The sequence below is a fragment of the Actinomadura montaniterrae genome, from assembly GCF_008923365.1.
Classification (GTDB): Bacteria; Actinomycetota; Actinomycetes; order Streptosporangiales; family Streptosporangiaceae; genus Spirillospora; species Spirillospora montaniterrae.
The window spans coordinates 1-54,495 of the sequence record NZ_WBMR01000026.1 but is presented as its reverse complement, the minus strand read 5'-3'; the positions used below and the strand labels follow the sequence as shown (position 1 = coordinate 54,495).

Sequence of the window (54,495 nt, the reverse complement as noted above, 5' to 3'; positions counted from 1 at the left end):
ATCGCCGCGACCGGGCGCCCGTACGAGGCGTTCGTCCGCGAGCTCATCGCCGACGCGGCCGCGGCCGGCCTCGTGCGCCCGGCGAACCTCGACTGGGACGTGCACATCATCACCTCGATCGTCACCACGTCCTTCCACACCCTGGTCCTCGGCATGGGCGAGATGCCCGAGCCCGACCGCGGCGCGCTCGCCGAGAACGTCTGGCGGTTCTGCCTGACCGCGCTGCGCGGCTGCGGCCCCGCGTCCGCCGGCGCGACCGCCCCCTGATCCCGCCAATCGTCTGATCCCCGCCGGCGCCGGTCCGAGGGTTGCCTGCGCCGTGACTGGCGAATATGCTATTTCCAGAAATGAGAATGTCAATCTCTACTCGCCGTCTGGAGAGGCCCGCATGGTCGATCTCGAGCTGGAGGGCGGGGTGGCGGTCATCACCATCGACCGCCCGCAGGCCCGCAACGCCATCGCACCGGCCACCATGGACCGGCTGGACGAGGCGCTCGCCGCGGCGCGGGGCGCCGGCGCGCTGGTGATCCGGGGCGCGGGCGACCGCGCGTTCGTCTCGGGCGGCGACCTGAAGGAGCTCGCCGCGATCCGCACCGAGCCCGAGGCGGTCGCGATGGCCCTGCGGATGCGCGGGGTCTGCGACCGGATCGCGGCCTTCCCCGGACCGGTGATCGCCGCGCTGAACGGGCACGCGCTCGGCGGCGGCGCCGAGGTCGCGGTGGCCGCCGACATCCGGGTGGCCGCCGCCGACATAAAGATCGGTTTCACCCAGTCGACGCTGGCGATCATGCCGGCCTGGGGCGGGGCGGAACGCCTCGCCGCGCTGGTCGGCCGGGGCCGCGCCCTCCTGCTCGCAGGCGCGGGCACCGTGCTCGGCGCGGCGGAGGCCGAACGCCTCGGGCTGGTCGACCGGGTGCTCCCCCGCGCCTCCTTCGAGGAGGGCTGGCGGTCGCTGGCGGCGTCCCTCGCCACCGGCGCGGCGCGCGAGATCAAGCGGGTCACCGCGGGCGGCCTGACGGCGGAGGAGGCGGCGGGGGCCTTCGCCCGGCTGTGGGTCGCGGACGAGCACTGGGAGGCGGCGGAGAAGGTGATGAACCGTGCGCGATGACGTGTGGCTGACCGAGGGCCCGGCGGGGCCCGTCGTGCGTCCGGCGGGCGGGAGCGGGACGACCGTCCTCTACGTGCACGGCGACGGCGACCGGCCGGACGCGCCCGGGCACGTGCTCGACCTGGCCGGGCACGTCGCCCTCCGCACGAGGGCGACCGTGGTCTCCTGCCGGTACGGAGCGCGGTTCCCGGCCGCCCTCGACGACGTCCACGCCGCCTACGAGCACTGCCGGGCGTCCGGGCCGACGGTCGTCGCGGGCGAGCGGCTCGGCGCGGGGCTGGCCGCCGCCCTGCTGCTGCGGCTCCGCGACCTCGGCGCCGAGCAGCCCCCGTGCGCGGTCCTGGTGTCGGCGCTGCTCGACCTGACGCTGGAGGCGCCGAGCCTGCGCCTCAACGCGAGCGCCGACCCCCGGTTCGACGCCGCGGGGCTCCGCCGCCGCGTGGAGCGCTACGCGGGCGGCGCGAACCCGGCCGACCCGCTCCTCAGCCCCCTGTACGCCAACCTGCACGGGCTTCCGCCCGTCCGGCTCCTGGCGTCGGGAACGGATCCGCTGCTGGACGACTCGCTGGCGTTCGCCGCGCGCGCCGCCCGCTCCGGCGTCACGGTGGACCTGCGCGTGCTGCAGGACTCGTCGTTCCTGCCCGCCGAGACCGTCGAGGCCATCGCGGGCTCCGCGTCCAGATGGACGCGCGGCGCCGATGTGCCCGCGCCGTCGCGCTGACGGCCATCGCCCCGCCGTGCGGCGCTCCGGTGGGCGCCCGCACGGCGGGGCGGAGTCCGCGGTGTCCGTTCAGGTGATGGCGCCCGCGGCCTTGAGGGCGATGATGCGGTCCCAGTCGAGGCCGAGCTCGGTGAGGATCTCCTCGGTCTGGGCGGCGAACTCGGGCGCCGGGCCGACCGCGGGTGCGGCGACGTCGAACTGCACCGGGCTCGCGACCAGCTCCAGGTCGCCGGCCTTGACGATGTACTCGTTCGCGCGGGCCTGGGGGTCGTTCCCGGCCTGCAGCGAGTCCTGCACCGGCGCCCACGGCCCGGCGAGGGTGGCGAAGCGCTCGGTCCACTCCGCCAGGGTCCGCGCGGCGATGGCCTCCCGGAGGATCGCGACGGCCTCCGCGGTGTTGGCGGCGATCCGCTCGGCGTCGGCGAAGCGGGGGTCGGCGGCCAGCTCCGGCCGGTCGATGTGGCGGCACACGTCCGCCCAGAACTTCCCGGGCTGGAGCATGACGAAGGCCAGGTAGCGGCCGTCGGACGTGGCGTACAGGCCGGACAGCGGGTTCGTCGGCGACCCGTGCGCCCCCGCCGGGGCCGCGACCAGCGGCTCGCCGACGTGCATCGACAGCGCGATGCCGTGGCCCATCGCCCACAGCCCGCTGCCGAACAGCGACACGTCGACGACCGACGGCTCGCCGGTGCGCTCGCGCCGGAACAGCGCGGCCGCGATGCCGCCGGCGAGGTTCGTGCCGGAGACCGTGTCGCCGTAGGCCGGGCCGGGCGGGCTGATCATCCCCTCGGTTCCGGGCGGGGTGAGGCTGGCGGCGGTCCCGCCGCGGGCCCAGAACGCCGTCATGTCGTAGCCGCCCTTGTCGGCCTCCCGGCCGCGCGGGCCGAGGGCGCTGCCCCGGGCGTAGACGATCTCGGGGTTGACCGCGCGGACGTCGTCGACGTCGATGCCGAACTTGCGCCTGGCCCCCGGCAGGAAGCTGGTCAGGAACACGTCCGAGCGGCGGATCAGCGCCTCGAGCACCTCCTTGCCCTCGGGCACCGACAGGTCGAGCCCGAGGGAGCGCTTGCCGCGGTTGGCGTGCTCGATGTTGGGGTTCGGGTCGCCCTCGACGCGGAGCGTGCCGACCTGGCGGAGCCCGCGCTGCGGGTCGCCGGTGACGGCGTGCTCGACCTTGACCACGTCGGCGCCCCAGTCGGCCAGCACCCCGCCGGCCGACGGGACGAACCCGTACATGGCGACCTCCAGGACGCGGACGCCCTCCAGCGGCCTCATGCGGCCACCGCCGCGACGATCTCGGTCCCCATGCGCTCCTCCAAGCCCGTGCCGCTCATGTGGATGGAAGTTACATTCTCAAAAAAAGCAAATCAACCATACAAGATCAGAGACTCAAGCTTCCGGTGCGGCTCCGCCCGGGCCCGGGACTTCCGGGAGGCTCGCTGTTGAGAGTACTGTTCTCACATCTGGAATGATGGTTCTCACGGAGGACGGCACCCATGGGACGTGTTGACGGGAAGGTCGCGTTCATCACGGGCGCGGCCCGGGGCCAGGGCCGCAGCCACGCGGTGCGGCTGGCCGAGGAGGGCGCCGACATCATCGCGGTCGACCTGTGCCAGGACTACGAGACGGTCGGCTACCCCCTCGCCCGGCCCGACGACCTCAAGGAGACCGTCCGGCTCGTCGAGGAGCTGGGGCGGCGCATCGTGGCGGTCCAGGCGGACGTCCGCGAGGCCGCGCAGATGCGGGACGCGGTCGAGCGGGGCGTCGCCGAGCTCGGCCGGCTCGACATCGTCGTGGCGCAGGCCGGCATCGCCGGGATGAAGGGGCAGCCGCCGCTGAAGGCGTGGAGCGACGTCGTCGACACCAACCTGGTCGGCACGATCAACGCGGTGCAGGCCGCGCTGCCGCACCTGCCCGAGGGCGGCTCGATCATCGCGACCGGCTCCACCGCGGCGCTCATGGTCATCGGGACGATCGACGAGCCGGGCAAGGACCCCGGCGGCCACGCCTACATGTACGCGAAGCAGGCGCTGTCGCAGTACATCCACGAGCTGGCCCGGAACGTCGCCCGGCTGAGGATCCGCGCCAACGTCGTGCACCCGACCAACTGCAACACCGACATGCTGCACAGCGAGCCGATGTACCGGTCGTTCCGGCCGGACCTCGAGCACCCGACCCGCGCGGACGCCGAGCCCGCGTTCGGCGTGCAGCAGGCGATGCCGGTCCCCTACGTCGAGCCGAGGGACATCAGCGACATGGTGCTGTTCCTCGCCTCGGACGAGTCGCGCTACGTCACCGGCATGCAGATGCGGGTGGACGCCGGCGGCTACCTCAAGTGGCACGACTACAAGGTCTGAGACTCCCGGGAGGGGACATCGTGAAGGTGAAGGTCGATCCCGAGCGCTGCCAGGGCCACACGCTGTGCGCGATGCGGGCGCCGGAGGTCTTCGAGCTCGACGACGTCGACGGGCACTCCTCGCCGGTCAGCGAGGACGTCCCGGCCGGGCAGGAGGCGGCGGTCCAGGAGGCCGTCCGGTCGTGCCCGGAACGCGCGATCTCGGTCTCGTGAGCGGCAAGGAGGCGATGTGACCGACCCCTCGGGGCGCGCCCTGCCGGAGATCACCGAGCTGGACGCGTTCTTCTGGACGTCCGGGGCCGACGGGCGGCTGCGGTTCCAGGAGTGCGCGTCCTGCGCCACCCTGATCCACCCGCCGCAGCCGGTCTGCCGGCACTGCCGGGGCACCACCATGACCGAGCGGGCCGTGTCCGGGTTCGCGACGCTCATCGGGTTCACCGTCAGCCACCGGTTCCGCGTGCCGGGGCTGCCCGCCCCCTACGTCGTGGCGCAGGTCGCGATCGAGGAGGATCCCCGGGTCCGGCTCACCACCAACGCCATCGGATGCGATCCCGGCGACCTGCGCCTCGGCATGCGCATGGAGGTGGTCTTCGAGAACGTCGAGGACGTGTGGCTGCCGCTGTTCCGCCCGGCCGCCGAGCAGGGGGAGCCGGCGCCGCTCCCCCACGACGAGATCGAGCCCGAGCAGATGCCGCGGCACGTCCGGCCGATGCCGGTCACCGAGAAGTTCGAGGACAAGGTCGCGATCAGCGGCATCGGAGCGTCGCGGATCGGGCGCCGCCTGATGGTCCCGCCGCTGTCGCTCACGGTGGCGGCGTGCGAGGAGGCGGTCGCGGACGCCGGACTGGACCTCGCCGACATCGACGGGCTGGCGACCTACCCGGGCGCCGGCGCGTTCGGCGGGTTCGCCGAAGGCGGCGTCACCGCGCTGGAGTCGGCGCTCGGCATTCGCCCGACCTGGTACAACGGCGGCGCCGAGACGTTCGGCCCGGGCGGTTCGCTGATCGCGGCGATGCTGGCGGTCGCGGGCGGGCTGGCCCGGCACGTGCTGTGCTTCCGGACCCTCTGGGAGGCCACCCACACCGAGCTGATGCGGCAGGGCAGGATCGGCGCGGGCGGTGGCGGGCGGGTCAGCGGCGGCGGCGCCTGGATCCGGCCGTTCGGCGCGGTGTCGGCGGCGCACACGCTGGCGCAGAACGCGCAGCGCCACTTCCACCGCTACGGGACGACGCGCGAGACGCTCGGCTGGATCGCGCTGAACCAGCGCGCGAACGCCGCGCTCAACCCGTCCGCCGTCTACCGCGACCCGATGACCATGGAGGACTACCTCCAGGCGCGGCCGATCACGACGCCGTTCGGGCTGTACGACTGCGACGTGCCCTGCGACGGCGCGATCGCCGTCATCGTGTCGGCGGTGGACGCGGCGCGCGACCTGGCGAAGCCGCCCGTCCTCGTGGAGGCGGTCGGCACCCAGATCGTCGAGCGCCTGGAGTGGGACCAGAGCACCCTGACGCACGAGCCGCAGGTCCTCGGGCAGGCCGCGCACCTGTGGACCCGCACGTCGCTGCGGCCCTCCGACGTGGACGTGGCGCTGCTCTACGACGGCTTCACCATCAACTGCCTGTCCTGGATCGAGGCGCTCGGCTTCTGCGGCATCGGCGAGGCGAAGGACTTCCTCGACGGCGGCAAGAACATCGCGCGCGACGGCGTCCTGCCCCTCAACACCCACGGAGGGCAGCTCTCCCACGGGCGCACCCACGGGATGGGGCTGATGCACGAGGCGATCGTCCAGCTGCGCGGCGAAGGCGGCGAACGGCAGGTGGCGGACGCCGGGGTGGCGGTGGTGAGCAGCGGGGGCCTCACCCCCAGCGGGGTCATCCTGTTGCGATCCGGCACGTGAGCCCGCCGGACGCCGGACCTTCCCGGCGGGTGGCGGACGTCGACGGCGTCCCCATGTCGGCGCTGGTCGCGGAGGTGCCGCGGCCCAGGGCCGTCGTGGTCGCCCTGCACGGCGGCGCGACGACCGCGGCGTACTTCGACGCGCCGAACCGGCCCCGGCTCTCGCTGCTGCGGACCGGTTCGGCGCTCGGCTTCACCGTTATCGCGCTGGACCGTCCCGGCTACGGCGCTTCGGCGGCGCGTCCGGACCGGACGGCGACCGCCGAAGCGCGGGTCGACCTCGCGTACGGCGCGATCGACGGGCTGCTGGCGTCGCGTCCTCGCGGCGCGGGCGTGTTCCTGGTGGCCCATTCGCTGGGCTGCGAGCTGGCCGTGCGGATGGCGGCCTCCGGGCGCGGCGGCGAGCTGCTGGGCCTGGAGATCTCCGGGACCGGACGGCACTACCAGCCGCCGGCGGCGGAGCTGCTGGGGAGCCGGTTCCGGGGCGGTCCGCCGCCGGCGCCGCTCGCGGGCACGGTGCGCGACCTCGTGTGGGGCGGCGCCCACCTCTACCCGGAGGGCATCGCCGGGGAAGCGGGGATCCTCGTTTCCGGTGCCGCCTACGAGGGCGCCGTCGTCCGGGCCTGGCCGCGCGACTTCCCGTCCGTGGCCGCCGGGGTGCGCGTCCCGGTGCGCTACACCGTCGCCGAGCACGAGGGCGTGTGGCGGGCGGGCCGCGCGGGCCTGGCGGACGTCGCCGCGATGTTCACCGCGGCGCCGCGCGTCGAGACCGCGGAGCAGGCGGGCGGGCACAACCTGAGCCTGGGGCTGTCGGCCAGGGCGTACCACCTGAGGGTCCTGGCCTTCGCGGAGGAGTGCGCGCTGGCCCGCGAGCGTCAGTCGGCGGGATCCGCGGCGGGGGACGCGACCGCGGAGCCGGCGATCCCGCCGTAGCAGAACTCCCAGATCTCCGCGGAGGTGAAGGGCACGGCGTGGCCGCCGGCCGGCACGCCGTTGCCCTGCGCGGCGAACATGATCGTCTGCATCACCAGGGAGGCCCGCCGCCGCGGGCGCCCGGCGGGGATCGCGCCGCTCGCCGCAGCCTGCTCGATCAGCTCGGTGAACACCGCGAGGAGGGGGAGGTGGGCCGCCGCCACCTGCGTGGGATGCCGGACGAGCAGCTGCTGCGCGAAGTCGCTGAACAGCGGGCGCTCCACCTGGTGCCGCGGGCGCGACTGCTCGTACAGCAGCTCGACGGCGCCGCGGAGCCGGCGCAGCGGGTCGTCCTCGGCGAGGGCGGCGTCGCGGATCTCCAGCGCGCCCCTGGCGAGCGCGTCCTCGAACAGCGCCAGCAGCAGCTCGTGCTTGCCGTCGAAGTGCTGGTAGAAGCTGCGCAGCGACTGCTGGGACCGTTCGACGATCTCCTGGACGGTGAAGTCCGTCGTCCCCTTCTCGGCGATGAGGTCCTGGGCCGAGTCCAGGAAGCGCTGCACGCGCTGCTCGGCGCGGAGCTTGGCGGCGCGGGTGGACCGCTCGACGGCCCGCCGGCGCCAGGCCGGCTCTTCGGAGACTTCGGTCACCCGCAGAACGATACTCTTCAAACTGGATAAAGCCATACCTGTTTGCTCTCGCGATCCTCTCGCTGCCGAGACTCTTACTTTCGATTCTTGAGAATGCTATTCTCCCGTCATGCATCACCTGGGCCTGCAGGCGGAACGGCGTCCCGACGCGATCGCGGTCATCGAGAGCGACGGCGCGACCGTGACCTACGGCGAGCTCGACGCCCGCTCGCGGCACCTGGCCGCGGCGCTCGGGATGAGCCCCGGGGAGCGCATCGCCATCCAGATGCCCAACGGGGCCGCCCTGCTGGCGGTCGCCTGGGCGGCGCAGCGCTCGGGGCTCTACTACACGCCCGTCAACACGCACCTGCGGCCGTCGGAGATCGAGGAGATGACCGACGGCAAGCTGCTCGTCACCGAGGACGTCTACGAGCGGCTGCTCGCCCAGGAGGTCGACGACAGCGCGCTCCGCGAGTGCGAGGGACGCGAGCTGCTGTTCTCCGGCGGCACGACCGGCCGCCCGAAGGCGATCCGCAAGCAGCTCACCGCGGGCCCCATGGGCGACCCGTCCGCCGAGTGCGTCAAGGTCGCGCTCGGGCTCGGGCGGTACGGGATCGGCCCCGGCAGCGTCTACCTGTCCCCCGCTCCGCTCTACCACGCCGCCCCGCTCGTCTACTGCATGTCGCTGCTGCGGCTCGGCGCCACCCTCGTCGTCATGGACCGGTTCGACGCCGCCCGGGCGCTCGAGCTGATCGAACGCCACCGGGTCACGCACGCCCAGTTCGTCCCGACGATGTTCGTCCGCATGCTGAAGCTGCCCGCCGAGCTGCGCGACCGCGACCTGAGCAGCCTCGAACTCGTCTTCCACAGCGCCGCCCCGTGCCCGGTCGAGGTCAAGCGGCGGATGCTCGACTGGTTCGGCCCGATCATCCACGAGTACTACTCCGGCACCGAGGGCTACGGGCACGTCGCCATCGGGCCGGAGGAATGGCTCGCGCACCCCGGCTCGGTCGGCAAGGCGGGCGACGACGTCAGCGTCCGCGACGGCGTCGTCTACTTCGGCGAGCGCACCCTCGGCGACGTCGGCCGCCTCGACGGGGACGGCTACCTGTACCTGACCGACCGGGTCGCCCACATGATCGTCTCCGGCGGGGTCAACATCTACCCGCAGGAGGCCGAGAACGTCCTCGTCATGCACCCCGCCGTGGCGGACGTCGCGGTGATCGGCGTCCCGGACCCGGAGATGGGCGAGCGGGTGCTGGCGGTCGTCCAGCCCGCGGACGAGCGGCCCCGCGACGAACTGAAGGACGAACTGCTCGCCTACTGCAGGGACCGCCTCGCCCACTACAAGTGCCCGCGCGACGTCGACTTCGCCGCCTCCCTGCCGCGGGACCCCAGCGGGAAGCTCCGCAAGGGGCTGCTCCGGGAGACGTACTGGGAGAACCACGAAACGAGGATCGTCTGAATGGCATGGGAGTTTCGCACCGAGCCCGAGTTCGAGAAGAAGCTGGACTGGATCAGGCGGTTCCGTGAGGAGTGCATCGAGCCGCTGGACATCCTGCATCCGGGACGGGCCTTCCACCCCCTGGACGACGAGCTGGGCCCCGTCGTCCGCGGGCTGAAGCGGCAGGTGCGCGATCAGGGCCTGTGGGCGCCGCACCTCGGGCCTGAGCTCGGCGGGCGCGGGTTCGGCCAGCTCAAGCTGGCGCTCATCAACGAGATCCTCGGCTCGTCCGGCTGGGCGCCCGTCGTGTTCGGCACCGCGGCGCCGGACACCGGCAACGCCGAGATCATCGCCCGCTACGGCACCGAGGAGCAGAAGGAGCGCTACCTCCAGCCGCTGCTGGAGGGCGAGTGCTTCTCCTGCTTCTCGATGACCGAACCGCACGCCGGCTCCGACCCGACGATGTTCACGACCCGGGCGGTCCGTGACGGGGACGACTGGGTCATCACCGGCCGCAAGTTCTTCTCCTCCAACGCACGCACCTCCAGCTTCGTCATCGTGATGGCGGTGACGGACCCGGACGTGAACCCGTACAAGGGCATGTCGATGTTCCTGGTGCCGAGCGATACCCCGGGCGTCCGGGTGGAGCGGCACGTCGGGACGCTGGGCGAGGGCACCGACGAGGGCATGCACGCCCTCATCCACTACGACGGCGTCCGCGTACCGGGCGACGCGCTGCTCGGCGGCGAGGGCCAGGCGTTCGCGATCGCCCAGACCCGGCTCGGCGGCGGCCGCGTCCACCACGCGATGCGGGTCGTCGGCCAGTGCCAGAAGGCGCTCGACATGATGGCCGAGCGCTCCCTCTCGCGGGAGACGCAGGGGAGCCGGCTCGCGGACAAGCAGCTCGTCCAGGCCGACCTCGCCGAGTCCTACGCGCAGCTGACCCAGTTCCGGCTGTTCGTGCTGTACACGGCCTGGCAGATCGACGAGTACCAGGACTACAAGCGGGTCCGGAAGGACATCGCGGCGATCAAGTTCCTGACGCCGAAGGTCCTGCACGACGTCGTCTACCGGTCGATGCACCTGCATGGCGCCCTCGGCGTCTCCAACGAGATGCCGTTCGCGGCCATGTGGAACGGCGCGGCGGTGATGGCGGTCGTCGACGGCCCGACCGAGGTCCACAAGATCACGGTGGCGCGGGAGGTGCTGCGCGGCCGCGAACCGGCCCCCGGCCTGTGGCCCACCCAGCACCTGCCCGCCCGGCGCGAGTGGGCCCGCGAGCGGTTGGAGGACCTGTGCCGGAACCAGTGAACGGCCCGGAGGCGACCCGGCACGGCGGCGCGGTCCGGCGAACGGCGGCCCGGGCGGCGGACCTCGCCGCCGCGGCACGGCTCTGAGGAGCGAAGGCGCATGGATTTCGAGTTCGACGAGGACCAGCGGCTGCTGCGGGAGATGGTCCGCGAGACCGTAGAGCGGTCGCGGTCGCTGCCGCCCGAGCAGCTCTGGAAGACCTACCTGGACCTCGGCTGGCTGGAGACGCCGCCGGTCGAGCTGGCGATCGTGCTGGACGAGCTCGGCTACGTCGCCGACCCGACGCCCTTCCTCGCCACGGCGACCTGGTTCGCGCCGCTCGCCGGGCGCCTGCCCGCGGGGTCGGGGACGGGGGTCTGCGACGGCACCGGACGGTTCGTCCTGGACGCCGGCCGGGCCGACGAGGTCGCGCTGCTGACCGGGTCCGGGGTGGTCGTGGTGAGCGGCGCGGAGGTCGCCGCCGAACCCGTGGCCGTCTTCGACCCGACGCTGCACGTGGCGCACGTCGAGGCCGCGGACCTCGTCGCGGGGGTCCCCGACCTGACCCTCATGGGGCTGGCGATCACCGCGGTGGGCGCCTGCCGGCGCATCCTGGACCTGGCGGTCGCGCACGTGAAGCGGCGCGAGCAGTTCGGCGTGCCGATCGGCTCCTTCCAGGCCGTCAAGCACAAGGCGGCCGACATGCACGTGGCGATCGAGCGGGCCAGGGCGCTGGCGTACTACTCGGCGCTGACCATCGCCGAGGACGATCCGCGCCGCCGCGAGGCCGCGCTGATGGCCAAGGCGTCCGCCGGGGAGTGCCAGCGGGTCGTGTTCAAGCACGGCTACCAGCTGTTCGGCGCCATGGGCTACACCTGGGAGAACGACCTGCAGATCTACCTCAAGCGGGCCAAGGCGTGCGACCTGCTGCTCGGCACGGCGTCCGTGCACCGCAGGGCGCTGCTGGAGGAGCACGCGCGGAAGGGCGCCGCCCGATGAAGCTCACCCCCGACCCCGAGATCGAGGAGTTCCGCGCGGAGTTCGCCGCGTTCCTCGACGCGAACCTGCCCTCCGCGGAGGAGGCCGTCCCGCGCCCGAAGTCCAGCGCGGACATCCCCGAGTGGGCGCGGCGGTGGCAGCGCAAGCTGTTCGACGCGGGCTGGCTGCTGCCGGGCAACCCGCCCGAGTTCGGCGGGCGGAACGCGACGCTGCCGCAGCAGCTCGCCCACCTGGAGGAGCTGTCGCGGCGGCGGATCTACCACAGCTTCAACCCGCAGGGCCTCGGCATCGTCGCGGCGTCGCTGCTGACCTTCGGCACCGAGGAGCAGAAGCGGCGGTGGGCCGCGCCGATCCTGCGCGCCGAGATCACCGCGGCCCTCGGGATGAGCGAGCCCGGCGCCGGCTCCGACCTCGCCGGGCTGCGCACCCGCGCCGTCCTCGACGGCGACGAGTTCGTGGTGAACGGGCAGAAGGTGTGGACGTCGGGCGCGCACGACGCCGACATCCTGCTGACGTTCGTGCGCACCGACCCGGACGCGCCCAAGCACAAGGGCATCAGCGTCCTGGTGATCCCGACCGACAGCGAGGGGCTGGTCCGGCGCCCGTTCGGGTCGATCGCCGCGCCCGACGACTACGACTTCAACGAGGTCTTCTTCACCGACGTCCGGGTGCCGCGCGAGAACCTCGTCGGCCCGCTGCACGGCGGCTGGGGCGTCGCGCACGGCTCGCTCGGGCACGAGCGGACGCTGCTGTGGCTGAGCTACGCCGACTGGATGAGCTACCTGATCGAGGACTCCCCCAGCACCGAGGAGTGGTACGCCACGCTGCTCATGGACCTGCAGGCGATCCGGCTGCTCGGCTACCGGCAGCTCGCCGGCGGCCGCGACCCCGCCGAGCTCTCGGTGCTGAAGCTGTTCGGCTCGGAGGCCGTGCAGGAGGCGTCGCTGCACGCGCTGGAGGAGCACGGGCCCGACTCGCTCGTCCACCCCACGCTGACCGCGCCGTACAACCACATGGACCTCGCCGACCACTACGCGAGCTGGTTCGAGCGGTACGCGCGCAGCTTCGGCGGGACGATCGCGGGCGGCACCTCGGAGATCCAGCGCAACATCATCGCCGAGCGCATCCTCGGGCTGCCCCGGGGCTGACCCCGCCCCGGCGCGGCGGCACCGAAAGACCGCATAGGAACTCAGTGAGGAGGACGGATGAGCGCATCCGACCTGCGCGTCGGCTTCATCGGGCTCGGCAGCCAGGGCGGGCCGATGGCCCGCCGGATCGTCGACGCGGGACATCCGACCACGCTGTGGGCGCGGCGCGCGGCCACGCTCGAGCCGTTCGCCGGCACGGGCGCGTCCGTGGCGGCGTCCCCGGCGGAGCTGGCGCGGGCGAGCGACCTGGTCTGCGTCTGCGTCGTCGACGACGCGGGGGTCGAGGAGGTGCTGACCGCGGACGACGGCGTGCTCGCCGGCCTCGGGGAGGGCGGGGTGATCGCGGTGCACAGCACCGTCCACCCCGACACCTGCCGGCGGCTCGCGGCCGAGGCCGCCGGCCGGGGCGTGCGCCTGGTCGACGCGCCGGTGAGCGGCGGCGGGCCGGCGGCGGAAGCGGGGCGCCTGCTGGTGATGGCGGGCGGCGAGCAGAAGGACGTCGACCTGTGCCGCCCGGTGTTCGCCTCATACGGGGACCCGATCGTCCACATGGGGCCGGTCGGGTCCGGGCAGGTCGCGAAGCTGCTGAACAACCTGCTGTTCGCCGCCAACCTCGCGACAGCGTCGACCGCGCTCGGCCTCGGCTCCGCCCTGGACGTCGATCCGGTCCGCCTGGCCGAGGTGATCTCGCACGGCAGCGGGGCGAGCTTCGCCCTCGACCGGGTCGCCTCGGGCGGCGGGTCGCTCGACCGCATCGCGGCCCACGCCGGCGGGCTGCTCCGCAAGGACGTCGGCCTGGTCGCGGACATCGCCGCCGCGGCGGGCGCGGAGCCCGGCGCCGTCCTGCGGGCCGCCGACGCGGCCCTCGCCGCGATGAAGCACCCCAGGTGACGGGACCGCCCCCCAGAGAGGAACGATCGGATGGACCAGATCCTGTACGACGTGAAGGACCGCGTCGCGGTCATCACGCTGAACCGGCCCGAGGCCGCCAACGCGCAGACCATGGAACTGCTCGACGACCTCGACGCCGCCTGGAGCCGCGCCGCCGGCGACGACGGCGTCCGGGTCGTCGTGCTGAAGGCCAACGGCAAGCACTTCTCGTCCGGCCACGACATCAAGGGCGGCGGCCCCGTCCCGGACAAGATCACCCTGGAGCACATCTACGGGATCGAGTCGCGCCGGTACCTGGAGTACACGCTGCGGTGGCGCAACGTCCCGAAGCCGTCGATCGCGGCGGTCCAGGGAAAGTGCATCGCGGGCGGCCTCATGCTCTGCTGGCCGTGCGACCTGATCGTGGCGGCCGAGAACGCGCAGTTCTCCGACCCCGTGGTGCACATGGGCATCGGCGGCGTGGAGTACCACGGCCACACCTGGGAGCTCGGCCCGCGCAAGGCCAAGGAGATCCTGTTCACCGGCCGTCCCGTCACCGCGGACGAGGCGGAGAAGGTCGGCATGGTGAACCGGGTCGTCCCGCTCGACGAGCTGGAGACGACCGCGATGGAGCTGGCCGGTCAGATCGCGCAGATGCACCCGTTCGCTTTGCGGCAGGCCAAGCGCGCCGTCAACCAGACGCTCGACGTGCAGGGCTTCTACGCGGCGATCCAGGCGGTCTTCGACGTCCACCAGACCGGGCACGGCAACGCCCTCAGCGACGGCGGGTTCCCCGTCCTCATGCGGCTCGACGGGATGAAGGACAAGCTCAAGAGCCGGTAGCGGCGCGGCGGCCGGGGACGTCAGCGGTCCCCGGCGCGCCCGCCGCCGGAGGCCCCGGCGGCGCCGAACGTCCGTGCGGTGGCGATGCCGGTGAGGCGGTCGCCGTTGCCGGAGTCGCGCAGCTCGACCTGCGCGAGGCCGTCCCGCATCCGGGCGGTGGCGACGACGGGCCCTGTCCGCGCGGGCTGGAGGTAGCGCAGGCCGAGCGAGCACAGAGCGTCGCCCGGCGCCAGCGACAGGGCCGCCTCTTCCGCGACAAGCGCGATGAGACCGCCGTTGATGGTCCCGGAGATGTTGAGACCGTCGTCCGAGCGCGGCAGGACGGCCAGGCCGGGCCCGCGGCGCTCGCAGCCCGCGCGTTCGGCGAGCGGCATGGACAGCCGTTTCCGCCGGCGGGGAAGCTCGACGTCGAACGCGGCCGGGAGCGTGATGCCGGGATCGGGCGCCGTCATGAACGAGGCGTGCGCCACCGCCAGCGGTTCCCCACCGGCCGCCGTGAACCCGACGCTCGCCACGAACACCGACCGGCCGGCCTTCACGACTTTGGCGGTCGCGTCGACGGTCCCGCTGGCGGGAGCAGGGCGGTACAGCTGGACGTCGAGTTCCAGGGTCACCGGCACGCGGGGCGCCGTGGCCTGGGTGGCCAGCAGCCCGGTGAGCGTGTCGGCCCAGGCGGCGAGGACGGACGTCCGGAGGCGGCCGGCGCCGGGGACGTGCATCGCGGCGGTGACCAAGGCCGTGCCGCGCAGGTCGTCGCCGTCCCGCCGGGTGGCGAGGCCCAGTTCGGCGAGCAGGTCCCGGGCGGGACCTCGGCGGGCACCGGCGGCGGGCCCGGAGGTGCGGGTTCGGTGCGATGGGGTCATGGGAGCGCCGGAAGGACCTCCTCGGCGAACATCCGGACCGTCTCCGGAGCGCCGAAGTCGTGGAACTGGCAGATGAAGAGTTCGGCGCCGGCTTCGCGTTCGCGGGACAGCGCCTCCGCGACCTCGTCGGGGGTACCGGCGATGACCCCGCCCCACGCGCCGAAGCGGCGGTGGACGGTCGCGACGACCTCTTCCCGCGCCGCCGAGGACGCCGCGAGGCCGATGGGGTGCTGTACGGAGACCCGGGCCGCGCCCGCGGACGGGCGGAGTTCGGCGAGCCGGTCCGTCGCGCCCGCCGGGCAGTTCCACCAGTCGGCCCGCCCGGCGACGAGGGGCATCGTGAACCGGGAGCCGGAGCCGCCGATGTGGATCGGCACGCTCCCCGCGACGGGGCGGGGGCGGCAGACGGCGTCCCGGAGCGTCCAGTGGGCGCCGTCGAAGTCGACCGGTTCGCCGCTCCACAGCAGGCGGAGGAGGTCGATGGTCTCGGCGAGCCGGCCGGCGCGCACCGCCGGGCCGGGGTCGGTGAACCCGTAGTCGGTGAGCTCCCGGGCGACCGACCCCCAGCCCAGGCCGAGTTCCAGCCGCCCGCCGGAGATCACGTCGAGGCTCGCCGCCATCTTCGCCAGCACCGCCGGATGGCGGAACTCCGCGCACAGGACGAGGTGCCCGACGTGCAGCCGCTCGGTGCGCATGGCCAGCGCCGTGGCGACGGTCCAGGCATCGAGCATGTCGAGCCCGCGGTCTCCGGGAGGCGCGAGGTGGTCGATGAACCAGGCCGAGTGGAAGCCCGCCTCCTCCGCCGTCCGCGCGCGGCGCTCGATGGCGGCGAAGTCCATTCGGATCTGCGGGAGGTAGAGGCCGGCGAGGGCGCGGCCGGTCGTCGCGGCGGTTCCCGCCCGCCCGGTCACACCGGGATGAGGCGGGAGAGGTTCCCGCCCATGATCTTCGCCTGGGCGTCGCCGGGCAGGGCGGCCAGGTCGTCGACGTAGGTGATCGGGTCGGCCTTGCCCTCGGGGTGCGGGAAGTCCGACCCGAACAGCACCCGGTCGATGCCGAGGACGCCGGCCAGCGCCGCCATGTCGTCCTCGATGAAGGGGCTCACGTGGATCAGCCGCCGCATCTGCTCGACCGGGTCCTCACCGAAGCCCTGCGGCATCTTCTTGTAGGTGACCGCGAGCTTCTCCAGCAGCGGCGCCACCCAGGACGACCCGGTCTCGATCGTGGCGATCTTCAGGTCGGGGAAGCGGGTCAGGCAGCCGTGGCAGATCAGCGACGCCACGGTGTCCTCGATGGCCCGCCACTGCCCGATCTCGCGGAACGGCTGCAGCGTGAACGGCAGGTACTCGCGCTGCCTGCCCTCCCAGTCGGCGGCGTACCGCTGGTAGCCGCTGTCGGAGGAGTGGAACGCCACCAGCGTGCCGCTCTCCTGGACCAGCCTCCAGAACGGGTCGAACTCCGGCAGCGCGATGGAGCGGGGGCCGCGGACGCCGTGCGCGGGCGCCGGGCGGACCAGCACGACGCGCGCGCCGCGCTCCAGGCACCACTCCAGCTCCCGGACCGCCTCCTCGACGATCGGCAGCGTGATCACCGGGGCGGTGAAGATCCGGTCCCGGTAGTTGAACGACCACACCTCGTCCAGCCAGCGGTTCAGCGCGTGGACGGCCGCGTGGGTCAGCTCGGGGTCGTCGCGCATCCGCTCCTCGAGCAGGCTCGCCAGCGTCGGGAACATCAGCGAGCGCTGCACGCCCTGCTCGTCCATCAGCTCCAGCCGCGGGCCCGGCTCCCGGAACGCCGGGATCGACTCGATCGGCCGGCCGACGATCTCCCGGTACGACCTGCCCTCGGGGTTCCCGTGCTTGAAGTAGTCCTCCTGCGCGCCGGGGCGGGCGACCTTCTCGAACGTCGGGTTGGGGATGTACTCGCTGATCCGGCCCTGGATCGCGATCTTCGTCCGGCCCCGCACCCGGACGTACTCGATGGCGCCCCGGTACTCCTCCGGGAGGTACCGGGTGAAGGCGTCCTCGGTCTCGTACAGGTGGTTGTCCGCGTCGAACAGCGGATACGGCAGCGCGCGTGACGGCATGGAAGTCACCTCTCGGGTTCCCTCGGCGGGTAGCAGCTTATATCGACGTCGATGTCAAAAACAATGCGATGGGGCGGCCGTCACAGCACCGTGGCGGGGTCCGGCGAAGGTTTTCGGGCGAAGGGCCGGATCATCCCCTGCACGGAGTAGGAGGCGACCAGGCGCCCGTCCTCGGCGTGGACGCGACCCTCGCTCTGCGCGGTTCCGCGGCCCGTATAGACGACCCGGGTGGCGTACAGCAGCCACTGCGTAACGTCGACGTCGTCGTGGTAGGCGATCGTCGCCTGGGAGATGCCGGTCGAGATCGTCTCGTGCGCCATGGCCTCGCTGTAGCCGGCGTGCGGGCGCAGCGCCGCGGCGATCGTCCAGTGCGTGACCGACTGCGTCATCAGGGCGGCGTGCAGGTGCGCGGCCGGCGGCGCGTCGGCGAAGCGCGTCCACACGTACATCTCGGGCGGCCCGACGCGCCGCGGGTCCAGGTCGTAGGCGTCGTCGACGATGCGGATCTCGCGGCCGCCCACGTCCATGCCGGGCCGCTCGAAGGGACGCGGCGGCAGGCGCACGCCGGCCATCGGCGCGGCGGAGCCGAGGAAGTCTCCGCAGTCGGCTCCCATGAGGAGCAGCCCGGCGCAGCGCGGAGAGCCGTCCTGGATCACCCGCGCCTGGACTGTGGAGTACGTCCGGCCGCTGTGCGGGACCTCCAGCTCGACCTCCAGCCCCGCGTCGTGGCGGACGATCCGCGAGAAGACCATGGACGCCGACAGGACCCGCTGGCCGGGGACCTCCTTCGACGCCGCGACAACGGCGTCCGCCAGGAGCTGCCCGGCCTCGACGACGTTGCGGGCACTGGCCCCATGGGCGGGTGCCGCGTAGCGCCCCGGCCCGGCCGGTTGGACGTCCATCAGCCGGAGCAGCTCGTCCTGGTCCCAGCCTCTCTCCGCCTCAGCCATGGCGGCCGCCGCCGGGGTAAGGCGCGGAGGTGACGGGGGTGGCGGCGCCGATCCGGACGACGGCCGCGTCTTGGTAGAACGCGATGTGGTCGCGGAGGATCGCGACCTCGGTGTACGGCTCCGGGTACTCCCAGGCGATCGGGCCGTCGCCGTCCCGCAGCCGCCAGTACTTCGCCCGCCCCTTGAACGGGCACCGCGACGTCTGCTCCGACGGCGCGAGGTGCTCGGTCCGCACGTCCGCCCGCGGGATGTAGATGACGAGCCCGTGGTCCTGCTCGTCGACGATGAGCGCGCGGGTCGTCTCGGCCAGGAGCACGCCCTCGTGGGTCACCTGGACAAGGTTGCGCTTGCGGCGCACGTCGACGCGGTAGTCCGGCCGGTCGGTGTAACCCGACGGCTCCATCCGGCTTCTCCCTCCTCCTAAGGCGTCCAGCGCGCGCGCTGGACGCCGCCAACCCGCCTTACAGGGCGTCCCGCAACGACCCGGCGCGCACCTGCTCGCGCAGGCGGAACTTCTGGATCTTGCCGGTGGCCGTGCGCGGGAAGTCCGCGACGAGGTGCACCGACTCCGGCCACTTCTGCCGGGCGAGCCCGGCCGCGGCGAGATGGGCGCGGACGTCGTCCAGCGACACCGGGCTCGCCGGGTCGCGCGGGCGGATCACCGCGGTGGCGTGCTCGCCCAGCCGGGCGTCCGGTTCGGCGACGACGCTGACCTCGGCGACCCGCTCCAGCGTGAGCAGCAGCGACTCGACCTCCTGGGCGCTGATGTTCTCGCCCCCGCGGATGATGACGTCGGCGACCCGGTCGGTGATCGTGAGGTAGCCGTCGGCGTCGATCTCGCCCATGTCGCCGGTGCGGTACCAGCCGCCGGCGTCGAACGCGCGCGCGGTGAGCGCGGGGTCGGTGTAGCCGACGAAGCAGTCGGCGCCGCGGGTGAGAATCTCGCCGTCGTCGTCCAGGCGGAACTCCGCGCCCGGCAGCGCGCGGCCGTCGGTGCGCAGCCGCTTGTCCGGCGGGTCGGTCAGCGGGCTCGCCGTGACCGAGGGGTGCTCGGTGCTGCCGTACGAGCGGTAGACCGCGATGCCCTCCCGCGTGGCACGCTCGGTGAAGGCGTCCGGCACCGGCGCGCCGCCGAGGCCCATGTGCGGGATGAGCGCCAGGTGCTCGGGCGTGAAGCCGGGGTGGTCCAGCAGGCTCGTCAGGAAGTAGGGCGGGCCGCCGGCGACGCCGATGCGCTCCTCGGCCATCACCGCCAGCACGTCGGCCGGGTCCCACACGTCGATCAGATGCACCGGCTCGGACCGCAGCAGCGGCACCAGGAACGCGTTGATCATGCCCATGAAGTGGCCGACGGGGGTGCCGACGAGCGTCGGCGGCCCGCCCCTGGCGTAGAAGCGGTCGCACTGGCGCGCCTCCCAGGCGATCGTCTGGTGGCTGTGCACGACCCCCTTCGGGTCGAGGGTCGTCCCGGACGTGAAGCCCACGATCGCCGGCGTCTCCGGCTCGACCCGCTCCGGCTCCTCGATCGGACGCGCCCGCAGCATCAGGTGGAACGGCGTGGCGGCCGCCGGCAGCTCCGCCTCGGGACGGTCCCCCACCACCAGCCACAGCGGCTCCTCGTCCCGTCCGGCGAGGAGCTCCGCGTATTGCTCGAGGTGGTCGGTGCGGCCGAAGCGGTCGGGCGTGACGATCACCGCGGGACGGGTCTCGTCGAGGATGCGGCGGACCTCCCTGGGCCCGTAGAAGTGCACCACCGGGACGACGATCGCCCCGACGTACGCGGCGGCCCAGAACGTGACGGCGGCCTCGACCCAGTTCGGCATCTGCACCACGACGACCGAGCCGGGGCCGACGCCCCAGTCCAGCAGGGCGCGGGCGAAGGAGCGGCTGGCGCGGTCCACCTCGGCGAACGTGCCGTTCCAGGGCCGGACCCTGGACCGCACCTGGAACCGCAGCCCGGGAGCCCGGCCGAGCCCCTCGGCCACCATCGAGCCGAGCGAGCCGTCCGTCCACCACCCTTCCGCGCGGTAGCGCCGGGCCAGCTCGGCGGGGACCGTCCGCACGCCCCAGCCGTCGACAACAGAGCCTGTGGTCACCGCACCGCCTTCCGGGAGGCCTGATGGCGGCGGGGCACCGCCCGCCGCCCTCACCGCCATCGAAGTATATTTCGACGTCAACGTCAATACTGTGCCGGCGCCGCGGCCCGGGCGGCGAGGAACTCCCACGTGCGCTCGGCGTCCGCCGCGCTCGCGGCGAGCACGTGCGCGGCGAAGTCGGTGACGCCGCTCTCGGCGAACGCGTCGAGGCGCCGGCCGACCTCGTCGGGCGAGCCGACGATCGCGAGGTCCGCCACCCCGTCCACGCCCTCGCGGCGCAGCACCTTCCGGTAGGAGGGGAAGCGGTCGTTGGCGCCCAGCCTGCGGTCGACGTGCTCGCGCGTGCCCGCGACGTCGCCGGTCACGGCGACCGGCAGGGCGGCCACGACCCGGAACGGCGAGCCGGCCGACCGCGCGCGCAGCGCGGGCCGGATCACCTCGGCGATCGTCCGCGGCCCCGCGGACCAGGTGACCACGCCCGCCGCCACCTCCGCCGCGAGCGCGGCCATCGCCGGGTTGACGGCGCCCAGCAGGATCGGCGTCGGATCTCCGGCGACGGCGACGCCGCGGCCGTCCCGGCCGTCCATGACGGCCGACAGCCGCTCGACGTACCAGCGCGTCGCCGCGATCGGCGGCGTCCACTCCAGCCCGAACGCGTCCCTGACCAGCGCCTCGTGCGACGGGCCCACGCCGAGCGCAAGCCGGCCCTTCAGCACTTCCTGGACGGTCGCCACCTGCTGCGCGAGCGCGAACGGCGGGCGCAGGGGCATGGGCACCACCGCCGTCCCCAGCTCCACGCCCGGCACCTCGCGGCCCGCGACCGCGAAGGCGGTGAGCGTGTCGTGCCCGGTCAGCATCGGCGCCCAGTAGCCGGCGAGGCCGAACTCGGCGACCTTGCGGACCTCGCCGACGACGCCCTCGATCGTCCCGCGCATGGTGAGCCCCGAATGAACGGCGATGCGCATGCGTCCTCCCTCTCCCGCCGGGTCTTCGCTCAGTAGGACTTGGGCAGGCCGAGGACGTGCTCGCTGATGTAGTTCAGCACCATCTCCTGGCTGACCGGGGCGATGCGCATCAGGCGGGACTCCCGGAAGTAGCGCTCGACGTGGTACTCCCGCGCGTACCCGAAACCGCCGTGCGTCTGGACGGCCGCGTCGGCGGCTGCGAAGGCGGCGTCGGCGCACAGGTACTTCGCCGTGTTCGCCTCCTTGCCGCACGGTTCGCCGGCGTCGTAGCGGGCGGCGGCGTGCCGCGCCGCCAGCTCCGCCGCGTCCAGCCGCATCGACGCCTCCGCGAGCGGGAACGCGATCCCCTGGTTCTGGCCGATCGGGCGGCCGAACACCACCCGCTCCCCCGCGTACCGCACCGCCCGGCGCAGCGCCGCCCGCCCGATGCCGAGCGACTCGTGCGCGAGCAGGATCCGCTCGGGGTTGATGCCGTCCAGCAGGTAGGTGAACCCGCGTCCCTCCTCGCCGACCAGCGCCGATCCGGGGACGCGGAAGTCGTCCATGAACAGCTCGTAGGAGGAGACCGCGTTGCGGCCCATCTTCGGGATCGCCCGCATCTCGACCTCGCCGCCGGTCAGGTCGACGACGAACATCGACAGCCCGTCGGTCCGCCGCCTGCCCTCGCGCGGCTCGCTCGTCCGCGCGAGCAGCACCGCCTTCTGCGACTGCGCCGCCTTGGTGATCCAGACCTTCCGGCCGTTGATCACGTAGTCGGAGCCGTCCCGGCGGGCGAAGGTGCGGATGCGGCCGGTGTCGGACCCGGCGTCCGGCTCGGTGATGGCGAAGCAGACGTGCAGGTCGCCGGTCGCGGCGTCGGGCAGCAGCTCGCGGCACAGCCGGTCGCCGCCGTGCCGCGCCACCAGGTTGAGGCCGAAGATCGTGAGGTGGAACGGGCTGCAGCCGTTCATGCCCGCCCCGGACGCGGCGATCTCGTACATCATCGACGACGCCGCCGAGATGCCCATGCCCGCGCCGCCGTACTCGCGGGGGATGGCGATGCCGAGCCAGCCTGCCTCGGCGAACGCCTTGTAGAACTCCCAGGGGAACCTGGTCTCCTGATCGACCTCGGCCCAGTACGCGTCATCGAACCGCTCGGCCACCTCACGGACGGCCGTACGCAGTTCGTCGTCGGTGAGAGCGTCGTCGGTGGTGGTGGCCTCGGGGGCGGTGTCCTGGCTCATGCGAACTCCTCGATCGGTTCTTCCACCTCAGCGCACCGAGCGCCCGCCGTCGACGTAGAGGACCTGGCCGGTCACGAACCCGGAGTCCTCGGAGGCGAGGAACAGCGCGGCGTTGGCGATGTCGGCGGGCTTGCCGACGCGCCGCATCGGCAGGGTCGCCGCCACCTCAGCCAGCCGCTGGTCCACCGCGACGCCGAGCCGCTCGGCGGTCGCCCGGGTCATCTCCGTGTCGACGTAGCCGGGCCCGATCGCGTTGACGGTGATGCCGAACGGGCCGAGCTCGATCGCGGTCGTCCGCGTGAAGCCCTGGATCCCCGCCTTGGCGGCGGAGTAGTTCGCCTGGCCCCGGTTGCCCAGCGCGGAGGTCGAGGAGATGTTGATCACGCGCCCGTAGCGCCGCTCGACCATGATCCGCTGCGCGGCCCGGGTCACCAGGAACACCCCGCGCATGTGCACGGCCACCACGGTGTCCCAGTCGTCCTCGGTCATCTTGAACAGCAGGTTGTCCCGGGTGACGCCGGCGTTGTTGACCACGATGTCGAGGCCGCCGAACTCCTCGGTGAGCCGCCGCACGGCCCGGTCGACCTGCTCGGCGTCGGCGACGTCCGCGCCGAGGCCGACGGCCTGCCCGCCCGCGTCCCTGATCCCGGCCACGGTCTCCCCGGTCAGGTCCTCCTTGAGGTCGAGGACGCCGACGCGGGCCCCGGCGCGGGCGTAGGTCCGGGCGATCTCCGCTCCGATGCCGCGGGCCGCGCCCGTCACCAGCGCGACGCGGCCGTCGAGGTTCGTCATGGTCGTTTCGCTCCCGGGTTCTGGGGTTCGGAGGAGGTGCGCGCGGCGCGGGGGCGGCCGTGCGCGATCGCGCGGACGGCGTCGCGGTGGGCGCCGGACTCCAGGAGCCGGACGTGCCACGCGGCCTCCGCGTCCGCGCAGTCCGCTAGGTCGTGGTCGTGGGCGCGGGCCACGTGCTCCTTCATGGCCCGGACCGCGTCCGGCGAGAGGGCGGCCAGCCGTGCGGCCGTCCTGGAGACGTGAGCCGCCAGCTCGTCGTCGGCGACGGCCTCGTTGACGAGGCCGAGCTCCTGCGCGCGGGCAGCGCTCAGCGGCGGCGAGAGGTAGAGCAGTTCGAGGGCCCGCGACGCGCCGAGCAGGCGGGTCAGCTGCCAGGTGCAGCCGAAGTCGCCGGCCAGCCCGATCCGGCCGAAGCCCGTGCGGAGCGTCGCGGACGCTCCGGCGTAGCGCAGGTCGCAGGCGAGCGCGAGGCCGAGCCCGGCGCCGACGGCCGCGCCCTCGACGAGCGCGACGGACGGTTTCGCCAGCTCCCGGAGCCGGACGACCGTCGCGCGCTGCAGCGCCTTCTGGGCGCCCAGCCGCTCGCCCGGATCGCCTGCGGGGCCGAAGATGCTCTCCCCCGCCGCGAGCTTGGCGAGGTCGCCGCCCGCGCAGAAGGCGCCGCCGGCCCCGGCGATCACCACGGCCCGGACGTCGTCCGACGCGGCGGCGAAGTCCAGCATCGCGGCGAGGCCGTCGAGCATCTCCCGCGAGAACGCGTTGCGGACCTCCGGACGGTTCAGCGTGAGCGTCAGCACGCCGCCGGCCCGCGCGGCGAGCAGGTGCGCGGTGCCCGTCGGCAGGGCCTCGCCCGAATGATTTGACATAGACGTCGAAATTATAATGACGCGGTCGCCAGGGTCAATGGCCCGCCCGCCCGGACACCGCGGACGACGCGGAGTAGATCGACATCGACGTCAAAGTTAGACTGACCGGACGCGGCCGGACCCGGACCGGGCGACCGCACCACCGACGGAGGAGCCCCATGCCCGACAGGCCAGCCACCCAGCCCCCGCCGCCGGCCCCGCCTCTCGCCGGCACGGTCGTGGTGAGCTTCGAGCAGGCGGTGTCGGCGCCCTACTGCACGCGCATGCTCGCCGACCTCGGCGCGGAGGTCGTCAAGGTCGAGCACCCGCGCACGGGCGACCTCACCCGGTGGTTCGACGACGCCGCCGGCGGCATGGCGACCTACTTCGTCTGGCTGAACCGCAACAAGCGGTCCCTGGCGCTGGACTGCAAGCGCCCCGAGGCCCGGCCCGTCCTCGACCGGCTGCTCGAACGCGCCGACGTCGTCGTGCAGAACCTCGCGCCCGGCTCCGCCCGCCGCCTCGGCCTCGACGCGGCGACGCTCGCCGAGCGGTACCCGTCGATGGTGGCCGTCGACATCTCCGGCTACGGCACCGGCGGGCCGCTCGACCACCGCCGCGCCTACGACCTGCTCGTCCAGGCCGAGAGCGGGTCGTGCGCCGCGACCGGCCAGGCCGACGCGCCCGCCAAGCCGGGCATCCCCATCGCCGACATCGGGACCGCGATGCAGGCCGCGGCCGGCATCATGGCCGCGCTGCTCGCGCGCGCCCGCACGGGCGCCGGCGCCGCCCTGCAGGTGAGCATGTTCGACACCGCGGCCGACTTCCTCGGGTTCGCCCTGCTGTACGCCCGCTACACCGGCGAGGAGCGGGCGCCGATCGGCATGTCCTCCCCCATCGTCGCCCCGTACAACGCCTACCCGACCAAGGACGGGCGCACCGTCGTGCTCGGCACCACGAACGACGCCGAATGGCAGCGCCTGGCCCGCGACCTCATCGGCCGCCCGGACCTCGCCGACGACCCGTCCCTCGCCACCACCCCGCAGCGCTGCGCGCAGCGCGGCAGGCTCGACGAGGCCGTCGGCGCCTGGGCATCGACTCTCGACCTCGCCGAGATCTGCGCGCGCGCCGACGCGGCCGGCATCGGGAACGCCGAGTTCAACCGGGTCACCGAGGTCGTCGACCACCCGCAGCTCACCGCGCGCGGCCGCTGGCGCGAGGTCGGGTCGCCGGTCGGGCCGCTGGCGTCGCTGCTCCCGCCCGTCATCAGCCCCGCGTGGACCACGCCGCTGGAGGACGTCCCCGCCCTCGGCGAGCACACCGCCGCGATCCTCACCGACCTGGGCTTCACCCCCGAAGCGCAGGACGAACTCCGCCGGGCCGGCGCGGTGCCGCCCCGGCCGGCCCACGACCAGTCAGGAGAGTCATGAACGAGGCCGTGATCTGCCAGCCGCTGCGGACCCCGATAGGCCGGTTCGGCGGCGCCCTGCGGACGGTCCCCGTCCAGGACCTGGGCGTGACGGTGGTCCGGGCGCTGATCGAGCGGAGCGGGCTGGACGGCTCGCTCGTCGACGACGTCGTGTTCGGGCACTGCTACGGCACCGCCGAGGCGCCCGCGATCGGGCGGGTCATCGCGCTCGACGCGGGCCTGCCGGCGACCGTGCCCGGCGTCCAGATCGACCGGCGCTGCGGATCCGGCCTGCAGGCCGTGGTGTACGCGGCGGCGATGATCCGCTCCGGCGCGGCGCAGGCGATCATCGCGGGCGGCGCCGAGAACATGTCGCAGGCCCCGCACTACTCGCTGACGGCGCGCTGGGGGTCGCGGGCCGGGGACATCACGCTGACCGACACCCTGACGCGCGGCCGGACGACCGCGGGCGGCCGGAACCACCCCGTCCCCGGCGGGATGCTGGAGACCGCCGAGAACCTGCGCCGCGAGTACAAGATCGGCCGCGCGGAGCAGGACGAGATGGCCTACGCCTCGCACCGCCGGGCGCTGGACGCCCAGGACCGCGGCGCGTTCGCCGAGGAGATCGTCCCGGTCACGGTGAGCGACAGGAAGGGGGACACGGTCGTCGACACCGACGAGCACCCGCGCCGCGACGTCTCCCTCGAGAAGCTGGCCGCCCTGCGCCCCGTCATGGGGAGGGACGACGCCGAGGCGACGGTCACGGCGGGCAACGCCAGCGGGCAGAACGACGGTGCCGCCGCCTGCCTGGTCACGACCCCCGAGTTCGCCGCCGAGCACGGACTGCGGCCGCTCGCGCGCGTGGTGTCGACGGCGACGGCCGGAGTCCCGCCCCACCTCATGGGCATCGGGCCGGTGCCGGCGACGCGCCGGGCCCTCGACGCGGCGGGCCTCACGCTGGCCGACATGGACCTCATCGAGCTGAACGAGGCGTTCGCGGCGCAGGCCCTTGCGGTGACGCGGGAGTGGGACTTCGCGTCGGCCGACTTCGAGCGGCTCAACGTCAACGGCTCGGGCATCTCGCTCGGCCATCCGGTCGGCGCGACCGGCGCCCGGATCGTCGCGACGCTCCTGCGCGAGATGGAGCGCCGCGACGCGCGGTACGGCCTGGAGACCCTGTGCATCGGCGGCGGCCAGGGCATCGCCGCGGTGTTCGAGCGGGTGCGGAACTGACGGCGCGCCCCGCACCGGGAGCGGGAACGGTGCCGGGAACGAGAGCGGGAACGGTGCTGGGAGCGGGAACGGTCAGGCCTTCGCGGCCTTGGCGGGCTTCCCGCTCCTAGGGCGGGGCCTGCTGTCGGCGTCCGGGCTGAGGCCGAGCGCGTTGGCCCACAGCAGCGTGAGCTGCTCGACCGCCTCGTTCATGGCGAAGCGCGCGCCGCCGATGAACATCATCTCGGCGAACTTGGCGACCATGCCGCCGAGCGCGGTGGCGGCGTAGCGCTCGTCGATCCGCTTGTCCGCCAGCCCGTCCGCCTGCAGCCGCTTGATCGCCGACTCCAGGCGGGCCGCCAGGTAGTCGTCGCGCTTGGACCGCACCTTGCGGACGTCCTCGTCGTACCGGCTGACCTCCTCGATCACCCGCATGATCGGGGCCTCCTTCCGGTACGCGGACAGGTAGGCCCTGTTGGCGGCGCGGATGCGCTCGATCGGGCCGGCGTCGTCGGCCTGCGGGATGTCGTCCATCGAGACCAGGCGGACCTCGACCTCCTCGGCGATCTCCCGGAAGAGCGATTCCTTGGAGTCGAAGTAGTGGTAGAACGACCCGTGCGAGACGCCGGCCTCGGTGGCGATGTCGGTGATCCGCGCCTGGAGGAAGCCGTCGCGCTCGAACACGGTCTTGCCCGCCTCGACCAGGCGCGCCCGCGTCCGGCGGCCCTTCGCGGAACGAGGCTCTGGATCCATCCCGGTCCTCCAAAACGATGAACTCGACGTCGGAACCATGATGCCGTACCCGCGCTACAGGGACCGCTTCATGTCGATGTGCCGCTTCGCGAACACCAGGCGGCCGTCCTCCCAGGTCATGCGGTCCCGGTAGGTGCCGGCGATCATGGAGCCGTTCTCGGCGTTGACGAACAGGAAGGGCGCCACCGAGTCGATGTCGCCGTCGTCGCGCTCCTCGACGCTGGGCACGCCCTGGAGGTGGACGCCCTGCGGCGCCCGCGCCGCGAACGCGGCCAGCTCCTCCGCGCCGCCGACCTCCCGGCCGTCGGAGAGCGTCAGCACGCCCCGCGAGCCGTAGAGCGCGCTCCACGCCATCGCCTGGCCTCCGTCGACGTACCGCGCGTAGTCGGCCTGCAGCCTGGTCACCGCGGCGAGGACCCCGTCACCGTTCGGCATGGCACGTCCCGTCCTTTCGCTCGTATGAGGCTAGTTATGACTTCGACGTCGATAATGTCAAGGCCTTCGGGAACATCACCCATGCGACGGGGCATCGGGCGCTTCGACCTTTATTTGACGTCGACGTCAGTATAGGATGACCGGGCAGCGAGCCCCGGACGCGCGGCGCGCGGGGAGGCAAGGAGATGAGATGGCACCGGTCCCCATCGCCGACGACCTGTTCACCTGGCCCGCCGACGAGCCCCGGCTGATCGGCGGCAGGTGCGCGGAGTGCGGGACGCACGTGTTCCCGCTGCGCGCCGGCTGCGCGCGGTGCGGCGCGGCCGCCGTGGAGCGCGCGCTGCTGAGCCGTTCGGGAACGCTGTGGACGTGGACGTCGCAGGGCTTCCCGCCCAAGGCGCCGTTCCGCGGCGAGTTCGCCGGCACCGACCCGTTCGAGCCCTGGCTGGTGGGCGTGGTCGAGCTGCCCGGCGAGCTGCGCGTGGAGACCCTCCTCACCGGCTGCGCGCAGGACGACCTGGAGTTCGGCATGCCGATGCGGCTGGTCACGCTGCCGTTCCGGACCGGCGAGGACGGCCGGGAGATCATCACCTTCGCGTTCCGTCCGGAAGGGGCCGAGCATGCCTGACGTCGCGATCATCGGAGTGGGGATCCACCGGTTCGGCCGCTTCCCCGGCAAGCCGGCGCTGACGATGGGCGCCGAGGCGGCCCGCGACGCCCTCGCCGACGCGGGCCTGAAGTGGACGGACGTGCAGTTCGCGGTGGGCGGCAGTTACGAGGTCGACCAGCCGGACGCCGTCGTCGCCGAGCTCGGGCTGACCGGCGTGCAGTTCACCAACGTCTACAACGGCTGCGCGACCGCCGGCAGCGCGCTGGCCCTGGCCGCCCAGACGATCCGGCTCGGGCAGCACGAGATCGGCCTCGTCCTGGGCATGGACAAGCACGAGTCCGGCGCGTTCACCGCCGATCCGCGCGAGTACGGCTGCCCGTCCTGGTACGGGGAGATGGGGCTGTTCCTCACCACAAAGTTCTTCGGCATGAAGATCAACCGCTACATGCACGACCACGGCATCACGCACCGGACCCTCGCCGAGGTCGCCGCCAAGAACTACCGCAACGGCGAGCTGAACCCCAACGCGCACCGGCGCAAGCCGCTGTCGCCGGAGCAGATCCTGGGATCGCGGATGCTGAACTACCCGCTGACCCAGTACATGTTCTGCAGCCCCAACGAGGGCGCGGCGGCGCTGGTGGTCTGCAGCGCGGACGTGGCGCACCGCTACACCGACAAGCCGGTCTACCTGCGCAGCGTCGTCACCCGCACGCGGCGGTTCGGCGCGTTCGAGGTACACACCCCCTCCGCCTCGGTGGCGGCCGACCACGTCCCGGCGCCGACCGTCGACGCCGCCAAGGCCGCGTACGAGGCGGCCGGGATCGGCCCGGAGGACGTCCAGATCGCCCAGCTCCAGGACACCGACGCCGGCGCCGAGGTCATCCACATGGCCGAGGTCGGGCTCTGCCGGGACGGCGAGCAGAACGAGCTCATCGCCTCCGGCGCCACCGCGCCGGGCGGCAGGCTCCCGGTCAACACCGACGGCGGCCTGATCGCCAACGGCGAACCGGTCGGCGCCTCCGGCCTGCGGCAGGTCCGCGAACTGGTGCTGCAGATGCGCGGCCGGGCGGGCGAGCGGCAGGTCGCCGGGGAGCCGCGGGTCGGCCTCGCCCAGCTGTACGGCGCGCCGGGCGTCGCCGCCGTCTCCATCCTGTCGACCTGACCCCGCCCCGACAACGCAGCGGCCCGGGCACACCGCCCGGGCCGCTCTTCCGTCCGCCCGACGGGCCGTCAGCCGGCGGCCTCCCCGATCGTCTGGCGGGCGATGATGACCTGCTGGATCTGGCTGGTGCCTTCGTAGATGCGGAACAGCCGCGCGTCGCGGTAGAACCGCTCGACCGGGACCGACCGCATGTACCCGGCGCCGCCGTGCACCTGGACGGCGCGGTCCGCGACCCGCCCGACCGTCTCGCTGCAGAAGTACTTCGCGGCGGCCGGGCCGGTGCGGCGGTCGGAGCCGTCGGCGTAGGCGCGCGCGGCGTCCAGGACGAGCGCGCGGGCCGCCATCGTCTCGGTGACCGAGTCCGCGATCATCGCCTGCACCAGCTGGTGGGACGCGATCGGCTTCCCGCCCTGCTTGCGGTCGGACGCGAACCGCACGGACTCGTCGATCAGTCGCCGGCACATCCCCACGCAGGCGGCGGCCAGCAGGAGCCGGCCGGTGGACAGGCAGCGCATCGCGGTCAGGAAGCCGGTGTGGACGCCCGCGTCGCCACCGACCACCGCGTCCGCCGGCACGCGCACGCCGTCGAGGTTGACGTCGGCCGTCCAGGCGCCGAACTGGCCCATCTTGTGGTCCCGCGGTCCCACCGTCAGCCCGGGCGTGCCTGCCGGGACGATGAAGGTGGAGATGCCGCGCGATGACCGCGCGTCGGGGTCGGTGCGGGCGAACACCATGAACACGTCGGCGATCGGCGCGTTGGTGATGTAGCGCTTGACGCCGTTGAGCACCCACCGGTCGCCGTCACGGACGGCGCTGGTCCGCATGTCGCCCGGGTCGGACCCGGCGTCGGGCTCGGTGAGCGCGAAGGAGGCGACGGCCTCGCCCGAGGCGAGCCGCGGCAGCCAGTGCTCCTTCTGCTCCGGGGTGCCCGCGTCCATGATCACCCCGCCGGCGATGCCCACGTTCGTGCTGAACATCGAGCGCAGGGCGGGCGTGGCGTACCCGACCTCGATCAGCAGCCGGCACTGGTCGACGATGCCGAGGCCGAGGCCGCCGTACTCCTCCGGGATCGTGAACCCGAACAGGCCCATCCGCCTGGCCGCCTCGCGCAGGACGTCCGGCACCTCGTCCTTCTCGTCGATCTCCGCCTCGCGCGGGATCACCTCCTTGCGGACGAAGTCGCGGACGGCCTCCAGCATCGGCTCGAGGTCCTGGTCTGTCATGTCGGCCACGGGTCGGCCACCTTCCGGGCGCAGTTCATTAAATCGACGTCGATGTAAGTTTCGGTCGCCGCGGATCAGCGGGCGGTCCGGGCGCCGGCCCGTTCCTCCAGCACGGCCTTGTGCACCTTCCCGCTCGCGGTGAGCGGCAGCTCGCCGATCAGCTCGACGAAACGGGGCACCTTGTAGTTGGCCATCCGCTCGCGGCACCAGGCGATGACCTCGGCGGCGGACGGCGCGGGCGTGCGCGGCACGACGAACGCCATGCCCACCTGCCCGAGGCGCTCGTCGGGGACACCGACGACGGCGGCCTCCCGCACGCCCGGGTGTTCGAGCAGCATGGCCTCGATCTCGGCGGGGTAGGCGTTGAACCCGCCGACGATGAACATGTCCTTGGAGCGCCCCGCGATGCGCAGGCATCCTCGCCCGTCGAAGCACCCGAGGTCGCCGGTGCGCAGCCAGCCGTCCGCGGAGAGCACCTCCGCCGTCGCCTCGGGGTCGTCCAGGTAGCCGGCCATGACGGTCGGCCCGCGCAGGAGGATCTCCCCGACCTCCCCCTCGGCGGCGTCCCCGCCGGTCCCGTCGGCGACCCGGATCTCGAAGCCGGGACGGGCCCGCCCGACGGTCGTGGCGATCGTCTCCGGGTCGTCGTCGGGCGCGGTCGAGCTGGCCGTCCCCGCCTCGGTCAGCCCGTATCCGGAGACGATGAGCGAGAACGGCAGCTCGTCGCGGACCCGCCGGATGAGCTCGACCGGGATGTCCGCCGAGCCCGTCACGGCGACGCGCAGGCTCGACAGGTCGTACCGGTCCCGGCCCGGGTGCTCCAGGATCGCGTGGTACAGGGTCGGGGCGCCGGGCAGGACGGTGGCCCGCTCCTCGGCGACGAGGGCCAGCACGGCGTCGACGTCCAGGACGGCCTGCGGGTACATCGTGGCGCCGGCCGACAGGCAGGCGAGGATGCCGGCCTTGAACCCGAACATGTGGAAGTACGGGTTGACCATCACGTAGCGGTCGCCCTCGCGGAGCCCCGTCATGGCGACCCAGTCGGTCGCCACGGTCATGGTCCGGCCGTGGGTCATCACGACGCCCTTGGGCGCGCCGGTCGTCCCGGACGTGAAGAGGATGTCGGACGCGTCGTCCGGCCCGAGGGCGGCGCTCCGCCGGTCGACCTCGGCGAACGCGCTCTCGGTGGCGCGCGCCAGGAAGCCCGTCCACGGCACCGCGTCCCCGGACGGGCGGCCCCGGGCGATGACGACGGTCCGCAGGTCGGGCAGGGGGACGCCCGAGGCGGCGAGCATCTCGACGTAGTCGTTGCCGAGGAAGTCCGTCACCGTCACGAGGACCCGCACCTTGGCGCGACTCAGGATCCCAGCCGCCTCGCGTCCTTTGAACCTGGTGTTGACCGGGACGAGGACGGCGCCCGCCTGGTAGAGCCCGAGCACCGCCACGATCCATTCGCGGCTGTTGAACGCCCAGACGGCGACGCGGTCACCGGGCTCGACGCCGTCCGCGACCAGCGCGGCGCCGAACCGCCTGGCCTCCTCGTGGAGCTCGGCGTAGGAGACGCGCGCGGCGCCGTCCACGACCGCGACCCGGCCGGGGAAGCGCTTCGCGGCGGACGCGGTCATCGCCGCGATGCTCGGCCGGGACGGCCCCGGGCTGTCGGTCATGGCAGGCCTCCGTGATTGACATCGACGTCAGTATAGACTTTTATCGTCAGCAGAGAAGAGCCCTTCGCATCCGCGCCGGCGATCCGCACGCGCACCCCGCGCGGCCCCGGCGCGCCTCCCCCGAGGTCGCCGCACATGATCATTGAGTCCGATCTCCACCCGACCGCCGCCGCCTCGCCCGCGCCGCGGAGTGAGCGCTGATGGACGTACGCCTGTCCGCCGAGCAGCGGGCGCTGCGCGAGGCCGCCGCCCGCCTCGTCGACGACCACGCCCCCGGCTCGGTCGCCGACCTGGACGACGAGGCCCGCGCCGCCGGCCTGGAGGCGGCGCTGACCGGCGCCGGCTGGCGCGAGCTGCGCGCCCCGGACCCCGACGAGGAGGGCCGGCCGCTCGCCTCCGCCGTGGAGGCCGCGATCGTCGCCGAGGAGTTCGGCCGGGGCCCGGCCGACGCCCCCTTCCTCGGGCCGACGCTGGCCGCCGAGCTGCGCCGCCGCGCGGGCGCGGAGCCCGCCGCCGCCCTCGAGACCGTCCTGCTGCGGCCCGACCTCTCCGGCCTGGTCGTGCTGGACGACGAGCACGCGCGCTGCTCCGGCGTCGCGATCGACGCCCGGGGCGCGACGGCCGCCCTCGCGCTCGTCCGCGCCGGCCACGGCCACGACCTCGTCCGCGTCCCGGTGACCGGCACGTCGCCGGGACGCGACCTCACCCGCCCGGCGGCGGTGGTCGGCGACGCGCGGGCCGAGCGGCTCCCGGCCGCGGGCCCGCTCACCGCCGCGGACGTCGAGGCGTGGTCCGCCCTCGCCCTCGCGCTGACCTGCGCCGACCTCGTCGGGACGATGCGCGGCGCGGTCGGCCTCGCCCGCGCCTACGCGGGCGTCCGGCGCCAGTACGAGGCGCTGATCGGCACCTTCCAGAGCGTCCAGCACCTGCTGGCGGACGCCTTCGTCTCGGTCGAGGGATCGAGCAGCGTCACCCGCCACGCGGCCTGGGCGGCCGACGCCCTGCCGCCGAGCGAGGCGCTCGCCGCCGCCTCGATCGCCAAGGCGTACTGCGCACGCGCTGCCCGGGAGGTGTGCGAGGCCGCCATCCAGGTGCACGGCGGCATCGGCATGACCTGGGAGTGCCTCGCGCACGTCCACCTGCGGCGCGCGCTGGTGTCGGCGCAGCTCCTCGGCGACGTCGGCGTGAACCTCGCGCGCGTCGCCGCGCACCACGAGATCGGAGGCGGGCACGATGGACTTCGCTGACTCCCCCGAGGAGGCCGCGTTCCGCGCGCGGCTGCGGGCGTGGCTGGCCGAGCACAACCCGAAGCTCCCCCAGTCGTCGACCTCCGACGCGTACTGGGACGGGCAGGCGCCCTGGCACCGCGCCCTCTACGACGCCGGCTTCTTCGGCCTGTCCTGGCCCGAGGAGGTCGGCGGGCAGGGCCTGCCGACCGTGTACGACGCGATCCTCGACCAGGAGCTCGCGCTGGCGGGCGCGCCCCCGCGCCCCAGCCTCGGCTACCTGGTGCAGGGCATGCTGCGGCACGCCGCCGAGGACGTGCGCAAGCGCTTCCTGCCCGGCCTCGTCAGCGGGCGCGAGCGCTGGTGCCAGGGGTTCAGCGAGCCGGACGCGGGCTCGGACCTCGCGTCGTTGCGCACCCGCGCCGTCCGCGACGGCGACGAATACCGCATCACCGGGCACAAGGTCTGGACCAGCTACTCCGACGAGGCCGACTGGTGCCTCGTGCTGACCCGCACCGACCCGGACGCGCCCAAGCACCGCGGGCTGTCGGCGTTCGCCGTCCGGATGGACCAGCCGGGCATCGAGCAGCGGCCGCTCAAGATGATCAACGGGGTCACCCGCGAGTTCGGCGAGGTGATCTTCGACGGCGCGGTCGCGCGGGCGTCCGACATGATCGGCGCGCCGGGCGAGGGCTGGAAGCTGGCCATGACCGTGGTCAGCCACGAACGCGAGCCCGGCGAGCTCGGCTACGTCGCCCGCTACAGCAAGGCGGTCAACGAGCTCGTGGCCCGCCTGCGCACCGAGTCGGGCCGGTCAACCGAGGAGAACGTGCGCGACGTCACCTGGGCGGTGATCGAGGCCGAGATGCTGCGGCTGCACGTGTGCCGGCGCCTCTCGGACCGGCTGGACGGGATCTCGCACGGGCCCGAGGGCTCGGTGGACAAGCTGCTGATGACGCGTGTCGAACAGGCCGTCGGGCACGCCGCACTCGGCATGAGCAACCTCACCGGCGGCATCGAGGAGGACACGTGGCTGAGGATGTACCTCTACAGCCGGGCGCAGAGCATCATGGGCGGGACGTCGCAGATCCAGCGCAACCTGGTGGCGACGCGGATCCTCGGGCTTCCGGTCGCATGAGCGCGACCGCGGTCGACTACGGCCTGCCCCCGGAGATCCAGGTCGCCGCCGACGGGCCGATCCGGATCGTGACGCTCAACCGTCCCGACGCGCTGAACGCCACCAACCACGTCCTCCACGAGGCCCTCGCCGACCTGTTCCCGTGCCTGGACGCGGACGAGGAGGCCCGCGCGGTCGTGCTGACCGGCGCCGGGCGCGCGTTCTCGGCGGGCGGCGACTTCTCCTACCTGGACGAGCTGACCAAGGACGACGCGCTGCGGCGGCAGACCCTGGTGGCCGCGCGCCGCATCGTCACCGGGATGGTGCAGTGCAGGCTGCCGATCGTCGCGGCCGTCAACGGCCCCGCCGTCGGCCTGGGATGCAGCCTGGCGGCGCTCTCCGACATCGTGTACATCGCCGAGAGCGCGCACCTCGCCGACCCGCACGTCATGGTCGGGCTCGTGGCCGCCGACGGCGGCCCGGTGACCTGGCCGCTGCTGACGAGCCTGCAGCTCGCCAAGGAGTACGCGCTGACCGGCGAGCGGATCAGCGCCCGCCGCGCCGCCGAGATCGGCCTGGCCAACCACGTCTGCGCCGACGGCGAGGTGATGGACGCGGCGATGGCGTGCGCGCGCAGGCTCGCGGCGCTCCCCCGCCGCACGCTGGAGGACACCAAGCGGGTCCTCAACCTGCACCTGGAACGCGCCGTCCTCGCCACGCTCGACTTCGCGATCGCCGCCGAGGACCGGTCCTTCCTGTCGCCAGAGCTGCGCGCGACCCTCGACCGGCAGCTCTCCAAACGCAAGAAGTGACGCCGGACCGCCGGTGGCGCCGAGGCCGAACGGCCCGGCGCCACCGGCGGCGCGTTTTGCGGCGTGGCGCGTTTTGCGGCGTGGCGCGTTTTACAGGGGCGGTGCGGCAGGGAGGCGGCGCTCGCGGAGCAGCTCTTCTCCGAGCGCGCGTGTCAGTGTTCGCGCGTCGCCGAGGAGGCCGTCGAGGGTCAGGACGCGCCGGAAGTAGCGGTGGAAGTCGTGCTCGTCGGTGAAGCCGACGCCCGCGAGGACCTGCTGGCAGTGGCGGGCCACGGTGCGCGCGTTGCGTCCGGCGACGGCCTTGGCCATCCCCGCGAGCAGCGGTGAGACCTCGCTGTCCGCTCCGATCGCGGCGCCTGCGGCGGCCTCGGCGCTGTCGATGGCGACCAGGCATTCGGCCAGCCGGTGCCGGACGGCCTGGAACGCTGCGATGGGCTTGCCGAACTGGACGCGGGTCAGCGCGTGCTCCCGGGCCAGGCGCAGCATCGTCCGGCTCGCGCCGATCAGCTCGTGCGCCAGCGCGACCCTGCCCACCGCCAGCGCGGCGTCCCAGGCCGCCGGCGTGACGGGGGTTTCGCCGGTGGCGGAGACGTGCCGCCCGCCGACCGCGCACAGGCCCAGGCGCGGGTCGACGCCCCCGATGGGCCGCACCTCGACCTCGCCGGTGTCGACGACGACCGCGCTGAGGGCGCCGTCCGGACGCGTCGCGAGAACCACGGCGCGGTCTGCGGCGGCCATCCGCGCGCTGCCGAGGCCCTGCAATGCGAGGTCGCCGTCATGGAGGGAACCGGGCGGCGCGTAGGCCCCGAACTCCGGCAGGACGAACGCGGTGCCCGGCCCGGTCGGCAGTCCCAGCGCGGACGTCAGCACATCGTCCAGCGCACCGGAGGTCGCGTTCGCCTCGCCCTGGCGGGCGAACAGCAGCGGAACGACGGCGGCGCCCTCCTCGTCCAGGGCCTCGCGCCAGCCGACCTCCTCCAGCGCCGCCTCGACCTCCTTGCCGGACGTGTTGCGGAAGGCGCGCTCCAGGCTCTGCGCCAGCAGCTCGGCGGTGTCGGCGTCCATCATCGGCCGTCCCCCAGGTCGAGGAGGCGGCGCGCGATGATGTCGCGCTGGATCTCGGCGCTGCCGCCGTAGATCGTCGCCGCCCGCGAGTACAGGAACCCGGTGCGCCAGCGGTCCCCGTCGGCGTCGCCGCCGAGCGCGACCGCCGCCGGGACCGCGCCGGCGACCAGGTCGAACACCGCCTGCTCGGTGGTCGCGAGCAGCACCTTGTCGATCGAGGTCTCCGGCCCGAGCCGCTCCCCGCGCGCCATCCGGTGCTGCGTCGCGCGCGAACGCGCGTGGAACGCGAACGCCATCTGCACGACCTCGCCGAGCTCGGCGGGGTCCAGCGCGCCCTCCGGCGCGGACGCCAGCAGATGCCCGAGCCGCTGCCGCAGGTAGGCGCTGCGGTGCCACAGCGAGGTGCTGCGCTCATAGGGCAGCAGGTCCATCGCGATCGCCCAGCCGCCGTCGACCTCCCCGAGCCTCCGGTCATCCGGGACGCGCACGTCGTCGAAGAACACCTCGCAGAACTCGTCGCGGCCGTGCAGCGCGCGGATCGGCCGGACCGTGATCCCGGGCGAGTCCATGTCGACGAACAGCGCCGTGATGCCCCGGCTGCCCGACTCCGGCGGGCCCGTCCGGGTCAACAGGACGCAGCGGTGCGCGTACTGGGCCAGGCTCGTCCACACCTTCTGGCCCGAGACGCGCCAGGCGTCGCCGTCGCGGCGGGCCCGGCACGCCAGCGAACCCAGGTTGCTGCCAGTGCTCGGCTCGGAGAACCCCTGGCACCAGGTCTCGTCCCCGCGCAGCAGCCGCGGCACCATCTCCGCCGCCAGCTCCGGGCGCGCGAACCCGATCATCGTCGGCGCCAGCACCTCGGTCATCGAGTAGATGCCCGGCTCGATCATGTCCCGGGCCGCGAGGGCCTCGCCGAGGTAGGCGCGCATCAGCGTCGACCCGCCGAGCCCGCCGACCCGCTCGGGCCAGCCCCACCGCATCCAGCCCGCGTCGAACGTCATCCGCTTGACCTTGGACAGATGCGCCATCTCCGCGTCGAACGACACCTCCGGCCCGAAACCGGCGGCCAGCTCCGGCTCGTGCTCGTCCAGCCACGCGTCCAGACCGGTGCGGAACTCCTGAAGATCCATCGATCGCGCGGTCAGCTCGCCGACGTCCGCCTGGGCGCGGGACGCCGCGGATCATGCGCGCGCCCCGAATCGCGCGCCCCGCTGCGCCGCAAGAACGTCATCGCCCTGGTCTGCAGCCGCCACCCCTGCGGGGTGCGGGTATAGGTGTCGGTGTAGTAGCCGATGCGCATCGAGTGGTCGGTCTGCGCGACGAAACACAGCGGCTGCTCGCCCCGGGCCGCGTCCTCCCCGTCGAAGGTGATGGCCGGGGTGCTCACCGAGAACACGCCCTTGGGCGCGGCCGCGACCAGCTCGGGAAAGTCGGCGACACCGTACCTCTCCCCGAAGGCGCTGTAGGAGCCGTCCGGCGCGAACACCGCCACGACCGCCTCCACGTCGTCCTTCGTCATGCCGACCGCGTAGCGCGCGAGCATCTGCTCGATCTCGATGATGTCGGCGATGCGCGAACCGTCCACGCTTCGACCTCCTAGCCGGGATTCAGGGAGCGGGATTCGGGTGAGGGGCGTCCGGGACGCGGGGCGCCGCAGACGGGATCGTAACTCGACTTCGACGTCAAAACCAGTCTCGCCCCTCCAGGGCGCGGCCGGAGGCGCGCGCCCGCCGGCCGGTTGACGCCGCGCCAGCAGCGGAAGCATCATACTCGGATATTGAGAATTCAATTCTCGCTTGTGGAGGCCGTCCGATGCCATCGATCGACATGGAGGGCGTCCGGACGCTCGGGCGCGAGCTGAGCAACTGGGGACGCTGGGGGGACGACGACCAGCGCGGGACCCTCAACCTGATCACCCCCGACCGCGTGAGCGCGGCGGCCGCGACCGTGCGGCGGGGCGTCACCTTCGGGCTCGCCGTCCCCGCCGACGGGACCGGACCCTACTCCGCCCCCGGCAGCGGCCGCTTCAACCCGATCCACACGATGACCCGGTACCGCGGCGACGACCCCCGCGGCGAGCTCTCGGACTTCCGCTCGTCCGAGGACATGGTCATCCTCGGGACGCACTCGTCGACGCACGTCGACGCGCTCAGCCACCTCTGGTACGACGACCTCCTCTACAACGGCTACCACCACGACACCGCGGTCACCGCGTGGGGAGCCGAGCGCTGCTCGATCCAGAACCTCTCCGCCGGCGTGGTGTCGCGGGGCGTGCTGCTCGACATCCCGCGCCGGCTCGGCGTCGACCACCTCGAGCCCGGGACGGAGATCGGGCCCGCCGGCCTCGACGCCGCGTTCGACGCGGCCGGGCTGCGCCCCCGCCCGGGGGACGTGCTCCTGCTGCGCACCGGCACCTATCCCCGGCACCGCCGCGGCGCCGACGTCGGCCTGGCCCGCTCCCCCGGCCTCACCTGGGAGTGCGCCCGCTGGATCCGCGACCACGAGATCGCGGCCGTCTGTGCCGACAACTTCGCCGTCGAGGTGCTCGGCGCGAACGCCGGCGGCCCGATGATCCCCTTCCACATGCTCGCGATCCGCGACATGGGCCTGCTGCTGGGCGAGCTCTTCGACTTCGAGGCCCTCGCCGAGGACTGCGCGGCCGACGGCGTCCACGAGTGCATGTTCGTCGCGTCGCCGCTGAACATCCCGGGCGGGGTCGGCTCCCCGCTCAACCCCGTCGCGATCAAATGACCCCGCGCCCGCCGCCGCGGGCCCACCACGAGCGAGAATGAGCTTCTCATTTTTGGAGATCCTTGCTACCATCGCCGCGACGACCGACCGGAGAGGCAGACCACATGGCGCACTTCCCCAAGCCCGCCGAGGGCAGCTGGACCGAGCACCACAAGATCGACAAAAGCCCGCTCTCCTACGCGGACTCGATCACGCCCGAGCACTACGAGCTGGAGCGCGACGCCATCTTCCGGCGCACGTGGCTGAACGTCGGCCGGGTCGAGCAGCTGCCGCGGAAGGGCAGCTACTTCACCAAGGAACTGGACGCCGCCCGCACCTCGATCGTCGTCGTCCGCGGCATGGACGGCGAGGTCCGCGCCTTCCACAACGTCTGCCGGCACCGCGGCAACAAGCTCGTGTGGAACGACTACCCGCGCGAGGAGACCAGCGGCATCTGCCGCCAGTTCACCTGCAAGTACCACGCCTGGCGCTACGACCTCGAAGGCAAGCTGACCTTCGTCCAGCAGGAGGGCGAGTTCTTCGACCTCGACAAGTCGGATTACGGGCTGGTCGGCGTCCAGGCGGAGGTCTGGGAGGGGTTCATCTTCGTGAACCTCGACAGCGAGAACAGGACCCCGCTGCGCGAATACCTGGGCAAGTACGGAAAGGGCATCGAGGGATACCCCTTCGACAAGCTGACCCAGGTCCACAAGTACCGGGCCGAGATCGGCAGCAACTGGAAGCTGTTCATCGACGCGTTCGCCGAGTTCTACCACGCGCCGATCCTGCACGCGGGCCAGTACATGCCCGAAGAGGCCCAGAAGATCAAGAAGTACGGCTACGAGGCCATCGCGTACGACATCGACGGCCCGCACGGAATGGTGTCGTCCTGGGGCGGGATCGCTCCCCCGCACGACCAGAAGATGGTGAAGCCGATCGAGCGGGCGCTGCGCAGCGGCCTTTTCGGCCCGTGGGACGCCCCCGACATCGGCCTGGACGAATGGCCGCCGGCCGTGAACCCGGCCCGGCACCCCCACTGGGGCATGGACTCGTTCGTCTTCTTCCCGAATTTCATGCTGCTCATCTGGCGGCCGAACTGGGTCCTCACCTACCACTACTGGCCGACCTCCTACAACACGCACATCTTCGAGGGCACGGCCTATTTCGTCCCGCCGAAGAACGCGTTCCAGCGCCTGCAGCAGGAACTCGCCGTCGTCTCGTTCAAGGAGTACGGCCTGCAGGACGGCAACACCCTCGAGGCCACCCAGACGATGCTCGAGTCCAGGACCGTGACCGAGTTCCCGCTCAACGACCAGGAAGTGCTGCTGCGGCACCTGCACAACACCGCGAACCGGTACGTGCGCGACCACCAGCGAGAGCAGTCCCCCGCGCCGGCCGCCTCGGCGACGTCCTGACCTGAGGAGACACCCACGATGGCCAGCACCTTTCCCCCCGACTTCGCCGAACTGGAGCCGTTCGCGGGCTGGGCGCTCCCGACCGAACGCGAGCGCTACGCCAAGCGGATCGCCAGCACCATGGACGAACTGCAGGCCTTCTACGACGCCGCGTTCCCCCGCCTGGAGAGCGCCACCCCCTACCTCGAGCAGGTCGAGCTCGACGGCATCTCCGACCAGGACAAGCACCTGCTCTGGCTGTTCTGCGCGCTGGTGACCGTCGCGTTCCCCGTCGAGGCGTGGAGCCAGCCGAGGGTCCCCGACAGCGGCGCGTCGAGCATCGACGCCGTCGTCGAACCCGCCGTCTGACCGGCCCCGCCCGTCCCGTCACCGCACCCGACGACGTCGAAGGAGCGCGCATGCCGCGTGAGAGAAAGCCGCAGCCGCCGATCCACCTGCGGGCCGCCCGGCTGCTCGACATCGACAAGGGCGAGCTCATCGCACCGGGCTCGCTGCTCATCGTGGACGAGCGCATCGCCGAGGTGGCACCGGTCTCCGTGCCCGGCGACGCCGTCCTGATCGACCTCGGTGACGTGACGCTGTTGCCGGGCCTCATGGACATGGAGGTGAACCTCCTGCTCGGCGGGCCCGACCACCGCAGCCCGCTGAACCCCGTGCAGGACGACCCCGCCGTCCGCACGCTGCGGGCCGTCACCAACGCCCGCCGGACCCTGCGGGCCGGGTTCACCACGGTGCGCAACCTCGGCCTGTTCGTGCAGACCGGCGGGCTCCTCCTCGACGTGGCCATGAAGAAGGCCGTCGACCTCGGCTGGATCGACGGCCCGCGGGTGGTGCCCGCCGGCCACGCCATCACCCCGACGGGCGGCCATCTCGACCCGACGATGTTCCAGGCGTTCGCCCCGCACATCATGCCGCTCACCGTGGAGGAGGGGATCGCCAACGGCGTCGCCGAGGTCCGCAAAGCGGTCCGCTACCAGATCAAGCATGGGGCGCGAGTCATCAAGGTCTGCGCGTCCAACGGGGTCATGTCGCACACCGGTCCCGCCGGCGCGCAGCAGTACTCGAACGAGGAGCTGCGGGCGATCACCGACGAGGCGCACCGCGCCGGGCTGAAGGTCGCCGCGCACTGCATGGGCGACGAGGCCATCCGCAACGCGATCGAGGCGGGCATCGACTGCATCGAGCACGGGTCGCTGGCGAGCGACGAGACGCTCGACCTGATGATCGAGCGCGGCACGTTCCTGGTGGCGACCACCTACCTCGCCGACGGGATGGACACCTCCAGGGCCGCTCCGGAACTGCAGGCCAAGGCCGCCGAGGTGTTCCCGCGGTCCAGGGCGACGATCGGCAAGGCCATCGCCAAGGGCGTCAAGGTCGCGTGCGGCACCGACGCCCCCGCCATCCCGCACGGGAAGAACGCCAAGGAACTGCTGGCTCTGGTCGAGCGCGGCATGACGCCCCTCCAGGCGATCCGCGCCGCGACCACAGTCGCCGCCGACCTCATCGACGCCACCGACCGCGGCCGGCTGGACAGCGGCCTCCTCGCCGACGTCATCGCCGTCCCCGGCGACCCCCTCGCCGACATCGGCGTGATCGAGGACGTCCGGTTCGTCATGAAGGGCGGGAAGGTGTTCCGCAACGACGCCGAGGCCGGATGACGGGCCGCCTCCGCCCGGCACCGGCGACCGGACGAGGGAGGGACCGGTGAGCGCGGCGCCGGACGGCAGGGTCGCGGTCGTGACCGGCGGAGCGTCGGGCATCGGCCTCGCCGTCGCGGAACGGCTGGCCCGCGACGGCGCCCAGGTCGCGGTGCTCGACCTCGACGCCGCCGCGAGGGCGGCGTCCGACAAGATCGAGGCGGACGGCGGCGCGGCGATGCCGGTCGCCGTCGACGTGGGCGACCGCGCGAGCATCGACCGGGCCATGGGAGACGTCCGCTCCCGTTTCGGGCCGATCGCGATCCTGGTGAACTCCGCGGGCAAGGAGGGCTTCCGCCGGTTCCTCAACATCACCGCCGGCGAATGGGACCGCATCCTCGCCGTCAATCTCACGGGCACGTTCCACTGCTGCCGGGCCGCCGTACCGGACATGGTCGAGGCCGGCTGGGGCCGGATCATGAACATCTCCTCCTCGAGCGCCCAGGGCGGGCAGCCGTTCATGACCCACTACGTCGCGTCCAAGGCCGCGGTCATCGGGTTCACCAAGGCGCTGGCGCTGGAACTCGGCCCGGAGGGGATCACGGTGAACACGATCCCGCCGGGCTTCATCGACACGCCGATGACCCGCCGCAACGAGCAGCGCGGTTTCCTCGGCCCGGGGGTCGACCACCACGCGTCCCTGACACCGGTGCGGCGCGCGGCGCGCCCCGAGGACATCGCCGCCGCGTGCGCGTTCCTGGTCAGGGACGAGGCCGGCTTCATCACCGGCCAGACGATCGGCGTCAACGGCGGACGCAACACCTGAACGGGCGCCCCGTCACGGGCGGCGCGATTCCGGGCCGCCCGCGGCGATGACGGCGAAGCGCACGCCCGTGGGGTCGGTGAGCATGGAGAACCGGCCCAGTTCGGTGTCCGCGGGCGCCGACCGGATCCCGGCGCCGAGTTCCACGGCCCGGCCGGTGGCGGCGTCGCAGTCGGCCACTTCGAAATACGGCGACCACTGCGAAGGAGAAGCGGCGGGGCCGGCGCCGTCCTCCCCGGTGGGCCCGTCGACGATCCCGGTGGCCACCAGCTCACCGCCGACCGTCCAGCGCGTGGCGAAACGCCCGGTGCCCGCCCTGACTGTCGACCAGCCGAACACCTCGCCGTAGAAGCGTTCGGCCTCGGAGACGTCCGGGCAGGCCAGCTCGACGAAACGAGCGGCCGATCGTTCGCCGATCGGCGGTCTCCCACCCGCGACGATCGGTTGCCAGACCCCGAACTCCGCGCCGTGCGGATCGGCGAAAAGCGCTATGCGCGCCAGGTGGGCGACGGGCGTGGGATACACCTGGACCAGGCCGCCCGCCGCCTCGACCGTCCGGACGCATGCGTCCACGTCGTCGACCCTGAAAGTGCAGGTCCAGGACGGCGACCCGGTGTCGTCGACCAGGGCCTGGACCCCGGCGACGCCCTGGTCCGACGCGGGTTCCGTGAAGATCTCGTAGTCGCCGAACTCGTCGAGCGTCAGCGTGTAGGAGCCCCAGCCGAACAGCCCGCGATAGAACGCCTGCGAAGCCCGTACGTCCGGGCTCCCCAGATCGACCCACGACTGCGTGCCGTGGACGTCCTGGTTCATGACCGTCCCCACCAGGTCAGAGCGCGCATACCAGCCACGCTAGGCGCGCCGGCGTCATGTGATCGGACAGCCTCGCATTCGGTTCCACAAAGAACGCCCCGGCTCACCGGCCCGTCCGGCGGGAGGGGCTTCACTGGTCGGGGCGTCCCTCCACGCAGATCAGGGTCTGCTGGCCGGCCGCCACGAGCTTGCGCCGGTCGCCGCGGACCGCGAACACCTCCAGCCGGCACACCGTCAGCGTGCGGCCGGGCCGGAGGACCGTCCCCTCGGCCTCGATGCGGTCGCCTTCGGCGGGCGCCAGCAGGTTGATCTTGTACTCGACGGTCAGCACGGAGGTGCCCTCGGGGAACAGCGTGAAGGCGGCGTAGCCCCCGGCCGTGTCGGCGATGGCGCTGGTGGCCCCGGCGTGGAAGTACCCGTTCTGCTGGGTCACCTCCGGCCGGGCGGCCAGGGCGATGTGCACGCTTCCGGGCGCTATGCGGATCAGGCGGGCACCGAGATGCCGCATCAGTCCCTGGCGGTCGAAGCTGGCCTGGATGCGCTCTCGGACCTCGGGGGCGGCCTGTTCCCGGCCTGTCTGCTCTGTCAACGGTCTCCTCGGCGGACGTCGCGAGCCGGCGGCGCGGCTCGTTGATCGGCTTCGGACATGGACGCTACAGCCCGGATCGCCCCGGGTCGCGCGTGTTCGTGCCGCCCTCCATGGCGTTCAGCGCGAAACGCAGCGAAGTCGTGAAGACGGCCTCGACCTTGTCGTCGGGGATGCCGTGCCAGCCGTGGTCGGCGGACGGGACGAGGCTCAGGTCGGCCGACGCGCCCGCCTCGCGCAGCCGGGCCGCGAGCGCCTGGGAGTGTGCGCAGGGAACGAGGCCGTCGCCCTCGCCGTGGACGAGGAGGAAGGGCGGCGCGTCGCGGTGGACGTGCGCGACCGGCGACGCGTCGCGCGCCTTCGCCGGATCGGCCGCGGGACCGGCGCCGAGCAGGAGCGACTCCGGCGGACCGGGCGACAGGGCCAGGTCGCTCGGCCCGTACCAGATGACGGCGCCGGCGAGACGGGGCGCGGCCGAGGTGAGGGCCAGCAGGGACGCCAGGTGGCCGCGGGACTCCTGGAGCAGGCCCCGGACCCCGGCTCGGCACGGCAGCGGCTGATCCGCCGCACCCCCGAAGGGGAACGCGTGCACCGGCGGGCCCTCCTCGTCCTCGAACGGCTCGAGCGGACGCTCGCCGAACGGATCGGCGCGGACGCGGTCGAGGCGCTGCGCTCGGCCCTCGAAGCCCCCTGGGGCGCGCCTCCGCGGGACGGTGCCTGACGGCGGATTGTCGGCGGCGGCTGAGACAGTGGCCGGATGGCGACTTGGAGGCAGTTCGAGGAAGAGGCGGCGGAGCTGGCCGCCACGGTTCGGGAGCGGTTCGAGGCGGCGAAGACCCACGTCCTCGCGACCGTCCGCAAGGACGGCTCGCCGCGGGTGAGCGGCTCGGAGGTCGACTTCCTGGGCCCGGACCTGTCGTTCGGCTCGATGCTCGGCGCGGTCAAGGCCCGCGACCTGCGGCGGGACGGGCGGTGCGCGATCCACGCGCACCCCGCCGATCCGGAGAACGGCGGCGACGCCAAGGTCGCCGGCATCGCGGTCGAGATCACCGACCCGGAGGAGAAGAAGGCCCTCGCCACCGGGGAGGAGCCGCCCGGCGACTTCCACTCGTTCCGGCTGGACCTGCGCGAGGCCGTGCTGACCTCGGTCGAGAACGACCAACTGGTCATCCAGGTCTGGCGCCCCGGCGCCGGCGTCCGCACCACCCGCCGCACCTGACCGAGCACCGCACCCCCCGCCCCGCCCGACCGACCGTTCGTTCGGTCGGGCGCACCTGACCGGGCGCCCGCATGGTTCATCACGCCTGACCGAGCGTCCGCGTGGTTCGCCGCGGCCGAGCGAGCGCTCGTACGGTTTGTTGCGCCTGACTGAGCGTGGTGGTCCGCGCGTTTCGGAGGGGGCGTGGGCGCTTACGCGGGTCGGGGGGCGAGGGCGGTGATCATGGCTGCATGTTCCAGTCGCCCGGCAGGGTTTCGCGCACGGCGCGGAGGGCTTCGGGGGTGCGTGTCCGGACCCAGAGCCATGCTCGGGCGTGGTCGCAGATCAGCGCGTCGCGGCCGTAGAACCAGCGGACCGGCGGGCCGTCGGGGGCGGCCCACATCGGGTAGTCCGGGAGGGCGAGGCGGGAGTAGCGGCGCTCGAGGACGCCGAGGTCGGCGTCCTCGGCCTCCCGGTTGTCGTGGTCGTCGCCGTCCGAGCCGAACAGGGCCTCGTACAGCACCATCTCGACGCAGGCGACGGAGAGGCGTCCGAGGAACGGGCGCCATGGTTCGGGCGCGGAGTACGTGCCGTCGAGCCGGAAGACCACGGGCGGGTCCGGCAGGCGGAGGTCCTCGACCGGGATGCCCCAGTCGGCGACGCCCTGGTTCTCTTGGCGCCACACGAGGGCGCGGCCGGTGTCGTCGTAGTGAAGCTGGTCGGGGCGGAGCAGGCAGTCCTGGTTGCTGGTGAGGTCCGCGCGTCGGCCGAGCAGCGCGAGGACCTCTTTCAACGCGTCCGGGAGCCGGACTCCGAGCCGTTGCTCGGCGGCGGCCAGGTCGTCCTGACGCCAGCCGTCGTGGTCGGTGACGGGGGTCGACCACGCCGCGGCGAATCCGCGAAGGAAACGCCATGCCCGTGCGCGATCGCGGCAGGCGGCGGCGACCTCGCCCGCGAGGTCGAAAGGGTCTGGCACGGTCCCGACCCTAGAGCCTGCGCCGCCCTCCGCCGCGGGCATGGCGGAAGAGCGACTTGGCATCACCCTTACCAGTGGCGACGCTCTGCTTTTGGCGGCTCTACGTACCGTGACGATATGGCCAGTGCCGTCACACACCAGCAGGTCATCGACGTCGCGACCCGGCTGTTCGGCGAACTGGGGTACGACGGGGTCTCCCTGCACCTGATCGCGGACGCCCTGGGCACGAGCCCGTCGGTGATCACGGAGGTCGCGGGCGACAAGCGCGCCGTCTACCTGGAGGTGACGCGCCAGGCGTTCGAGAGCGAGCACCGCATGCTGGAGTCCGTCGTGTCGGACGCGGAGCCCGGGCGGCGGGCCCTGCACCAGATCGTCGACGCCTACCTGGACTTCCACGTGTCGCATCCCCAGGTCCGGGCGCTGTGGGCGCATCGCTGGGTGGCGGACGCCGCCGACATCTCCGAACTCGAGGACCGGTACGCGCGGCCCCTGCTGAACCTGGCGGCCCGCAAGATCCGGGACGTCGTGCCGCCGGACGTCAACGCCTACTACCTGCTCGGAACCATGGTCTGGTGCGTGCACGGCTATCTGGGTTCCGGGGTGCTCCAGCAGTCCAAGGGGATGCGGAGTCCCGACGATCCCGAGGTCGTCGCCTCCTTTCGCGAACACCTGCACGTGCTGATGGATCGGCTGCTGATTCCGGAGGATCTCGTCCCCTGGCAGGATTCCGGCTGACTCCCGCCAGCGGCGCGAGCGCGACCGGCGCAGCGTCGTCGAGCAGTTGGCGTCGTCGAGCAGTTCGGCGTCGTCCAGCGGTTCGGCGTCGTCGTCGGATGGGTCCGGGAGCGCGGTTGCGGCGGTGCCGGGTTCATAGGGCCGCCAGGTCGATGGCGTCGGCTATGGCCTGATATCCGGCGTCATCCGGATGAAGGCCGTCCATGAAGACGTATCCGGGCCGCGGCATCCGCTGGTCGGACGGGTCGGACATCGCGCGGTCGGCATCGATGACGGCGTCGTACTCATGGCTCGTGCGGATCCATTGGTTCAGCTCTTCACGAAGCTTCTCCACCTCCGGTGTCCAGAACGGGAACAGGGCGCCCTTCATCGGTGGAAGGGTCATGCCGATGGCCTTGACGCCATGGGCGTGGGCGGCGCGGATCAGGGCGCGATGGCCATCGATCAGCCGGCGGGCGCTCACCTGCGGATTGGGGCGGATACAGGGGTCGTCCACCTGCGGTGCGCCGATGTCGTTGGCGCCCAGATGGACGATCACGGAGCGCACGCCGGGCCGGGCGAGGACGTCCCGGGCGAACCGGGCGGTGCCCTTCTCCCCGCCACAGGGCGAGCCGTTCAGCAGCTTGTTCGACCCGATGCCCGCATTGACGACTCCGAGGGGGCGCCGGGCGGCGACGAGCCGCTCCTGGAGGTCGTCGGGGAACCGGGCGTCCGCCTCCTTCGTGGCCCCGACCCCGTCGACCAGGGAATCTCCGAAGACCACCACCGAGCCGCGCGCCGGTCCGCCCGCCACCTCGACGCCGGTGAGGTAGTACCAGGAGGAGGTCGACTCCTTGAAGGCGTCAGCGCCGACGTCGGTGAGGTGGTCGCCGAGCGCCCGGAACGCGTCGGTCCCGGCGAAGCGGTGGAAGGTGGCCGGGCCGGTCGGAGCGATGAAGCGCAGGGTGATCGCTAAGCGTTCCAGCGGGGACGCGGGCAGCGCGACGGGATCGCTCACGAGGTCCCTCCCGGGCGGGATCACCGCCGTGGGCGAACGGGCGAAGGTGACCCGGGCGATCGTCCCGGGCCACACCAGGGCGCCGCCGGCGGATCTGCCGGCGGTCGCGCCCGCGATCCGCAGCGGGCTCGTCCCGAAGGCGTTCGACAGCCGGACGCGGATCCGGGTGCCGCCGAGCCCGACCCGGACGACCTGCCGGACGGTCTGGCCGGCGAACCCCTTCACCGACCAGTTGGGCCCGGAGTCCTCGTTGCCCGCGACCGGGGCCTGCACGGCGGCGCCCCAGGCGCTCGTCCAGCGTGCGCCCGGTGCGACGGCGTCGTTCGACCGCGCGGAGGCAGAGCGGCGGGCCGCCGGGGCATGCGCGGTCGCGGCGGCCGTCAGCGCGACGATGACCGCCACGCCGACCGAGATCTTGATGAGGCGGGCCCGGGAGAGGGGAAGGTCCATGCCGTCGATCCCACCGCTCTCGGACCCCCGCCCGCATGACGGCGAGCCACACTCTTTCAGGTATGGCCGGCCATACCGCCCGCCTCCTCACGGCCGCCGGGCCGCGCCCGACCCGCCAGCGGGCCGACCGTCGGCTCAGGTCCGCGCGTCGCTGGTGCTGAGGGAGAGCAGGACCATGGCGTCGTGGTCTGGGGTTCCCGGTTCGGCCTGGTAGACCGACATGCGCTGGCGGTCGGCGCCCAGATGGAGGACCTCGAAGTCGAGGGTGAAGGTGCCGACCCGCGGATGGTGGAAGGTCTTGCGGTCGCCGCGCCGGGCGTGGACGTCATGCCGCTTCCACAGCTCCGCGAACTCGGGGGCCGCGCCGTCGAGCTCGTCGATCAGCGCGGCCAGGGCCGGGTCATGGGGATCGGTGGCGGTCAGGCTCCGCAGCTGGGCGGCGCTCGTCCGGGCCGCCTTGTCCCAGTCGTCCAGCACGCTGCGGGCGGCGGGATGCAGGAAGACGTAGCGGATCGTGTTGCGGCGTTCCGGCGGCCATTCGTCCATTCCGGCGAACAGCGCGAGCCCTTCGGGATTGGCCGCGAGGATGTCGCTCGTCCAGCTCAGGACGTAGGCGGGGCACGGGCGGAGCTGCTCCAGCATGCGCAGCACCCCGGCGCGGACGACCGGACGTTCCGGAACCGGGGACCGTCCGGCCGGGACGCGTCCCGCGGCATGGTCGGCGAGCGCGAACAGGTGGGCCTGCTCCTCGGCGTCCAGCCGCAGGGCGCGTGCCAGCGACTCAAGGACCGCCGGGCTGGGGTTGCTCTCTTTGCCCTGCTCCAGGCGGATGTAGTAGTCGATGCTCACCCCGGCCAGCGCGGCGAGTTCCTCGCGCCGCAGGCCGGGGGTCCGGCGCAGGCCCGGGCCGGCGGGCAGGCCCACGTCCGTGGGGCGCAGCCGGGCGCGGCGGGCGCGCAGGTACTCCCCTAGCGCGCTGCTGGAAGGCACGGCTCCAGTGTGCCAGCCGCCCGTTACGCGTGGGTGGCCGTGTCGCTGCCAGGAACACCACCGCCTTCAACGGAGGGGCGCCCGGGAGCATCGTGGATCCGTCTTCGACGTTTCGATCGTCCCGAGGAGCCGCCCATGACCGGCACTAAGATCGCCTCGCCCGTCGGCGAGGCCGGGCCGCGGCCCGTGTTCGGCGCCCGGTTCGTCACCGCGGTGTCGTTCGGCTCGGTGCTGAACCCGGTCAACTCGTCCATCATCGCGGTGGCGCTGGTGGCGATCGGGCAGGCGTTCGGCGCCGGCGCCGACCGGACCACCTGGCTCGTCTCGGCGCTGTACCTCGCCACCGCCGTCGGGCAGCCCACGATGGGGCGCCTCGCCGACCGGCTCGGCCCCCGCCGCGTCTACCTCGCCGGAACGGCCCTGGTCGGGGCGGGCGGGCTGGTCGGCTGCCTGGGCTGGTCGCTGCCCGCGCTGGTCGCCGCCCGCGTGGTCATCGGGCTGGGGACCTCGGCGGCCTACCCGGCCGCGATGGCGATGGTGCGCCGCCGGGCGCGGCGGCTGCACGGCGGCACCCCGGACGGCGTGCTCAGCGCCCTGGCCATCGCCGGGCAGGTCACGATGGCGGTGGGCCCGCCGCTCGGCGGGCTGCTGATCGCCGCGGGCGGCTGGCGGATGACGTTCCTCATCAACATCCCGCTCGCGGCCGCCGGCATGGCCGCCGCGCTGGTCTGGCTCCCCAAGGACGACCCGCGCGCCCCCGGCGCCTCACTGTGGCGCGCCCTAGACCCGGCCGGTGTGCTTCTGTTCACCGGGGCGCTCACCGCGCTCCTGGTGTTCCTTATGGACCTGGCCGATCCCCGATGGTGGCTGCTCTGCGCGTCCCTCGCCCTGCTGGCCGCGCTCACCGCGTGGGAACTGCGCGCCGAAGCACCCTTCATCGACCTGCGGATGCTGGCGCACAACCGTGCCCTCACCACCACCTACCTCCGCTACGGCGCGACGATGCTCGTGACGTACTGCTTCGTCTACGGGTGGACGCTCTGGCTGGAGCAGGCCACCGGCCGCTCGGCGTCGGCCGCCGGGCTGCTGATGCTGCCGTCGTTCATCGTTGCTACCGCCGTCTCCGCGTTCGCCGCCCGGCGCCGCGTCTGGCCGTCGCTGGTCGCCGGGGCGGCGGCGCTGGCCCTCGGCTGCGGCGGCCTGCTCCTCCTCGGCCGCCATACGCCGCTGTGGGCGCTGCTGCTCGTCAGCGTGACGTTCGGCGTGCAGAACGGCCTCAACATCGTCACCAACCAGGCCGCGATGTACGCCCAGGCCCCCGCGGAGCAGACCGGCGCGGCGGCTGGACTGCTCCGCACGTTCATGTACCTGGGCGCGATCGCGTCGGCCAGCATGATCGGCCTCGCCTACGGCCCTCGCGCCACCGACGCCGGCCTCCACCGCCTCGCCGCCGTCCTCACCGTCGTCGCGCTGACGCTCCTGGCCGTCACCGCCATCGACCGAACCCTCGCCAAGACCTCCGAGTGAACTGCCCACGCGCGCGCGGCGCGGCCGCGTGTCAGGTCGAGGCGGCCTCGGCACGTCGCGCTTGGGCGTCCGGGGACTCGGGGACGCGCCGCCCGCGCCCGCCGTAGGCCGCGGCGAGCGCGAGAGCGCCGATGACCACCTCGGCCCACCCGCCCGTGACGGGGAAGTAGATCACGCACAGCGGGACGCCGGTCGCCATCAGGAACCAGCCCACCTGGACGGGCATGCGGCCCGTCGCCCGCACCAGCGCCCGCGTCAGGGTGCCGAGGATCAGGAACGAGGCACCGGACACGAGGAACCAGACGCTGGCCTCGCGCTTCCAGTAGCCGGGCGCGTCGGGGTCGACGACCGTCGCGGCGAACCCGTCACGCGCGATGGCGTCCCACGCGTTCGGCTGGACGAACGCCCACACGAAGTGCAGTACCGCCGTCACGATGATCAGCCTGGGAACCCATCGGGTCAGTCCGTTCATGCTTCCCCTTCTCCGTTCGTGCGGGCGCGGGCCGCGGTGTAGGCGGCGTCGGCCGCCGGCAACAGGGCGTGCCACAGCGGCCGCCAGATCCGTCCGGGCAGGTAGCGGCTGCGCTCCTCGAAGGCGACGCGGCCGCGCGGATGGCCCTTCCAGCCCGCTGAACCGGCGTCGTAGGCCGTGCAGTACTCGATCGTGCAGACGTGCTTGACGTTCTTGTAGCCGTAGTGCGCCGGTGCCACCAGCCGCAGCGGCGCGCCGTGATCGGTGTCGAGCGACGCATCGTCCAGCGCGTCGGCGAGCAGGACGCCTGGGGCGAGCGCGTCGTCCAGGCGCAGCGTGGCGGTGTAGCCGTCGAGGCCGGTGAAGCGGACCCAGCGCGCCGACGTCCGCGGCCGTACGCGTTCGGCCAGGTGCGCGTGGACGTCGACGAACGGGATCCCGCTCCAGGTCAGGCCGAGCGCGCTCCAGGTGGTCACGCAGTGCAGGTCGGCCAAGCGATCGGTCCGGCCCGGCAGTGCGGCGAGCGCGTCGACGGGGATCTGCTCCGGGTTCCTGACGGCTCCCGTGACCGTCACGACGGCCACCGGGGACGGCCGTGGCACCACCGGCCCGAACCGCGGCAGGCCGAACGGGCGATGGGCGGCCGGGACCTGACCCGGCGGCAGATGCGGTACGGCCCTCACGCGTCCCCCTTTCTAGAGATAACTCTCTAATACTGGCGAGCATAGCGGGCCGGTACCCTCGACTCCCATGGGGCGCCCGCCACGGCACGACCGCGACCGGCTGCTCGACGCGGCCGTCGACCTGGCCTGCGAGGACGGGCCCGCGGCCGTCACCGTCGCGGCCGTGGCGCGCGCCGCCGGCGCGCCGAGCGGCTCGGTCTACCACCGGTTCCCCAGCGCCGCCGCCCTGCTCGCCGCCCTCTGGCTGCGCACCCTCGAACGCTTCCAGGACGGTTTCGTCGCCGCCGCCTCCGGCGAACCGGCCGAGGAGGCCGTCGCGGCCGCCGCCCGCCATGTGGTCGCCTGGAGCAGGTCCCACCCGCGCGAGGCCCAAGTCCTGTTCTACGGACCGCGCGCCTTCGGACGCTCCAGCTGGCCCGCCGCCGAGGCCGACCGTTTCGACGCCGGCAACCGCCGCGTCCGCACCGCCCTGACCGGGCTCGCCGCACGGCTCGGCCGCCCGGACGAGGTGGACCGGATCGTCCTCGCCACGGTCGACGTCCCCTACGGCCTCGTCGGACGGCATCTGCGCGCGGGCACGCCGATCCCCGCGTCCGCCGAAGACCTCGTGGCCGACGCCGCCACAGCCCTGCTCCAGTCGCAGCGAAAAGGCGACCCGCACACGGCACCGCACACTTGACCGCGGGCTGCCTGATCGAAATCCGGGCACCTCGGGAAGCGATCACCCAACTCCTCGATTCCGTTTCATGGAGTCCCTTTTAATTTCGCAGGCTTCGCCTCCGCCCTTGCCCGAACGCTGGGCATCACGGGCAGTTCGGTGGGGTTTGGGGGCGAATCACGGAGGGCACGTCGAAATCGTCAGCGCCGAACGCCGTGCCGTGACGCCACAGGAAGAATGCCGAGCGAGGAGGAGGAGCCGATGACCGCCCTCGACCGGCAACTCGTCACCGCCCTGAGGGACGCGCACGCGCTCGAGCAACACGTGCAGGCGGTGCTGAGCGAGGCCCTGACCTCGGTCGCGGACGAGCCGGAGCTGTGCCGCCCCCTCGGCCACTTCGCCGAGCGGGCCCACGCCCACAACAGGGCCATCGAGGCCAGATTGCGCGCCCACGACGCGTCACCGTCCCTCGTGAAGGACGCCGGGATGCTGTTCGCCTCGGTCGCCGAAGCGGCATTCGGCCCGGGACACCGCGCGGGAGCCGCGAAATACCTCCGCGATGCCTACGCCGCCGTGCATTTGCAGATCGCCGCCGGCGAACTGCTGTGGCGCCTCGCCGAACGGAACGGCGATCCGGAGACCGCGCGAGTCGCCGCCGGAATGTGCAGCGACGGCCACGAGATAGCCGATCAGCTATCGGGCACCTGGGATCTGGCCTTGGACGTCGCCCTGCGCGCGCACGCCTTCGGCGGCAGGAGGCGGGCGGGAAGCAAACGGTAGCGCCGCACCGGTCCGCCGAACAGCCAGAGCTTTGCGTGACCGTCTAACGTCCTGGGCGCGAACGCGACGGACCCCGCTCTCGTCCGGGGACGGGAGCGGGGTCCGTGTTGGGGGGCTGGGGGGTCTAGGGGTTGGTTTGGGTGCGTGTGGGTCAGCCGAGGGGCTTGGGGGCGCCCTTGGTGCCGGCGCCGTGGCCCCAGGACAGGACCTGGTACTTGACGCCCTTGAGGTGGCCGACCGAGGTGCCGGTGTCGTACTTGGAGGCGGGCTTGTGGCCGTCGACCAGGGTGCGGAAGGTG

Annotated in this window: 58 protein-coding genes (1 of these 58 only partly in view); 31 read left to right on the top strand and 27 right to left on the bottom strand. The window is 73.0% G+C overall.

Annotated features, from left to right (window positions below; translation table 11 throughout):
- From F9B16_RS12575 to F9B16_RS12565, 3 genes are all read left to right on the top strand, one after another.
- Positions 1 to 267: the final stretch of a TetR/AcrR family transcriptional regulator gene (locus tag F9B16_RS12575; protein WP_225991581.1), read on the top strand. It extends 417 nt beyond the left edge of the window; only the last 267 of its 684 coding nucleotides appear in the window; the start codon falls outside the window, past its left edge; its stop codon occupies positions 265 to 267.
- 121 nt (positions 268 to 388) lie between these two features.
- A complete protein-coding gene (locus tag F9B16_RS12570; RefSeq protein ID WP_151540207.1) occupies positions 389 to 1,108 on the top strand; it encodes an enoyl-CoA hydratase/isomerase family protein in 720 nt (239 codons plus the stop codon).
- Positions 1,098 to 1,829, top strand: a complete 732-nt coding sequence (locus tag F9B16_RS12565) for an alpha/beta hydrolase fold domain-containing protein (RefSeq protein WP_151540206.1) — start codon at positions 1,098 to 1,100, stop codon at positions 1,827 to 1,829. The genes F9B16_RS12570 and F9B16_RS12565 overlap by 11 nt, the downstream gene beginning before the upstream one ends.
- 69 nt (positions 1,830 to 1,898) lie before the next feature.
- Here the strand turns inward: F9B16_RS12565 and F9B16_RS12560 are convergent, their stop codons facing one another.
- On the bottom strand, positions 1,899 to 3,104 hold the full coding sequence (locus tag F9B16_RS12560; RefSeq protein WP_151540205.1) for a CaiB/BaiF CoA transferase family protein: 1,206 nt from the start codon (positions 3,102 to 3,104) through the stop codon (positions 1,899 to 1,901).
- Positions 3,105 to 3,325: 221 nt separating this feature from the next.
- Here F9B16_RS12560 and F9B16_RS12555 point away from each other — a divergent pair, with 221 nt between their 5' ends.
- Genes F9B16_RS12555 through F9B16_RS12540 form a run of 4 tightly spaced genes read left to right on the top strand, consistent with a single transcriptional unit; the run spans position 3,326 to position 7,017 of the window.
- Positions 3,326 to 4,186, top strand: a complete 861-nt coding sequence (locus F9B16_RS12555; protein ID WP_151540204.1) for a mycofactocin-coupled SDR family oxidoreductase — start codon at positions 3,326 to 3,328, stop codon at positions 4,184 to 4,186.
- Positions 4,187 to 4,206: 20 nt separating this feature from the next.
- Positions 4,207 to 4,398 (top strand): ferredoxin, encoded by a 192-nt coding sequence (locus tag F9B16_RS12550; protein WP_151540203.1) that lies wholly within the window; start codon positions 4,207 to 4,209, stop codon positions 4,396 to 4,398.
- A gap of 16 nt (positions 4,399 to 4,414) precedes the next feature.
- Positions 4,415 to 6,085 (top strand): thiolase C-terminal domain-containing protein, encoded by a 1,671-nt coding sequence (locus F9B16_RS12545; protein WP_151540202.1) that lies wholly within the window; start codon positions 4,415 to 4,417, stop codon positions 6,083 to 6,085.
- Positions 6,082 to 7,017 (top strand): alpha/beta fold hydrolase, encoded by a 936-nt coding sequence (locus tag F9B16_RS12540; RefSeq protein ID WP_225991579.1) that lies wholly within the window; start codon positions 6,082 to 6,084, stop codon positions 7,015 to 7,017. Before F9B16_RS12545 ends, F9B16_RS12540 begins: the two co-directional genes overlap by 4 nt.
- Here the strand turns inward: F9B16_RS12540 and F9B16_RS12535 are convergent.
- Complete coding sequence (locus F9B16_RS12535; RefSeq protein WP_225991578.1) at positions 6,960 to 7,643, bottom strand: TetR/AcrR family transcriptional regulator; 684 nt, start codon at positions 7,641 to 7,643, stop codon at positions 6,960 to 6,962. The two genes, F9B16_RS12540 and F9B16_RS12535, sit on opposite strands and share 58 nt — an antisense overlap.
- Before the next feature lie 109 nt (positions 7,644 to 7,752).
- Here F9B16_RS12535 and F9B16_RS12530 point away from each other — a divergent pair, with 109 nt between their 5' ends.
- The 6 genes from F9B16_RS12530 (at position 7,753) to F9B16_RS12505 (ending at position 14,216) form a co-directional block, all read left to right on the top strand.
- Positions 7,753 to 9,087, top strand: a complete 1,335-nt coding sequence (locus tag F9B16_RS12530) for an AMP-binding protein (protein ID WP_151540200.1) — start codon at positions 7,753 to 7,755, stop codon at positions 9,085 to 9,087.
- Complete coding sequence (locus F9B16_RS12525; RefSeq protein ID WP_151540199.1) at positions 9,088 to 10,377, top strand: acyl-CoA dehydrogenase family protein; 1,290 nt, start codon at positions 9,088 to 9,090, stop codon at positions 10,375 to 10,377.
- Positions 10,378 to 10,476: 99 nt separating this feature from the next.
- Positions 10,477 to 11,355 carry an acyl-CoA dehydrogenase family protein gene (locus F9B16_RS12520; protein WP_151540198.1) on the top strand — a complete coding sequence of 293 codons (879 nt, stop codon included), beginning with the start codon at positions 10,477 to 10,479 and terminating at the stop codon, positions 11,353 to 11,355.
- Positions 11,352 to 12,503 carry an acyl-CoA dehydrogenase family protein gene (locus tag F9B16_RS12515; RefSeq protein ID WP_151540197.1) on the top strand — a complete coding sequence of 384 codons (1,152 nt, stop codon included), beginning with the start codon at positions 11,352 to 11,354 and terminating at the stop codon, positions 12,501 to 12,503. Before F9B16_RS12520 ends, F9B16_RS12515 begins: the two co-directional genes overlap by 4 nt.
- A 57-nt stretch (positions 12,504 to 12,560) precedes the next feature.
- Positions 12,561 to 13,394 carry an NAD(P)-dependent oxidoreductase gene (locus F9B16_RS12510; protein WP_225991577.1) on the top strand — a complete coding sequence of 278 codons (834 nt, stop codon included), beginning with the start codon at positions 12,561 to 12,563 and terminating at the stop codon, positions 13,392 to 13,394.
- A gap of 30 nt (positions 13,395 to 13,424) precedes the next feature.
- Positions 13,425 to 14,216, top strand: coding sequence for an enoyl-CoA hydratase (locus tag F9B16_RS12505; protein WP_151540196.1), 792 nt, complete (start codon positions 13,425 to 13,427; stop codon positions 14,214 to 14,216).
- Positions 14,217 to 14,236: 20 nt separating this feature from the next.
- Here F9B16_RS12505 and F9B16_RS12500 read toward each other — a convergent pair whose 3' ends face one another.
- From F9B16_RS12500 to F9B16_RS12455, 10 genes are all read right to left on the bottom strand, one after another.
- The gene (locus F9B16_RS12500; protein WP_151540195.1) at positions 14,237 to 15,079 is read right to left on the bottom strand and encodes a PaaI family thioesterase; all 843 of its coding nucleotides are present in this window, start codon (positions 15,077 to 15,079) and stop codon (positions 14,237 to 14,239) included.
- Entirely contained in the window at positions 15,076 to 15,990 is a 915-nt protein-coding gene (locus F9B16_RS12495) for an LLM class flavin-dependent oxidoreductase (RefSeq protein ID WP_225991576.1), read from the bottom strand. The genes F9B16_RS12500 and F9B16_RS12495 overlap by 4 nt, the downstream gene beginning before the upstream one ends.
- Positions 15,987 to 17,165: an amidohydrolase family protein gene (locus F9B16_RS12490; RefSeq protein ID WP_151540194.1), complete on the bottom strand. Its 1,179-nt coding sequence runs from the start codon at positions 17,163 to 17,165 to the stop codon at positions 15,987 to 15,989. Before F9B16_RS12490 ends, F9B16_RS12495 begins: the two co-directional genes overlap by 4 nt.
- 80 nt (positions 17,166 to 17,245) lie before the next feature.
- Positions 17,246 to 18,115: an acyl-CoA thioesterase gene (locus F9B16_RS12485; protein ID WP_151540193.1), complete on the bottom strand. Its 870-nt coding sequence runs from the start codon at positions 18,113 to 18,115 to the stop codon at positions 17,246 to 17,248.
- Complete coding sequence (locus F9B16_RS12480; protein ID WP_151540192.1) at positions 18,108 to 18,518, bottom strand: DUF427 domain-containing protein; 411 nt, start codon at positions 18,516 to 18,518, stop codon at positions 18,108 to 18,110. The genes F9B16_RS12485 and F9B16_RS12480 overlap by 8 nt, the downstream gene beginning before the upstream one ends.
- 58 nt (positions 18,519 to 18,576) lie before the next feature.
- A complete protein-coding gene (locus tag F9B16_RS12475; protein ID WP_225991575.1) occupies positions 18,577 to 20,211 on the bottom strand; it encodes an AMP-binding protein in 1,635 nt (544 codons plus the stop codon).
- A gap of 83 nt (positions 20,212 to 20,294) precedes the next feature.
- Complete coding sequence (locus F9B16_RS12470; protein ID WP_151540191.1) at positions 20,295 to 21,176, bottom strand: LLM class flavin-dependent oxidoreductase; 882 nt, start codon at positions 21,174 to 21,176, stop codon at positions 20,295 to 20,297.
- A gap of 29 nt (positions 21,177 to 21,205) precedes the next feature.
- Entirely contained in the window at positions 21,206 to 22,399 is a 1,194-nt protein-coding gene (locus F9B16_RS12465) for an acyl-CoA dehydrogenase family protein (RefSeq protein ID WP_151540190.1), read from the bottom strand.
- A 27-nt stretch (positions 22,400 to 22,426) separates the two neighbouring features.
- A complete protein-coding gene (locus tag F9B16_RS12460) occupies positions 22,427 to 23,191 on the bottom strand; it encodes a glucose 1-dehydrogenase (RefSeq protein WP_151540189.1) in 765 nt (254 codons plus the stop codon).
- Positions 23,188 to 24,057, bottom strand: a complete 870-nt coding sequence (locus tag F9B16_RS12455) for an enoyl-CoA hydratase/isomerase family protein (protein WP_151540188.1) — start codon at positions 24,055 to 24,057, stop codon at positions 23,188 to 23,190. Before F9B16_RS12455 ends, F9B16_RS12460 begins: the two co-directional genes overlap by 4 nt.
- Positions 24,058 to 24,215: 158 nt before the next feature.
- Between F9B16_RS12455 and F9B16_RS12450 the strand changes: the two genes are divergently transcribed.
- Both F9B16_RS12450 and F9B16_RS12445 read left to right on the top strand, forming a co-directional pair.
- Positions 24,216 to 25,466 carry a CaiB/BaiF CoA transferase family protein gene (locus tag F9B16_RS12450; protein WP_151540187.1) on the top strand — a complete coding sequence of 417 codons (1,251 nt, stop codon included), beginning with the start codon at positions 24,216 to 24,218 and terminating at the stop codon, positions 25,464 to 25,466.
- Entirely contained in the window at positions 25,463 to 26,677 is a 1,215-nt protein-coding gene (locus F9B16_RS12445) for an acetyl-CoA C-acetyltransferase (RefSeq protein ID WP_151540186.1), read from the top strand. The genes F9B16_RS12450 and F9B16_RS12445 overlap by 4 nt, the downstream gene beginning before the upstream one ends.
- Before the next feature lie 72 nt (positions 26,678 to 26,749).
- On the opposite strand, the gene F9B16_RS12440 is transcribed toward F9B16_RS12445, so the two are convergent.
- Positions 26,750 to 27,409, bottom strand: coding sequence for a TetR/AcrR family transcriptional regulator (locus F9B16_RS12440; RefSeq protein ID WP_151540185.1), 660 nt, complete (start codon positions 27,407 to 27,409; stop codon positions 26,750 to 26,752).
- Positions 27,410 to 27,463: 54 nt separating this feature from the next.
- Positions 27,464 to 27,844 carry a nuclear transport factor 2 family protein gene (locus tag F9B16_RS12435; RefSeq protein ID WP_151540184.1) on the bottom strand — a complete coding sequence of 127 codons (381 nt, stop codon included), beginning with the start codon at positions 27,842 to 27,844 and terminating at the stop codon, positions 27,464 to 27,466.
- Positions 27,845 to 28,034: 190 nt separating this feature from the next.
- Between F9B16_RS12435 and F9B16_RS12430 the strand changes: the two genes are divergently transcribed.
- The gene (locus F9B16_RS12430; protein WP_151540183.1) at positions 28,035 to 28,472 is read left to right on the top strand and encodes a Zn-ribbon domain-containing OB-fold protein; all 438 of its coding nucleotides are present in this window, start codon (positions 28,035 to 28,037) and stop codon (positions 28,470 to 28,472) included.
- Positions 28,465 to 29,616: a thiolase family protein gene (locus F9B16_RS12425; RefSeq protein ID WP_151540182.1), complete on the top strand. Its 1,152-nt coding sequence runs from the start codon at positions 28,465 to 28,467 to the stop codon at positions 29,614 to 29,616. The genes F9B16_RS12430 and F9B16_RS12425 overlap by 8 nt, the downstream gene beginning before the upstream one ends.
- A gap of 68 nt (positions 29,617 to 29,684) precedes the next feature.
- On the opposite strand, the gene F9B16_RS12420 is transcribed toward F9B16_RS12425, so the two are convergent.
- Both F9B16_RS12420 and F9B16_RS12415 read right to left on the bottom strand, forming a co-directional pair.
- Complete coding sequence (locus tag F9B16_RS12420; RefSeq protein WP_151540220.1) at positions 29,685 to 30,839, bottom strand: acyl-CoA dehydrogenase family protein; 1,155 nt, start codon at positions 30,837 to 30,839, stop codon at positions 29,685 to 29,687.
- A gap of 74 nt (positions 30,840 to 30,913) precedes the next feature.
- Positions 30,914 to 32,506: a FadD3 family acyl-CoA ligase gene (locus tag F9B16_RS12415; RefSeq protein ID WP_151540181.1), complete on the bottom strand. Its 1,593-nt coding sequence runs from the start codon at positions 32,504 to 32,506 to the stop codon at positions 30,914 to 30,916.
- 200 nt (positions 32,507 to 32,706) lie between these two features.
- Between F9B16_RS12415 and F9B16_RS12410 the strand changes: the two genes are divergently transcribed.
- The 3 genes from F9B16_RS12410 to F9B16_RS12400 are packed head-to-tail and all read left to right on the top strand — an operon-like array spanning position 32,707 to position 35,661.
- Positions 32,707 to 33,753 (top strand): acyl-CoA dehydrogenase, encoded by a 1,047-nt coding sequence (locus tag F9B16_RS12410; RefSeq protein WP_151540180.1) that lies wholly within the window; start codon positions 32,707 to 32,709, stop codon positions 33,751 to 33,753.
- On the top strand, positions 33,740 to 34,870 hold the full coding sequence (locus F9B16_RS12405; protein WP_151540179.1) for an acyl-CoA dehydrogenase family protein: 1,131 nt from the start codon (positions 33,740 to 33,742) through the stop codon (positions 34,868 to 34,870). The genes F9B16_RS12410 and F9B16_RS12405 overlap by 14 nt, the downstream gene beginning before the upstream one ends.
- The gene (locus F9B16_RS12400) at positions 34,867 to 35,661 is read left to right on the top strand and encodes an enoyl-CoA hydratase/isomerase family protein (protein WP_151540178.1); all 795 of its coding nucleotides are present in this window, start codon (positions 34,867 to 34,869) and stop codon (positions 35,659 to 35,661) included. Before F9B16_RS12405 ends, F9B16_RS12400 begins: the two co-directional genes overlap by 4 nt.
- A 90-nt stretch (positions 35,662 to 35,751) precedes the next feature.
- Here the strand turns inward: F9B16_RS12400 and F9B16_RS12395 are convergent, their stop codons facing one another.
- Genes F9B16_RS12395 through F9B16_RS12385 form a run of 3 tightly spaced genes read right to left on the bottom strand, consistent with a single transcriptional unit; the run spans position 35,752 to position 38,311 of the window.
- The gene (locus F9B16_RS12395; RefSeq protein ID WP_225991574.1) at positions 35,752 to 36,729 is read right to left on the bottom strand and encodes an acyl-CoA dehydrogenase family protein; all 978 of its coding nucleotides are present in this window, start codon (positions 36,727 to 36,729) and stop codon (positions 35,752 to 35,754) included.
- The gene (locus tag F9B16_RS12390; RefSeq protein ID WP_151540177.1) at positions 36,726 to 37,856 is read right to left on the bottom strand and encodes an acyl-CoA dehydrogenase family protein; all 1,131 of its coding nucleotides are present in this window, start codon (positions 37,854 to 37,856) and stop codon (positions 36,726 to 36,728) included. Before F9B16_RS12390 ends, F9B16_RS12395 begins: the two co-directional genes overlap by 4 nt.
- A gap of 11 nt (positions 37,857 to 37,867) precedes the next feature.
- Positions 37,868 to 38,311, bottom strand: coding sequence for a nuclear transport factor 2 family protein (locus F9B16_RS12385; protein ID WP_192808749.1), 444 nt, complete (start codon positions 38,309 to 38,311; stop codon positions 37,868 to 37,870).
- 227 nt (positions 38,312 to 38,538) lie between these two features.
- On the opposite strand from F9B16_RS12385, the gene F9B16_RS12380 reads away from it, so the two are divergent.
- The 5 genes from F9B16_RS12380 to F9B16_RS12360 all read left to right on the top strand — a co-directional run bounded on the left by F9B16_RS12380 (position 38,539) and on the right by F9B16_RS12360 (position 43,334).
- Entirely contained in the window at positions 38,539 to 39,477 is a 939-nt protein-coding gene (locus F9B16_RS12380) for a cyclase family protein (protein ID WP_151540176.1), read from the top strand.
- Between the two features lie 104 nt (positions 39,478 to 39,581).
- Positions 39,582 to 40,871 carry an aromatic ring-hydroxylating oxygenase subunit alpha gene (locus F9B16_RS12375; RefSeq protein ID WP_151540175.1) on the top strand — a complete coding sequence of 430 codons (1,290 nt, stop codon included), beginning with the start codon at positions 39,582 to 39,584 and terminating at the stop codon, positions 40,869 to 40,871.
- An 18-nt stretch (positions 40,872 to 40,889) separates the two neighbouring features.
- Entirely contained in the window at positions 40,890 to 41,219 is a 330-nt protein-coding gene (locus F9B16_RS12370; protein WP_151540174.1) for a hypothetical protein, read from the top strand.
- Positions 41,220 to 41,269: 50 nt separating this feature from the next.
- Positions 41,270 to 42,529 carry a metal-dependent hydrolase family protein gene (locus F9B16_RS12365; RefSeq protein ID WP_151540173.1) on the top strand — a complete coding sequence of 420 codons (1,260 nt, stop codon included), beginning with the start codon at positions 41,270 to 41,272 and terminating at the stop codon, positions 42,527 to 42,529.
- A 46-nt stretch (positions 42,530 to 42,575) separates the two neighbouring features.
- Positions 42,576 to 43,334 carry an SDR family NAD(P)-dependent oxidoreductase gene (locus F9B16_RS12360; RefSeq protein ID WP_151540172.1) on the top strand — a complete coding sequence of 253 codons (759 nt, stop codon included), beginning with the start codon at positions 42,576 to 42,578 and terminating at the stop codon, positions 43,332 to 43,334.
- 12 nt (positions 43,335 to 43,346) lie between these two features.
- Here F9B16_RS12360 and F9B16_RS12355 read toward each other — a convergent pair whose 3' ends face one another.
- From F9B16_RS12355 to F9B16_RS12345, 3 genes are all read right to left on the bottom strand, one after another.
- Positions 43,347 to 44,144 carry a VOC family protein gene (locus F9B16_RS12355; protein WP_151540171.1) on the bottom strand — a complete coding sequence of 266 codons (798 nt, stop codon included), beginning with the start codon at positions 44,142 to 44,144 and terminating at the stop codon, positions 43,347 to 43,349.
- Positions 44,145 to 44,274: 130 nt separating this feature from the next.
- A complete protein-coding gene (locus F9B16_RS12350; protein ID WP_151540170.1) occupies positions 44,275 to 44,733 on the bottom strand; it encodes a PaaI family thioesterase in 459 nt (152 codons plus the stop codon).
- A 64-nt stretch (positions 44,734 to 44,797) separates the two neighbouring features.
- Positions 44,798 to 45,322: a prolyl oligopeptidase family serine peptidase gene (locus F9B16_RS12345; protein ID WP_225991573.1), complete on the bottom strand. Its 525-nt coding sequence runs from the start codon at positions 45,320 to 45,322 to the stop codon at positions 44,798 to 44,800.
- Here F9B16_RS12345 and F9B16_RS53565 point away from each other — a divergent pair.
- Both F9B16_RS53565 and F9B16_RS12340 read left to right on the top strand, forming a co-directional pair.
- Entirely contained in the window at positions 45,317 to 45,451 is a 135-nt protein-coding gene (locus F9B16_RS53565) for a hypothetical protein (protein ID WP_264159698.1), read from the top strand. The genes F9B16_RS12345 and F9B16_RS53565 overlap by 6 nt on opposite strands.
- Before the next feature lie 36 nt (positions 45,452 to 45,487).
- The gene (locus tag F9B16_RS12340; protein ID WP_151540168.1) at positions 45,488 to 45,949 is read left to right on the top strand and encodes a pyridoxamine 5'-phosphate oxidase family protein; all 462 of its coding nucleotides are present in this window, start codon (positions 45,488 to 45,490) and stop codon (positions 45,947 to 45,949) included.
- 220 nt (positions 45,950 to 46,169) lie between these two features.
- Here the strand turns inward: F9B16_RS12340 and F9B16_RS12335 are convergent, their stop codons facing one another.
- Positions 46,170 to 46,904 (bottom strand): SMI1/KNR4 family protein, encoded by a 735-nt coding sequence (locus F9B16_RS12335; protein WP_151540167.1) that lies wholly within the window; start codon positions 46,902 to 46,904, stop codon positions 46,170 to 46,172.
- 117 nt (positions 46,905 to 47,021) lie between these two features.
- Between F9B16_RS12335 and F9B16_RS12330 the strand changes: the two genes are divergently transcribed.
- A complete protein-coding gene (locus tag F9B16_RS12330; protein WP_151540166.1) occupies positions 47,022 to 47,639 on the top strand; it encodes a TetR/AcrR family transcriptional regulator in 618 nt (205 codons plus the stop codon).
- Positions 47,640 to 47,772: 133 nt separating this feature from the next.
- On the opposite strand, the gene F9B16_RS12325 is transcribed toward F9B16_RS12330, so the two are convergent.
- Together F9B16_RS12325 and F9B16_RS12320 are read right to left on the bottom strand one after the other, a co-directional pair.
- A complete protein-coding gene (locus F9B16_RS12325; RefSeq protein ID WP_151540165.1) occupies positions 47,773 to 49,086 on the bottom strand; it encodes an SGNH/GDSL hydrolase family protein in 1,314 nt (437 codons plus the stop codon).
- Between the two features lie 135 nt (positions 49,087 to 49,221).
- The gene (locus F9B16_RS12320; protein WP_151540164.1) at positions 49,222 to 50,076 is read right to left on the bottom strand and encodes a helix-turn-helix domain-containing protein; all 855 of its coding nucleotides are present in this window, start codon (positions 50,074 to 50,076) and stop codon (positions 49,222 to 49,224) included.
- Between the two features lie 135 nt (positions 50,077 to 50,211).
- Between F9B16_RS12320 and F9B16_RS12315 the strand changes: the two genes are divergently transcribed.
- On the top strand, positions 50,212 to 51,603 hold the full coding sequence (locus tag F9B16_RS12315) for an MFS transporter (protein WP_151540163.1): 1,392 nt from the start codon (positions 50,212 to 50,214) through the stop codon (positions 51,601 to 51,603).
- A 31-nt stretch (positions 51,604 to 51,634) separates the two neighbouring features.
- On the opposite strand, the gene F9B16_RS12310 is transcribed toward F9B16_RS12315, so the two are convergent.
- Both F9B16_RS12310 and F9B16_RS12305 read right to left on the bottom strand, forming a co-directional pair.
- A complete protein-coding gene (locus tag F9B16_RS12310) occupies positions 51,635 to 52,075 on the bottom strand; it encodes a DUF6463 family protein (protein WP_151540162.1) in 441 nt (146 codons plus the stop codon).
- A complete protein-coding gene (locus F9B16_RS12305; protein ID WP_225991572.1) occupies positions 52,072 to 52,758 on the bottom strand; it encodes a molybdopterin-dependent oxidoreductase in 687 nt (228 codons plus the stop codon). The genes F9B16_RS12310 and F9B16_RS12305 overlap by 4 nt, the downstream gene beginning before the upstream one ends.
- Before the next feature lie 67 nt (positions 52,759 to 52,825).
- On the opposite strand from F9B16_RS12305, the gene F9B16_RS12300 reads away from it, so the two are divergent.
- Both F9B16_RS12300 and F9B16_RS12295 read left to right on the top strand, forming a co-directional pair.
- The gene (locus F9B16_RS12300; RefSeq protein ID WP_151540160.1) at positions 52,826 to 53,437 is read left to right on the top strand and encodes a TetR family transcriptional regulator; all 612 of its coding nucleotides are present in this window, start codon (positions 52,826 to 52,828) and stop codon (positions 53,435 to 53,437) included.
- Between the two features lie 240 nt (positions 53,438 to 53,677).
- Positions 53,678 to 54,196 (top strand): DUF892 family protein, encoded by a 519-nt coding sequence (locus F9B16_RS12295; protein ID WP_192808748.1) that lies wholly within the window; start codon positions 53,678 to 53,680, stop codon positions 54,194 to 54,196.
- Positions 54,197 to 54,495: the final 299 nt, after the last annotated feature.

Coding starts and splice junctions, on each gene's coding strand:
- F9B16_RS12340 (WP_151540168.1), top strand. CDS start 45,488: ATGGCGACTTGGAGGCAGTTCGAGGAAGAGGCGGCGGAGCTGGCCGCC.
- F9B16_RS12425 (WP_151540182.1), top strand. CDS start 28,465: ATGCCTGACGTCGCGATCATCGGAGTGGGGATCCACCGGTTCGGCCGC.
- F9B16_RS12485 (WP_151540193.1), bottom strand. CDS start 18,115: ATGGCTGAGGCGGAGAGAGGCTGGGACCAGGACGAGCTGCTCCGGCTG.
- F9B16_RS12395 (WP_225991574.1), bottom strand. CDS start 36,729: ATGATGGACGCCGACACCGCCGAGCTGCTGGCGCAGAGCCTGGAGCGC.
- F9B16_RS12530 (WP_151540200.1), top strand. CDS start 7,753: ATGCATCACCTGGGCCTGCAGGCGGAACGGCGTCCCGACGCGATCGCG.
- F9B16_RS12300 (WP_151540160.1), top strand. CDS start 52,826: ATGGGGCGCCCGCCACGGCACGACCGCGACCGGCTGCTCGACGCGGCC.
- F9B16_RS12470 (WP_151540191.1), bottom strand. CDS start 21,176: ATGCGCATCGCCGTTCATTCGGGGCTCACCATGCGCGGGACGATCGAG.
- F9B16_RS12415 (WP_151540181.1), bottom strand. CDS start 32,506: ATGACCGACAGCCCGGGGCCGTCCCGGCCGAGCATCGCGGCGATGACC.
- F9B16_RS12330 (WP_151540166.1), top strand. CDS start 47,022: ATGGCCAGTGCCGTCACACACCAGCAGGTCATCGACGTCGCGACCCGG.
- F9B16_RS12295 (WP_192808748.1), top strand. CDS start 53,678: ATGACCGCCCTCGACCGGCAACTCGTCACCGCCCTGAGGGACGCGCAC.
- F9B16_RS12500 (WP_151540195.1), bottom strand. CDS start 15,079: ATGACCCCATCGCACCGAACCCGCACCTCCGGGCCCGCCGCCGGTGCC.
- F9B16_RS12490 (WP_151540194.1), bottom strand. CDS start 17,165: ATGCCGTCACGCGCGCTGCCGTATCCGCTGTTCGACGCGGACAACCAC.
- F9B16_RS12465 (WP_151540190.1), bottom strand. CDS start 22,399: ATGAGCCAGGACACCGCCCCCGAGGCCACCACCACCGACGACGCTCTC.
- F9B16_RS12310 (WP_151540162.1), bottom strand. CDS start 52,075: ATGAACGGACTGACCCGATGGGTTCCCAGGCTGATCATCGTGACGGCG.
- F9B16_RS12555 (WP_151540204.1), top strand. CDS start 3,326: ATGGGACGTGTTGACGGGAAGGTCGCGTTCATCACGGGCGCGGCCCGG.
- F9B16_RS12380 (WP_151540176.1), top strand. CDS start 38,539: ATGCCATCGATCGACATGGAGGGCGTCCGGACGCTCGGGCGCGAGCTG.
- F9B16_RS12410 (WP_151540180.1), top strand. CDS start 32,707: ATGGACGTACGCCTGTCCGCCGAGCAGCGGGCGCTGCGCGAGGCCGCC.
- F9B16_RS12520 (WP_151540198.1), top strand. CDS start 10,477: ATGGATTTCGAGTTCGACGAGGACCAGCGGCTGCTGCGGGAGATGGTC.
- F9B16_RS12445 (WP_151540186.1), top strand. CDS start 25,463: ATGAACGAGGCCGTGATCTGCCAGCCGCTGCGGACCCCGATAGGCCGG.
- F9B16_RS12455 (WP_151540188.1), bottom strand. CDS start 24,057: ATGTCAAATCATTCGGGCGAGGCCCTGCCGACGGGCACCGCGCACCTG.
- F9B16_RS12525 (WP_151540199.1), top strand. CDS start 9,088: ATGGCATGGGAGTTTCGCACCGAGCCCGAGTTCGAGAAGAAGCTGGAC.
- F9B16_RS12505 (WP_151540196.1), top strand. CDS start 13,425: ATGGACCAGATCCTGTACGACGTGAAGGACCGCGTCGCGGTCATCACG.
- F9B16_RS12450 (WP_151540187.1), top strand. CDS start 24,216: ATGCCCGACAGGCCAGCCACCCAGCCCCCGCCGCCGGCCCCGCCTCTC.
- F9B16_RS12560 (WP_151540205.1), bottom strand. CDS start 3,104: ATGAGGCCGCTGGAGGGCGTCCGCGTCCTGGAGGTCGCCATGTACGGG.
- F9B16_RS12430 (WP_151540183.1), top strand. CDS start 28,035: ATGGCACCGGTCCCCATCGCCGACGACCTGTTCACCTGGCCCGCCGAC.
- F9B16_RS12420 (WP_151540220.1), bottom strand. CDS start 30,839: ATGACAGACCAGGACCTCGAGCCGATGCTGGAGGCCGTCCGCGACTTC.
- F9B16_RS12325 (WP_151540165.1), bottom strand. CDS start 49,086: ATGGACCTTCCCCTCTCCCGGGCCCGCCTCATCAAGATCTCGGTCGGC.
- F9B16_RS12400 (WP_151540178.1), top strand. CDS start 34,867: ATGAGCGCGACCGCGGTCGACTACGGCCTGCCCCCGGAGATCCAGGTC.
- F9B16_RS12460 (WP_151540189.1), bottom strand. CDS start 23,191: ATGACGAACCTCGACGGCCGCGTCGCGCTGGTGACGGGCGCGGCCCGC.
- F9B16_RS12480 (WP_151540192.1), bottom strand. CDS start 18,518: ATGGAGCCGTCGGGTTACACCGACCGGCCGGACTACCGCGTCGACGTG.
- F9B16_RS12570 (WP_151540207.1), top strand. CDS start 389: ATGGTCGATCTCGAGCTGGAGGGCGGGGTGGCGGTCATCACCATCGAC.
- F9B16_RS12365 (WP_151540173.1), top strand. CDS start 41,270: ATGCCGCGTGAGAGAAAGCCGCAGCCGCCGATCCACCTGCGGGCCGCC.
- F9B16_RS12355 (WP_151540171.1), bottom strand. CDS start 44,144: ATGAACCAGGACGTCCACGGCACGCAGTCGTGGGTCGATCTGGGGAGC.
- F9B16_RS12370 (WP_151540174.1), top strand. CDS start 40,890: ATGGCCAGCACCTTTCCCCCCGACTTCGCCGAACTGGAGCCGTTCGCG.
- F9B16_RS12510 (WP_225991577.1), top strand. CDS start 12,561: ATGAGCGCATCCGACCTGCGCGTCGGCTTCATCGGGCTCGGCAGCCAG.
- F9B16_RS12375 (WP_151540175.1), top strand. CDS start 39,582: ATGGCGCACTTCCCCAAGCCCGCCGAGGGCAGCTGGACCGAGCACCAC.
- F9B16_RS12515 (WP_151540197.1), top strand. CDS start 11,352: ATGAAGCTCACCCCCGACCCCGAGATCGAGGAGTTCCGCGCGGAGTTC.
- F9B16_RS12315 (WP_151540163.1), top strand. CDS start 50,212: ATGACCGGCACTAAGATCGCCTCGCCCGTCGGCGAGGCCGGGCCGCGG.
- F9B16_RS12390 (WP_151540177.1), bottom strand. CDS start 37,856: ATGGATCTTCAGGAGTTCCGCACCGGTCTGGACGCGTGGCTGGACGAG.
- F9B16_RS12440 (WP_151540185.1), bottom strand. CDS start 27,409: ATGGATCCAGAGCCTCGTTCCGCGAAGGGCCGCCGGACGCGGGCGCGC.
- F9B16_RS12435 (WP_151540184.1), bottom strand. CDS start 27,844: ATGCCGAACGGTGACGGGGTCCTCGCCGCGGTGACCAGGCTGCAGGCC.
- F9B16_RS12405 (WP_151540179.1), top strand. CDS start 33,740: ATGGACTTCGCTGACTCCCCCGAGGAGGCCGCGTTCCGCGCGCGGCTG.